General features: G+C 56.5%; 47 protein-coding genes (2 of these 47 only partly in view). 20 read left to right on the top strand and 27 right to left on the bottom strand.

Annotated elements, in window-relative coordinates; translation table 11 throughout:
• From ACOSDR_RS05960 to speB, 8 genes are all read right to left on the bottom strand, one after another.
• Positions 1–712 carry the 5' portion of a polysaccharide deacetylase family protein gene (locus tag ACOSDR_RS05960; RefSeq protein WP_420730667.1) on the bottom strand. The gene continues 50 nt to the left of window position 1, outside the view, so only the first 712 of its 762 coding nucleotides appear in the window; the start codon lies at positions 710–712; its stop codon lies beyond the left edge, outside the window.
• Positions 709–1881: a glycosyltransferase family protein gene (locus ACOSDR_RS05955; RefSeq protein ID WP_420730666.1), complete on the bottom strand. Its 1173-nt coding sequence runs from the start codon at positions 1879–1881 to the stop codon at positions 709–711. The genes ACOSDR_RS05960 and ACOSDR_RS05955 overlap by 4 nt, the downstream gene beginning before the upstream one ends.
• Positions 1878–2489 (bottom strand): histidine phosphatase family protein, encoded by a 612-nt coding sequence (locus ACOSDR_RS05950; protein WP_420730665.1) that lies wholly within the window; start codon positions 2487–2489, stop codon positions 1878–1880. The genes ACOSDR_RS05955 and ACOSDR_RS05950 overlap by 4 nt, the downstream gene beginning before the upstream one ends.
• A 2-nt stretch (positions 2490–2491) precedes the next feature.
• Entirely contained in the window at positions 2492–3643 is a 1152-nt protein-coding gene (locus tag ACOSDR_RS05945; RefSeq protein ID WP_420730664.1) for a glycosyltransferase family 4 protein, read from the bottom strand.
• Positions 3636–4868 (bottom strand): glycosyltransferase family 4 protein, encoded by a 1233-nt coding sequence (locus ACOSDR_RS05940; RefSeq protein ID WP_420730663.1) that lies wholly within the window; start codon positions 4866–4868, stop codon positions 3636–3638. Before ACOSDR_RS05940 ends, ACOSDR_RS05945 begins: the two co-directional genes overlap by 8 nt.
• 6 nt (positions 4869–4874) lie before the next feature.
• Positions 4875–6107: a glycosyltransferase family protein gene (locus tag ACOSDR_RS05935; protein ID WP_420725214.1), complete on the bottom strand. Its 1233-nt coding sequence runs from the start codon at positions 6105–6107 to the stop codon at positions 4875–4877.
• 192 nt (positions 6108–6299) lie between these two features.
• Positions 6300–7478: a response regulator gene (locus tag ACOSDR_RS05930; protein ID WP_420725215.1), complete on the bottom strand. Its 1179-nt coding sequence runs from the start codon at positions 7476–7478 to the stop codon at positions 6300–6302.
• Between the two features lie 50 nt (positions 7479–7528).
• Positions 7529–8506, bottom strand: a complete 978-nt coding sequence (gene speB, locus ACOSDR_RS05925) for an agmatinase (RefSeq protein ID WP_420725216.1) — start codon at positions 8504–8506, stop codon at positions 7529–7531.
• Between the two features lie 207 nt (positions 8507–8713).
• Here speB and ACOSDR_RS05920 point away from each other — a divergent pair, with 207 nt between their 5' ends.
• The 5 genes from ACOSDR_RS05920 to ACOSDR_RS05900 all read left to right on the top strand — a co-directional run bounded on the left by ACOSDR_RS05920 (position 8714) and on the right by ACOSDR_RS05900 (position 16492).
• Positions 8714–9871 (top strand): efflux RND transporter periplasmic adaptor subunit, encoded by a 1158-nt coding sequence (locus ACOSDR_RS05920; RefSeq protein WP_420725217.1) that lies wholly within the window; start codon positions 8714–8716, stop codon positions 9869–9871.
• A gap of 11 nt (positions 9872–9882) precedes the next feature.
• A complete protein-coding gene (locus ACOSDR_RS05915) occupies positions 9883–13041 on the top strand; it encodes an efflux RND transporter permease subunit (RefSeq protein ID WP_420725218.1) in 3159 nt (1052 codons plus the stop codon).
• A 32-nt stretch (positions 13042–13073) separates the two neighbouring features.
• The gene (gene rimO / locus ACOSDR_RS05910; RefSeq protein WP_420730662.1) at positions 13074–14435 is read left to right on the top strand and encodes a 30S ribosomal protein S12 methylthiotransferase RimO; all 1362 of its coding nucleotides are present in this window, start codon (positions 13074–13076) and stop codon (positions 14433–14435) included.
• A gap of 69 nt (positions 14436–14504) precedes the next feature.
• Positions 14505–14981, top strand: a complete 477-nt coding sequence (locus tag ACOSDR_RS05905; RefSeq protein WP_420725220.1) for an NUDIX hydrolase — start codon at positions 14505–14507, stop codon at positions 14979–14981.
• The gene (locus ACOSDR_RS05900) at positions 14969–16492 is read left to right on the top strand and encodes an inorganic phosphate transporter (protein ID WP_420730661.1); all 1524 of its coding nucleotides are present in this window, start codon (positions 14969–14971) and stop codon (positions 16490–16492) included. Before ACOSDR_RS05905 ends, ACOSDR_RS05900 begins: the two co-directional genes overlap by 13 nt.
• 2 nt (positions 16493–16494) lie before the next feature.
• Here ACOSDR_RS05900 and ACOSDR_RS05895 read toward each other — a convergent pair whose 3' ends face one another.
• Positions 16495–17037, bottom strand: coding sequence for a response regulator (locus ACOSDR_RS05895; protein WP_420730660.1), 543 nt, complete (start codon positions 17035–17037; stop codon positions 16495–16497).
• A 192-nt stretch (positions 17038–17229) separates the two neighbouring features.
• Here ACOSDR_RS05895 and ACOSDR_RS05890 point away from each other — a divergent pair, with 192 nt between their 5' ends.
• Complete coding sequence (locus tag ACOSDR_RS05890; RefSeq protein WP_420730659.1) at positions 17230–18225, top strand: adenosine kinase; 996 nt, start codon at positions 17230–17232, stop codon at positions 18223–18225.
• 12 nt (positions 18226–18237) lie between these two features.
• Positions 18238–19113 (top strand): AEC family transporter, encoded by an 876-nt coding sequence (locus ACOSDR_RS05885; protein WP_420725224.1) that lies wholly within the window; start codon positions 18238–18240, stop codon positions 19111–19113.
• 35 nt (positions 19114–19148) lie between these two features.
• Here ACOSDR_RS05885 and ACOSDR_RS05880 read toward each other — a convergent pair whose 3' ends face one another.
• The gene (locus ACOSDR_RS05880; RefSeq protein ID WP_420730658.1) at positions 19149–20447 is read right to left on the bottom strand and encodes a class I SAM-dependent RNA methyltransferase; all 1299 of its coding nucleotides are present in this window, start codon (positions 20445–20447) and stop codon (positions 19149–19151) included.
• Positions 20448–20637: 190 nt separating this feature from the next.
• On the opposite strand from ACOSDR_RS05880, the gene ACOSDR_RS05875 reads away from it, so the two are divergent.
• From ACOSDR_RS05875 to ACOSDR_RS05845, 7 genes are all read left to right on the top strand, one after another.
• Positions 20638–21429 carry a motility protein A gene (locus tag ACOSDR_RS05875; protein ID WP_420725226.1) on the top strand — a complete coding sequence of 264 codons (792 nt, stop codon included), beginning with the start codon at positions 20638–20640 and terminating at the stop codon, positions 21427–21429.
• 20 nt (positions 21430–21449) lie between these two features.
• A complete protein-coding gene (locus tag ACOSDR_RS05870; RefSeq protein ID WP_420725227.1) occupies positions 21450–22124 on the top strand; it encodes an OmpA/MotB family protein in 675 nt (224 codons plus the stop codon).
• 117 nt (positions 22125–22241) lie between these two features.
• Complete coding sequence (locus ACOSDR_RS05865) at positions 22242–23069, top strand: MBL fold metallo-hydrolase (protein WP_420725228.1); 828 nt, start codon at positions 22242–22244, stop codon at positions 23067–23069.
• 236 nt (positions 23070–23305) lie between these two features.
• Positions 23306–24820 carry a tetratricopeptide repeat protein gene (locus ACOSDR_RS05860; RefSeq protein ID WP_420725229.1) on the top strand — a complete coding sequence of 505 codons (1515 nt, stop codon included), beginning with the start codon at positions 23306–23308 and terminating at the stop codon, positions 24818–24820.
• Positions 24821–24836: 16 nt separating this feature from the next.
• The gene (locus tag ACOSDR_RS05855) at positions 24837–26192 is read left to right on the top strand and encodes a FecR family protein (protein ID WP_420730657.1); all 1356 of its coding nucleotides are present in this window, start codon (positions 24837–24839) and stop codon (positions 26190–26192) included.
• A 32-nt stretch (positions 26193–26224) separates the two neighbouring features.
• Positions 26225–28516 carry a CHASE2 domain-containing protein gene (locus tag ACOSDR_RS05850; protein ID WP_420730656.1) on the top strand — a complete coding sequence of 764 codons (2292 nt, stop codon included), beginning with the start codon at positions 26225–26227 and terminating at the stop codon, positions 28514–28516.
• Between the two features lie 134 nt (positions 28517–28650).
• A complete protein-coding gene (locus tag ACOSDR_RS05845) occupies positions 28651–30441 on the top strand; it encodes an HD domain-containing phosphohydrolase (protein WP_420730655.1) in 1791 nt (596 codons plus the stop codon).
• Positions 30442–30443: 2 nt separating this feature from the next.
• Here ACOSDR_RS05845 and ACOSDR_RS05840 read toward each other — a convergent pair whose 3' ends face one another.
• Positions 30444–31040 carry a pyridoxamine 5'-phosphate oxidase family protein gene (locus tag ACOSDR_RS05840; protein WP_420730654.1) on the bottom strand — a complete coding sequence of 199 codons (597 nt, stop codon included), beginning with the start codon at positions 31038–31040 and terminating at the stop codon, positions 30444–30446.
• Positions 31041–31147: 107 nt separating this feature from the next.
• Between ACOSDR_RS05840 and ACOSDR_RS05835 the strand changes: the two genes are divergently transcribed.
• A complete protein-coding gene (locus tag ACOSDR_RS05835; RefSeq protein WP_420725234.1) occupies positions 31148–32059 on the top strand; it encodes a LysR family transcriptional regulator in 912 nt (303 codons plus the stop codon).
• 8 nt (positions 32060–32067) lie between these two features.
• Here the strand turns inward: ACOSDR_RS05835 and ACOSDR_RS05830 are convergent, their stop codons facing one another.
• On the bottom strand, positions 32068–34023 hold the full coding sequence (locus ACOSDR_RS05830) for a PhoX family protein (RefSeq protein ID WP_420730653.1): 1956 nt from the start codon (positions 34021–34023) through the stop codon (positions 32068–32070).
• 227 nt (positions 34024–34250) lie between these two features.
• On the opposite strand from ACOSDR_RS05830, the gene ACOSDR_RS05825 reads away from it, so the two are divergent.
• The 3 genes from ACOSDR_RS05825 to ACOSDR_RS05815 all read left to right on the top strand — a co-directional run bounded on the left by ACOSDR_RS05825 (position 34251) and on the right by ACOSDR_RS05815 (position 36200).
• Positions 34251–34928, top strand: a complete 678-nt coding sequence (locus ACOSDR_RS05825) for a DUF6134 family protein (RefSeq protein ID WP_420730652.1) — start codon at positions 34251–34253, stop codon at positions 34926–34928.
• A gap of 76 nt (positions 34929–35004) precedes the next feature.
• Positions 35005–35763, top strand: a complete 759-nt coding sequence (locus ACOSDR_RS05820) for an SDR family NAD(P)-dependent oxidoreductase (protein WP_420730651.1) — start codon at positions 35005–35007, stop codon at positions 35761–35763.
• Positions 35760–36200, top strand: a complete 441-nt coding sequence (locus ACOSDR_RS05815; protein ID WP_420725238.1) for a nuclear transport factor 2 family protein — start codon at positions 35760–35762, stop codon at positions 36198–36200. Before ACOSDR_RS05820 ends, ACOSDR_RS05815 begins: the two co-directional genes overlap by 4 nt.
• A 3-nt stretch (positions 36201–36203) precedes the next feature.
• On the opposite strand, the gene ACOSDR_RS05810 is transcribed toward ACOSDR_RS05815, so the two are convergent.
• The 8 genes from ACOSDR_RS05810 to ACOSDR_RS05775 all read right to left on the bottom strand — a co-directional run bounded on the left by ACOSDR_RS05810 (position 36204) and on the right by ACOSDR_RS05775 (position 46453).
• Positions 36204–36779, bottom strand: a complete 576-nt coding sequence (locus ACOSDR_RS05810; protein ID WP_420730650.1) for a DUF3833 domain-containing protein — start codon at positions 36777–36779, stop codon at positions 36204–36206.
• A 1-nt stretch (position 36780) separates the two neighbouring features.
• Entirely contained in the window at positions 36781–38100 is a 1320-nt protein-coding gene (locus ACOSDR_RS05805) for an MFS transporter (protein WP_420730649.1), read from the bottom strand.
• A 34-nt stretch (positions 38101–38134) separates the two neighbouring features.
• On the bottom strand, positions 38135–39388 hold the full coding sequence (locus tag ACOSDR_RS05800) for a class I SAM-dependent methyltransferase (RefSeq protein ID WP_420725241.1): 1254 nt from the start codon (positions 39386–39388) through the stop codon (positions 38135–38137).
• Positions 39389–39428: 40 nt separating this feature from the next.
• On the bottom strand, positions 39429–40217 hold the full coding sequence (locus ACOSDR_RS05795; protein ID WP_420730648.1) for a DUF1365 domain-containing protein: 789 nt from the start codon (positions 40215–40217) through the stop codon (positions 39429–39431).
• Entirely contained in the window at positions 40214–41578 is a 1365-nt protein-coding gene (locus ACOSDR_RS05790) for an NAD(P)/FAD-dependent oxidoreductase (protein WP_420730647.1), read from the bottom strand. Before ACOSDR_RS05790 ends, ACOSDR_RS05795 begins: the two co-directional genes overlap by 4 nt.
• A gap of 3 nt (positions 41579–41581) precedes the next feature.
• Positions 41582–43033: a cryptochrome/photolyase family protein gene (locus tag ACOSDR_RS05785; RefSeq protein WP_420725244.1), complete on the bottom strand. Its 1452-nt coding sequence runs from the start codon at positions 43031–43033 to the stop codon at positions 41582–41584.
• 261 nt (positions 43034–43294) lie between these two features.
• Positions 43295–44005, bottom strand: coding sequence for a ligase-associated DNA damage response endonuclease PdeM (pdeM, locus tag ACOSDR_RS05780; protein ID WP_420725245.1), 711 nt, complete (start codon positions 44003–44005; stop codon positions 43295–43297).
• The gene (locus ACOSDR_RS05775) at positions 44006–46453 is read right to left on the bottom strand and encodes a ligase-associated DNA damage response DEXH box helicase (RefSeq protein WP_420730646.1); all 2448 of its coding nucleotides are present in this window, start codon (positions 46451–46453) and stop codon (positions 44006–44008) included.
• Positions 46454–46686: 233 nt separating this feature from the next.
• On the opposite strand from ACOSDR_RS05775, the gene ACOSDR_RS05770 reads away from it, so the two are divergent.
• The gene (locus tag ACOSDR_RS05770) at positions 46687–46953 is read left to right on the top strand and encodes a hypothetical protein (protein ID WP_420725247.1); all 267 of its coding nucleotides are present in this window, start codon (positions 46687–46689) and stop codon (positions 46951–46953) included.
• Between the two features lie 131 nt (positions 46954–47084).
• Here ACOSDR_RS05770 and ACOSDR_RS05765 read toward each other — a convergent pair whose 3' ends face one another.
• Positions 47085–47495, bottom strand: coding sequence for an HIT family protein (locus tag ACOSDR_RS05765; RefSeq protein ID WP_420730645.1), 411 nt, complete (start codon positions 47493–47495; stop codon positions 47085–47087).
• Positions 47496–47498: 3 nt separating this feature from the next.
• A complete protein-coding gene (locus ACOSDR_RS05760) occupies positions 47499–48413 on the bottom strand; it encodes a pseudouridine-5'-phosphate glycosidase (RefSeq protein WP_420730643.1) in 915 nt (304 codons plus the stop codon).
• A gap of 73 nt (positions 48414–48486) precedes the next feature.
• Here ACOSDR_RS05760 and ACOSDR_RS05755 point away from each other — a divergent pair, with 73 nt between their 5' ends.
• Complete coding sequence (locus ACOSDR_RS05755) at positions 48487–49755, top strand: glycerate kinase type-2 family protein (RefSeq protein ID WP_420725250.1); 1269 nt, start codon at positions 48487–48489, stop codon at positions 49753–49755.
• A 1315-nt stretch (positions 49756–51070) separates the two neighbouring features.
• Here the strand turns inward: ACOSDR_RS05755 and fdhF are convergent.
• From fdhF to pstA, 5 genes are all read right to left on the bottom strand, one after another.
• Positions 51071–53854 carry a formate dehydrogenase subunit alpha gene (fdhF, locus tag ACOSDR_RS05750; RefSeq protein ID WP_420730642.1) on the bottom strand — a complete coding sequence of 928 codons (2784 nt, stop codon included), beginning with the start codon at positions 53852–53854 and terminating at the stop codon, positions 51071–51073.
• A gap of 127 nt (positions 53855–53981) precedes the next feature.
• On the bottom strand, positions 53982–54671 hold the full coding sequence (gene phoB / locus ACOSDR_RS05745; RefSeq protein WP_420723633.1) for a phosphate regulon transcriptional regulator PhoB: 690 nt from the start codon (positions 54669–54671) through the stop codon (positions 53982–53984).
• 37 nt (positions 54672–54708) lie between these two features.
• A complete protein-coding gene (gene phoU, locus ACOSDR_RS05740; RefSeq protein ID WP_420723133.1) occupies positions 54709–55482 on the bottom strand; it encodes a phosphate signaling complex protein PhoU in 774 nt (257 codons plus the stop codon).
• A 72-nt stretch (positions 55483–55554) separates the two neighbouring features.
• Entirely contained in the window at positions 55555–56301 is a 747-nt protein-coding gene (gene pstB, locus ACOSDR_RS05735; RefSeq protein WP_420723634.1) for a phosphate ABC transporter ATP-binding protein PstB, read from the bottom strand.
• Positions 56302–56408: 107 nt separating this feature from the next.
• Positions 56409–57671, bottom strand: partial view of a phosphate ABC transporter permease PstA gene (pstA, locus tag ACOSDR_RS05730; protein ID WP_420723134.1) — the 3' portion only. It continues 15 nt past the right edge of the window; 1263 of the gene's 1278 nt are visible here — the last part of the coding sequence; its start codon lies off the right edge, out of view; it ends in the stop codon at positions 56409–56411.

The following is a 57671-nucleotide window of genomic DNA, read 5'->3' as shown; positions in this document are numbered from 1 at the left end:
CAAACTGAACCAGGCGCGCCAGAAAATCCCAACTGTCCTGATCATGCTCCAGGTGATGGGTCAACAGTCCAACCGCTTCTGTCGTATCGGTTCCAGGCGTCGGGACGCGACGCCTTGCCAATGCGGCGACAAGATCGGACAGCACGGCCTCTTGCCCCAGAAAACGAGCGCGACCGGTCTGTTTTTTGGCCTTCCAATCCAGAATATCAACATGCGTATTCAGGCCCGCCACCCGGCGATTGGGGGTCCGGTCTGTGAAGGTGGAGACCCCCCGCAGCCCGGCATCGGTTACACATTCAACAATTTCCGGCGCGATGCGGTTCCAGGGCGGCACGAATAAGGGGAAGACCTGATCCCCAAACGCATCCTGCAACAATGCCAATGACTGGCGAAGGTCCGACACGGCCTGGGTCACATCCCGACTGGCACCGAATTCAGCCTTCTTGCGATCTGCCGGCTCATGATTGGAATGCGCATAGCCATGGGGCAGAATTGAAACAGTTTTCACACCCCGCATTCTGGCGATCAGCGAGGGTTCCAGCCCGACCGGAATAACCGCCAATGCCAGGGGAAGCCCCTGCGCGACGGTCAACAAGTGATCCAACACCGGCGTTGCCGCGCGTGCATCATCATCCCGCCACCACAGCCTGGCCTGTGTTCCGGTGCGATGCCATAGATCCAGTTCCTGGCGCAAGGCGTCCCAACCCGTCATCGTCTCTCTCCCCCAAGCAGATCCATCAGGGCAGCGGCGGACTGCGCGGCCCCCTGCAGACGATAGGGGGACTGGCCTTGTCTGGGCAAGACCAGCGCCTGATCCACCGCCTGTGCCAACGTACCGGGCGTCAGATCCGATTCCGGCAAACAGACAACCCGTCCAGCAGCCGCCAATAATTTGGCGCGCATGGGCTGTTCCGTTTCCTTACCCCCTGGCCCACCAAAGGGAACCAGCACCGATGGACAGCCCGTCACCGCCAGATCCGCAACCGTATTATACCCAGCCTGACTGATCGACAGGGCCGCCCCGGCCAACAAGGCCGTAAAATCGTGGCGTGCTGATTCCGCGATGATCCCATCTGGCAGTGCATCCAGAACCGCCCGGTCTTCTGGCGGCAGATTAGGGCCGATTAAAATGCGCCAAGTCCTGTCCGCCAATCGCGACAAGGGCCGCGCCGCCACCGCCGCTCGAATCAAGGCTCCACCCACAGCCCCCCCGCCACAGGACACTATAACCTCCCCCGCTTGCTCAAGATTGGGACGATCTGAAATTGGCATCGGGGGTGGGGGAGAAACGATGCCGGTATAGATCAGCCGATCTGCAACAACAGCCGCCGCCGGGAAGCTGTCGACCAGTTGTGCAAAGCCCGGATCCCCGTGCACCAAAACCGTGTCAAAAAGCAACCGGGTTAATTCCGCAATCTGGGCGACTTTTGAAAGATCGGATCGCGCCACCAGGATATCCCGCACCGATACGACGGTTCGCGCGCCCATTGTCCGGGCCTGCTGAACCAGTGGGACCAATTCAAACCGAAAGGCGCGTCGCGCGAAGGGAAAACCTTCCACCAGCAAGATATCGGGCTGGCTGGTTTCAAGCGCCGCCAGGCTGGCCGCCAACCGCCGCGCCCGCCAGGCATCATCAACGACCTGACCCGTATCCGCATCAACCACGGCGGAAAACGCCGCATCCGCCGACCGTGCCGAGGGCAATTGCACCCGCGTCAAACCTGGGGGCGTGTCACATTCCAGGGCGGGAACGCCCCCCTCCATCAAGGTGACATCAAATCCAACATCAACACAGGCCAAGGCGATCCGCTCAGCGCGAATGCGATGCCCAATACCCAACATATGTTGCACATGAAACAGCAGCCGGGGCTTATCGTTCATGATCCCCCCTGTGTGGTTGCGCTCAACGGGGCATTCAACTGCAAAACATGAGGTATGCCCTTGGCATCCAAGGTGAACAGATGAACCGCATCCCAGCGCAATTTGTCCGGAATTTTACCGGTCATATCCCATCCCGCCGCCCAGGCATAAATCGCCCGGATAACCCCCTTATGGGTGATCGCCAGCACGTCCTCTCCCGCCTGGACCCAGCGTTGCAGCAAGGGGGCAAGGCGGGCCTGAACCATGCGGGGGCTCTCCCCACCAGGGGCACAGAAATCCAGTCCCCGTGCCTCATTCAGGCGCATCTCCTCCCCCAATTTCTGACGCAGATCGGACAGAATGCGCCCTTCCCATTCCCCATAGCTGATTTCAGTCAGTTCCGGCGCGGTGGCCCATGGGCCATCACCAAAAACAATCTGGGCGGTTTGCTGGGCGCGCGCCATCGGGCTGCAATACCGTTGAAATGACATCATCGCAGGCGGCACTCTATATCCAGACACACGCGCCCGCCCTGCCAGGCTCAGATGGGTATCGATGCGGCCCTGCAATCTTTTTTCCGTGTTCCAGTCGGTCGGGCCATGGCGGATCAGAGCAAGGTGTATTGTCATGGTCAGCGCCCCTGAATCAAGGGAGTCAGGGTGTTATGCAACATCCGCGCGGCGCTGGATATATCATGCTGCGCCTGTACATGGGCGCGCGCTGCAAACACCATTTCCCCCCGTCGTATCGGGTCTGCCAACAGTGTTTCGACCGCACTTGCCAAAGCCAGTGCGTCGCCTTCCGGGGTCAGCAATCCTGTTTCCCCGTCCCGCACCATTGCGCGCACCCCTGGACGATCCCCCATCACCACCGGCAAACCCGCAGCCTGTGCTTCCAGCGGGGCCATGCCGAACGCCTCCCCCACAGCGGGCCACACATACAGATCACACGCGGCATTCAACTGGCGCAATGCCCGGGCCTCCAGCATGCCTGCAAAGCAGATGCGATCATCACCGGCAAAGGCCGCTGCAATCTCCGCTCTCGCGGGGCCATTACCGACCAGAATCAGGCGTAAATTCGCGGGTCCAAGCTGTCTCATGACCTTAGACAGCACCAAGAAGGACTGTTTCTTGTCCCCTTCCCGCATCATGCCCGTCGCAATCAACCAGGGCACGTCCAATGGCAGGGACAGACGCGCCGCCCAGGCCGCGCGATGGTCAACCCGATGGGCAAAGGGCGCGCCTTCCAGCCGTGTATCCAGAAAGGGTGGCAACGCAACCTGATCCGCACTGGACCGCAAACAGGGGGCGACCCCCGCAAAGTCCTTTGGGTTGGGCTGTAAAACCAGCGCCGCCTGATTGAGTGCATCCAGGCTGAGTCGATATCCCCGCGCCCAGGGTCCAGACCCTTTCGCAGGGGCAACGCTGGCTTCGGCAACCACATAGGGGATATTCAGCGCGCGACTGACGGCGGGGCCCAATAAATCCGGGGCCTTGTGATACAGGTGATAGGTGAACCAGATATCAGGGGGGTTCTGGCCATAACGCGCCAAAAGCTTAGGGATCAGCCGCGCCGCGCGCGCTTCAATCTGCTGTTGTCGTGTGACATTTCCATCGGCGTTGCGACTGCGCAGACTGCTGGCCAGATCAACCTGAAACCCTGCCTGCCGCAGGGCGCGCATCAGCAATCTGGCAAAGCGCCGGTCGCCCGATGGGGTAACATGGCCGGGCGGTTTCAGCGGGGCATAAAAGGCGACTTTTGCAGGGGGCGGCTCATCAGTCATCGGGCTGGTCTTCCGGTTGCAAGCCAAAGCGCCGCGCCAGAATATCCAATTCATGGGCGGCATTAAAAGACTCGCGCACCCGTTTCGCGCCAGCCTGAGCCAATGTCTGTCGCAGGGTTTGATCCCGGATCAGCCTTTCCAAAGCCGCCGACAGGGCCGCTGAATCTCCCGGCGGCACCAGCAGGCCGGTCTTCTGCTGTTCGATCAATTCTGGAATGGCCGATACTTCGGTCGCGACCACCGCCACGCCCTGACTTTGCGCCTCCATCAACACATTGGGCAGGCCATCCCGATCCCCGTCTTTGGCAATCTTGCTGGCCAGCACAAAAATATCTGCCTGACGCAAGGCTTCCAATACGGCTGTCTGGGGCTGTGGCCCGCGCCATTCAATGCGGTCGTATAAGTGCTGGTCCACCGCCTGTTGCTTCAGGGATGCCAGCAATTTCCCACCGCCGATATGGACAAGCCGCCAATCCAGCTCTTTCGGGATCAGGGACAGGGCGGTCAGTAAGTCGCCAAATCCCTTTTTGGGCACCGCACGACCCACCGACAACAGAATAACCGGTCCCGGCACCGATTGTGGCTTTCGGTCCAGCAGGGGAAACCTGTTCAAATCGATGCCATGATATTGCAGGGCGACGCGATCCGGGTATGGGGCCAGTTTGCGCAAATGCTCTGCCCCGCTGGCGGTGCAGGTCACCAGCCAGTCACACTGAGCTAGCTTTTCACGGATTTCCCAATCGGGGGAGGTCCAGATATCCTTGGCATGGGCGGACCCGCTATAGGGCAATTGACGCATTATTGCGGCATAGCGCGTGACGGAGGCTGGTGTGTGCAGGAAATGAAAATGCAACCGCACCACATCCTGCGGCAGTTCGGCTGCCAAAACACAGGCCTGACCGAAGCGGCGCAGGCGATTGCGCGTTCTATCCCGTTTGAGATCAGCACTAAACGCGGCCCAGGCATCCCTGTAACCGGGTAGCTTCCGCGCCTTGCGCCATCCCCGCCAGACCCGCAAGGGCTGTGAATGCAGATATTCCGGCAGATAGGAAACAGGTGCCCGAATTTCCGCATGGACCGGATGGGTCGCCGTATCTGTGGGGTGGCGCAGCGATATCAGGCGGATATCCAAACCACGTCGCTCCAGGCCCAAAATCTCTTGCGCGATAAAGGTTTCCGAAAGTCGGGGATAACCCTTCAGAACAAAAGCAACAGGACCTTTCATGGATGTTTAGGCTCTTTTTTCTGCCAAAGTGAGGGCACGTCTGGGCCGTTCAATCCATCGGCGGGCCAGACGATCCACATTTTCCAATCCATCCATCAGGCCAGGCACGACAACCTGTGACGGTTTAGGCTGCTGCGGCAAATGGCGCAGGGCCGTGATCATTGCGCTTATATCCGTCTGCTCGCCCGTGCTTAACATCGACACCAGGTTCAGTTCCTGAAACCGTTTTGCCCGAATAAACTGTTCCCGCCGGGGCACGGTACGCGGGACAATCAAGGCACGCTTATCAAAGCTCATAATCTCACAGAAGGTATTGTAGCCGCCCATCGCAACAACACCGACCGCTTCCGACATCAGGCTTTCCATGTGGGCGTCAAAGGTAATGACCTCGACATCGTCCAATACAGTTGCCCGTTCGATGAAATAGGCTTGGGTTTCCGACGGCATGAAAGGACCCAGCACGATCAGCGCGGGATAAGGCTGTTGGCGATCTACCTCATAGGCACGGATCACCCAATCGACCATCACTTCACCATCGCCACCGCCGCCGGGGGTGACCAGGATATAGGGACTGTCAATCTTTGCAGGCTGGGACAAGTTGCCATCGCTGGAAACCTCCCGCCGCAGATACCCGGTATAGGTCATTTTGCGGCGCACGGAATCAGGCACATTGATTCCCGCCAGCGGATCATGAATCTGCGGCAGGCCATAGACCCAGATCGCATCAAACAGGTCCTGCAGGGCGGGCATGACATTCTTGCGTTCCCATTCCGGTTCCAGCAGGTCCGGGTCATCCATTACATCGCGCAGCCCAAGGACCGTCGGCACCCCCCGATCCCGCATAACATGCAGCGTCTCTTCCACCTCTCCCCGCAGGCCCAGCGGTTCCTTGTCGACGATAAACAGGTCGGGATCGAACATGCTGGCCGTGTGGCGGATGATGGATTCCCGCAGCGCCAGAGTATCTTCAATGTCGATATGCAGTTGCAGCGGGGTGTAGTCGCCATTGCGCAGCTTGATCACACCCGGAACCCGCACAAAATCAACGCGGCTGCGAAAATCAAAGCTGCCGATGATCGATGATCCCGTCAGGATCAGGACCGTGACATCCTTGTTCTTTTCCACCAGATGATGCGCGATGGCACGACAACGGCGCAAATGGCCCAGCCCAAAAGTATCGTGGGAATAGATCAGAACGCGGGCATTATCCCCGCGACCGGTTCGTGTATAGCCTTCCATCCTGCCTCTCCCAAACCTATCGACCCCCAATAGGCCCTATTCGACGTTTCCGCCAGCGCGCGGGAACGCGCAGTTTCTGGCACGAGAAGGCAGCACAAAATCCATGCTGTTCCCAAACACGTGCTTAACTATGGCATAGAATTCTGATTTTTGAAAATGACTCATCAGCGACCGAATGTGAGGTAAAATCCGCTAGTCGGAAGTTTCATGAGGATGTGACACTTCAGCATCGACAACTTCAACATCCGTACTGTCGCCGTCATCAGACAATAAATGCTTACGGGGGGGCGGGCGCTTTTGCTTTGGTTTTTCAGGTTCATTTAAGGCATTGGCATTGGATTCCTGAAACGCCCGACTGACATATTGCAGGCCGGAAGAATTGCGCAGGAACTTACCATTGGCGCGCTGCAATTCACGCAGCAGCTCGCGCCCGACAATGCCGCCATCGCCTTTGATCTTGTCGCGGACCACTGCTTTCAAAATGCGCAGATGTTCCTCAATCAGGTCGCAACACGCATCGGACCGATCCAGATTGTGCAGGGTCAGGTCAAACAAAGACCGCGCAACCTGGGTCACCAGCGGATAGCCAAATGTCCCCCCCTGACCCCGCATTTCATGGGCCAGAAAGTTAATGGCGTTGAAGGGACGGCGGCGATCGGCCGTGTCTGACCGACGACAGGCCGTAAGAGCGCTTTCGATCTGTTTGATGAAATCCAGTGTCCAGTCGCGGAAATCTTCAGACCAGCTGTCCATTTCCCGCTGCATCGCGACGATTTGTTCGACATTGATTTCAGCAGATGCAAAGCGGCGGCGCATGTCCGGGGGTGGATCATAGAAGGTGACGCCCTTTGCCTGATCAGACTCTTCGGCATCACGGCGTTCTTCCGCGCTTAATGTTTCACGGCGGCGACGATCCGGACCAAAGAAATTGCCGATCCGGACATAGCGTCTTTTATCTTTCAGGGCCGCCATCAGATGCACGGCGACAGATTGCGCCGAAAATGGCTTGCTGAGAAATTCCGTCACCCCAAGCTCTCTGGCCAACTGGACACGGGCCGGATCGGAAAACGCTGTGATCATGACAAAGGGCATGAAGCGGTTCGGGGATTCCTTGTGTTTGCGTACCCAACGCAACAGCATGGCCCCATCGACAGGATGCATCACCCAGTCAGACAGAATAGCGTCCACCCGCCCGGCACCTGCGGCCGATGGGTCCCGCGCCATGGTGCGTAGTAATTCAATCGCTTCCGCGCCATTGGACGCGCGCAGAATGTTGCCCACCCCAAATGTCCGCAGCACCGAAGACAACAGGCTCCGGATTTGCAGTTGATCCTCAACGATTAGAATAGTGCTGTAGTTCAATACGCTCATGTCGATCCCAGATAGAAGCCGCCGTCAGGAGTGATCACCCCGGCAACCGGTCAAGCTGATTTCTGTTCAGCCCGTTTCTTTTCAGCCAGCAAACACAGCCAATCATGGCCGATTGTCGCCGCCGCAATCGCCGTAATCTCTGCATGGTCATAGGCCGGCGCGACTTCCACAACATCGGCCCCAACCCAGTTGATTGCGCCCAGACCACGCACAATTTCAAGCCCCTGCGCACTGGAAAGCCCCCCTGCGACGGGCGTTCCGGTGCCTGGCGCGAAGGCCGGGTCCAGACAATCAATATCAAACGTCATATAGGCAGGTCCATCGCTTCCCACCACCGCCAATGTACGATCAATAACAGCCTGAACGCCATTCTTGTGAATCCAGGGCGCATTCATTTCGACATAGCCATAGTCATCGTCATTCCATGTTCGAAGCCCGATCTGGACCGATTTTTCCGGAATAACCAGGCCTTCTGTCGCCGCGCGGGCGAACATCGAGCCATGGTCCAGCCGCACACCATCATCGGGCCAGGTATCGCAATGGGCATCGAAATGGATCAGCCGGATCGGGCCATATTTTTCGGCATAAGCCCGCAGGATCGGATAGGTGACAAAATGGTCGCCCCCAAGGCCCAGGGTTTTGGTCCCTGTCTCCAGGATAGCCCTGAAATCCGCTGTAATGACATCAGGCGCATCCTTGCCATAGCCGGAGTCAAAATAAACATCCCCCCAATCGGCAACCGCCAATGTGTCAAACGGATCAAAGCCGAATGGAAATGCTTTTAGCTCCGACAATTGCACAGATGCCGCACGCACGGCGCGAGGGCCAAGGCGTGCGCCCGGGCGATAGGTTGTCGCCAGATCGAAGGGAATACCCACAACAGCAACATCCGCAGCCCCCAGGTCGCGCGTATACTTCCGACGCAAAAAACTTGTTGCCCCGGAATATGTTGCATCATGACCGCGTCCGATCAGGCTTTCCGCCCGAAACGCCTGATCACCGTCAACATCGCCTGCATGCATCGACATTCCAAACGCTCCCCATAACGACCCGATTAAATACCGAGTTTGGGGGGGCGATTCCAATTCGGCAAGGCTATGTATGCACGACATCACAATAAAGTTTACGAAAGGAGATTGTTTGCACTGCGATGAAACAATATGTTGCATTGCGTCAAAGGCCGACACATCTGTGGCCCTATTCGTGGTTTTATTGAGAAATGGGAGGATCGCGCCATGCGCGTTAAGCACACCATCGCAGCCATTGCGACCCTTATTGTATTATCCGGTTGCGACGATGCGCAAACCGATGCTCAGCAAGGGGCTGCCCCACCTCCCCCAACCGTGACCGTGGCAACCCCACTGGTAAAGGAATTGATCGAGTTTGATGAAGTGACCGGCCGTTTTGAAGCGGTTGAGGATGTCATCATTCGCGCCCGCGTGACGGGCTATGTCGATAGCATTAATTTCAATGATGGACAGATGGTCGAGGCAGGCCAGGTCCTGTTCACCATCGACCCCCGTACCTATCAGGCCGATGTCGCCGGGGCGCGCGCTGATCTGATCGCGGCGGAAACGTCCCAGAAGCTTGCCGCATCGGAACTGGCGCGGCTGAGCAAGTTGACCAGCGGGCGCACGGTGACTGAATCGGCGCTGGACACCGCCCGGCAGGAAAAGGATTCCGCCGACGCCAATGTCGCCGCTGCCCGCGCCACTCTGGCCCGCGCCCAATTGAATGTGGATTTCTCTACCGTCAAGTCGCCTGTTACAGGACGTATTTCAAACAGCAACGTAGATGTTGGTGACCTTGTTCTGGGGGATGCGAATCCAACAGAACTAACCCGTGTGGTGTCTTTGGACCCGATGCATTTCGTATTTGATCTCAGCGAGCGGGACTATCTGGGATACCAGCGCATGCGAGCAACCGAAGAAGTTACGAATGGGCAGAGTTCTGAAGTAAAGGTGCAGTTGAACCTGTCCGATGAAACTGACTGGGCACGCGAGGGTACAATTGATTTCGTTGACAATGTCGTGGACAAAGGCACGGGCACGATTCGTCTGCGCGCCGTCGTCCCCAATACAGATGATGTCTTGACGCCCGGTTTGTTCGGACGACTGCGCCTGCCGAACTCGCCACGCTATAAGGCGATTTTAGTGCCGGATTCCGCCATTATGAGCGATCAGGCACAGAAACTGCTGTTGGCGGTCAAAGCCGATGGGACGGTAGAGTCCAAACCCGTGGTTCTGGGTCCCCGCGAATATGGTCTGCGCATTATTCGCTCAGGCATTGAACCAACAGACAAAATCATAATTAACGGGCTGCAAAAAGCGCGTCCTGGGCAACCAGTCACCCCGCAGGATGGCGAGATTACAGTAGTCACCGATAAGCAATAAGGCGTGAAGTTATGAAATTTTCCCACTTTTTTATCGAACGCCCGATCTTTGCATCGGTCTTGTCCATTGTCATTGTGGTGTTGGGAGGAATTTCTTTTTTCAGCCTGCCCATTGCGCAATATCCTGAAGTTGCGCCCCCCACCATCCAGGTTTCGGCCACCTATCCCGGGGCATCCGCGGAAACTGTCGCAGAAACCGTCGCCTCCCCGATCGAGCAGGAAATCAACGGCGTTGATAATATGCTCTACATCAATTCACAATCGACCGGGGATGGGGGTGTAACGATCACTGTCACATTCGCGTTAGGGACGGATCTGGATGCAGCCCAGGTTCTGGTGCAGAACCGGGTCGCCATCGCCGAACCGCGTCTGCCAGAGCCGGTGCGCGCTCTGGGGGTCACAACCCGCAAGAATTCACCGGATATCATGCTGGTGGCCCATTTGTTGTCACCAGACGATTCACTGGATCATCTTTATGTCTCCAACTACGCCTATTTGAAGGTTAAGGATGAAATCGCCCGTCTGGATGGCGTTGGGGACGTCCGGGTGTTTGGCGCGCGGGAATATTCCATGCGGGTCTGGCTGGACCCGCAGCGCATGGCCGAATTGGGCCTGATCGTCGATGACGTCACTGCCTCCCTGCAGCAACAGAATGTTCAGGTCGCCGCTGGCGTGATCGGGCAGGAGCCGATGTCAGACAACATTGATCTGCGCCTGAATGTCGAAGCCAAAGGCCGATTGGCCAAGCCAGAGGAATTTGAACAGATCATCGTCAAGCGCGGCGACGATGGCAGCATCACCCGCCTGCGTGATATTGCCCGGGTGGAGTTGAGTGGTTATGACTATTCCTCCAACTCCTATCTGGATGGTAAAGAAGCAGCGGCCATTTTGGTATTCCAAAGCCCAGGCAGCAATGCCCTAGAGACATCCGATGCCGTCCTGGCACGCCTGGAAGAGTTGAAAAAAGATTTTCCACCTGGTCTTGACTACCGCGCCGTCTACAATCCGACTGAATTCATTCAACAGTCGGTTGATGCCGTGCTGCAAACCATTTTGGAAGCCATCGCCCTGGTGGTGGTCGTCATCATCCTGTTCCTGAAGACCTGGCGCGCAGCAATTATTCCCATTGTCGCCATTCCGATTTCTCTGATCGGAACATTCCTGATCATGGCTGCTGTTGGTTTCTCGCTGAACAATCTGACGCTGTTTGGATTGGTATTAGCCATTGGCATTGTCGTCGATGACGCCATTGTCGTGGTGGAGAATGTTGAGCGGAATCTGCGCAAAGGCATGACGCCGCGTCAGGCAGCGCACCGTACGATGGACGAGGTCAGCACGGCCTTGATCGCAATTTCACTGGTGTTGTTGGCAGTGTTTATTCCGACCGCCTTCGTGACGGGTATCGCCGGGCAGTTTTACCGGCAATTTGCTGTCACGATTGCCGCTTCGACGGTGATTTCACTGATAATCTCGCTGACATTGTCGCCAGCGCTGGCGGCCATGTTGTTGCGCAAGCACGAAGCGGACGAAAAGCACTCGCTGCTGATGCGTCCGATCCATGCTTTCTTCCGTGGGTTTGATCGCAGTTTTGACGCCTTGTCCAGCGGCTATGGCGGGGCGGTGAAACGATTGGTGCGCCTGCCTTTGATCGTATTGGTCGTCTATGGCGGCTTGATCTATGTTGCCGCGGATACCTTCATGAAGACACCAACCGGCTTTGTGCCCGAAATTGACCAGGGGTATTTCATCACTGTGATTCAAGGGCCACCAGGTGCCTCTTTGGATCGAACAGATAAAATCGTGACCCCCCTTGCGGAAAAGATCAAAGCGATTGAAGGGGTCGGCAATGTTGTCGCCCTGACCGGCATTGACGGGGCAACATTTACGTCTGCAACGAATGCGGCAGTACTTTTCACCCCCTTGATGCCATTTGCGGAACGGGAGGAAAAAGGCATAACCGCGGACGCAATCTTTGGACAGATGTGGGGCATTGTCTCCCAGGTTCAGGAGGCGCAGATTTTTGTCGTCAAACCACCGCCCATTCGAGGAATCGGAACCGGTGGTGGCTTTAAGTTATATGTTCTGGATCGTCAGGGACGGGGGTCAGAAGCGCTGGAACAGGCGGCCTGGACTCTTGCCGGTGCAGCGGGTCAAGATCCGCAACTAACGCAAGTCTACACTTTCTTTAACACCAGCACGCCCAAGATCTATGCGGATATCGATCGCCAGAAAGCGGAAATGCTGAATGTGCCGCTGGAACGCATCTTTTCCACATTGTCGACCTTCCTTGGGTCACAATATGTCAATGATATCAACCTGTTTGGTCGATCATTCCGGGTAAAGCTGCAGGCGGATGAAGAATTTCGCGACGACGTTTCCGACATCAGCAAGCTGTGGACACGAAATCTGGATGGCGGGATGGTGCCCATTGGCACCATTGCGTCGTTTGAGAACCGCACAGGCCCCTATCGCGTGCCTCGGTTTAACCTGGCCCCCGGTGCCGCCGTTCAGGGGTCGACCGTACCGGGCGTTTCCACGGGCGAGGCCATTGTGAAGATGGAAGCCCTGGCAGATAAGGTTCTGCCTGATGGTTTCACCTATCAATGGACGGATATCGCCTACCAGGAGAAACAGGCCGGCAATACAGCGATTTATGTTTTTGGCGCGGCAGTCCTGTTCGTATTCCTGCTGTTGGCCGCCCAGTATGAAAGCTGGCTGCTGCCCCTGGCGGTAATTCTGATTGTGCCTATGTGTCTGTTAGCAGCCATGTTGGGCGTCAATTATCGCGGCTATTCAAACGATATTCTAGTCCAGGTCGGACTGATCGTTCTGGTCGCCCTGGCAGCGAAGAACGCGATCCTGATCGTAGAATTCGCCCGTCAGGCCGAAGAAGAGGGTATGAGCCGCTTTGACGCCGCCGTGGAAGCCGCTAAAACCCGATTGCGCCCGATCGTGATGACCTCTTTAGCCTTCATTCTGGGGGTCACGCCCCTGGTGATAGCAACCGGGGCCGGGGCGGAGATGCGTCAGGTTCTGGGAACGGCCGTGTTTTCCGGCATGATCGGGGTTACAATCTTTGGCCTTATCTTCACACCGGTCTTCTATACAATCTGTCAGAAATTCGCCGGCAAACCCCGCGAACCCTATGAGGACCCGAAGACTGAGGCTTGAGTGCCGGGTAAATCTCGGCTACGACCCGCGTTATGAGCACAGTCAATGCATCCCTCCGCCCGAAAACCTCTCCGGGCAAAGTCGGCTTCGTCAGTTTAGGCTGTCCGAAGGCGCTGGTGGATTCTGAACGAATTCTGACCAGCTTGCGGGCGGAAGGGTATGACCTATCCCCGTCCTATGAAGGGGCGGATGTGGTCGTGGTCAATACCTGCGGCTTCCTGGACAGCGCCAAGGCGGAATCCCTGGAAGCGATTGGGGAGGCTCTGTCGGAAAACGGGCGTGTCGTGGTCACCGGCTGTATGGGTAAAGACGAGGCCGCGATCCGCGCCGTGCATCCCAATGTGCTGGCCGTCACCGGCCCTCAGCAATATGAACAGGTGGTCAATGCCATCCACGATGTGCTGCCGCCGCTGCAGGATGCGAAATTCGACCTGATGCCGCCCCAGGGGATCAAGCTGACGCCGCGTCATTACGCCTATCTGAAAATCTCTGAAGGCTGTAATCACAGCTGTAAATTCTGCATCATCCCGTCGATGCGCGGCAAGCTGGTCAGCCGTCCTGCGGCAAAAGTCCTGTATGAGGCGGAACGCCTGGTAAAGGCCGGGGTGAAAGAACTGCTGATCATCAGCCAGGATACATCCGCCTATGGTGTCGATTTAAAACACGAGACCAGCCGCTGGAATGGGAAGGAAGTCCGCGCCCATATTCAGGATCTGGCGCGCGAACTGGGGTCTCTGGGGGCCTGGGTTCGGCTGCACTATGTCTATCCCTATCCCCATGTCGACAAATTGGTGCCGCTGATGGCCGACGGATTGGTCCTGCCCTATCTGGACATCCCATTTCAACATGCCAGCCCCAATGTCCTGAACCTGATGCGCCGCCCGGCCCATCAGGAAAAGACCATGACGCGGATCAATGCCTGGCGGGCGATCTGTCCCGACATCACCCTGCGATCCACCTTTATTGTCGGCTTCCCCGGCGAGACGGATGCGGATTTTGATTTTCTGCTGGACTGGCTGAAAGAAGCGCAACTGGATCGCGTCGGCTGTTTCAAATACGAAAATGTCGACGGCGCCGCCGCCAATGATTTGCCGGACCATGTTCCTGAAGATGTGAAAGAGGACCGCTGGCACCGCTTTATGGCCGCCCAGGCGGAAATCAGCGCCGCGAAATTACAGAAAAAGATCGGCCTGGAAATGCAGGTCCTGGTCGATCAGGCGCAGGGCGACGACGGCTATACCACCGCCCGCAGCACCGCCGATGCCCCGGAAATCGACGGCAATGTCCATATCGAAGGCCCCGGCGCGGAAACCCTGCAGCCCGGCGATCTGGTTACCGTTCAGATCACGGACGCTGACGACTATGATCTGTATGGCGAAGTGATCCTGAAGTAACCCGTTGTGCAACCCGCACATTAACGATTGGCCTGGGTCGAATCGTGCGATAGTGATTGTTACATATTTGTGACAACGCCCCCTGATTTGAAGAAGCCTGTGTTCATTCAGCCAGCATCAGTGCAACAGATCGCGGCCCTGCCCTATGTTTCCGTAGGCGGGCAGACGCAAATTCTTTTGATAACCTCGCGGGAGCGGGGACGCTGGATTCTGCCAAAAGGATGGCCGGTCAAAGGCCTGTCCTATTCAGACGCCGCCGCACGCGAAGCGGAGGAAGAGGCCGGCGTGATCGGACCTGTTTCGGCGGAACCCTTTGGGCATTTCGACTATCAGAAGCGCATGTCCAAGGGCTATGAAGTGCGCTGTTCCGTCCTGGTTTATCCGTTACACGTGATCGAACATCGGCTGGAATGGAAAGAACGTGGCGATCGGCAAATGCGCTGGTGCACCCTGTCAGAAGCTGCCGGTCAGGTCGACGATGCCGGATTGTGTCATTTACTACAGTCTGCCCAGCGGACTTTTCCCACGGTGCCATGGACCCTTTAAAACAATCCCTGGATAAAGACCTGGAAAAGATCGTCCATGTCGAGGCCGCTGCACGGTCTCTGTCAGGACGCCTGACGGCCCCGTCGCTGGCGCTGTTGTTTCTGGGGTTTTCAGGCTTGCTGGCTCTGGTCATATCCGGTTTCGGCAATAATGCGACACTGATCGTCTTTGCCGCCATTCTGGGGGCCTATATGGCGCTGAATATTGGCGCGAATGACGTTGCCAATAATGTCGGCCCGGCAGTTGGTGCGCGCGCCATGACACTGGTATGGGCCCTGGTGATCGCAGCCATTTGCGAAAGCGCCGGTGCCCTGCTGGCTGGGGGCGATGTCGTTTCGACGATCGCCAAAGGCATAATCGACCCGACCCAGGTTTCAGAGCCACAGACATTCATATGGGCGATGATGTCATCCCTGATGGCGGCTGCAATTTGGGTTAATCTGGCGACCTGGATCGGGGCACCGGTATCAACGACCCATGCCGTGGTCGGGGGCGTCATGGGGGCAGGCATAGCGGCGGTTGGTATTTCCCTGATTCAATGGGGAACCCTGGGGGCGATTGCTGCCAGTTGGGTTATTTCGCCCATATTGGGCGGCGTGATTGCAGCCCTGTTTCTAGCCTTCATTAAGGTCTATGTGATCTATCGTGATGACAAGATCGCAGCGGCGCGTCGTTGGATCCCGCTTCTGGTCGCCATCATGGCTGGATCGTTTTTCGGATATCTGGTGCTAAAGGGATTATCCCATATCTGGAAACCCAGCGGTCTGGTTATTCTGACCCTGTCAGGCGTGGTTTTCCTGATCTGTTGGGCGGTAATGAACCCTATAATCCGCCGTCAATCCAGGGGCATGGAAAACCGCAATCAGTCCTTGCGTGCCTTATTTCGCTTCCCGCTGATCTGTTCTGCGGCGCTGCTGTCCTTTGCCCATGGTGCAAACGATGTCGCCAATGCCATTGGCCCGCTGGCGGCGATCCTGCACAGCCTGCAAGACGGGAAGATCGCCGCGACGGTCACCGTGCCGATCTGGGTCATGCTGATCGGTGCCTTTGGAATCAGTTTGGGGTTGTTTCTGTATGGGCCGAAACTGATCCGCATGGTTGGCGCGCGCATTACCAAGATGAACCCGATGCGCGCCTTCTGTGTCGCCTTGTCCGCCGCGATCACGGTGATCCTTGCCTCCTGGCTGGGCCTGCCGGTCAGTTCCACGCATATCGCGGTCGGCGCCGTCTTCGGTGTCGGCTTCTTTCGGGAATTCTATACCAGCCGCCAGCGGGTGATCCGCAAGGCGGAGCGTCGTTTACAAACCGATGCTGCCTGGGCAGGCGCAGAGCGTCGCGGGGCCAAATCCCTGCCCCGGATGGTGCCGGAGGAGATTGCCCATCGCAAACTGGTGCGACGGTCCCATTTCCTGACCATTATTGCCGCCTGGTTGATCACGGTTCCTGCGTCGGCGCTGTTGTCCGCCGGGATTTTCCTGATCGTGCAATCGGTCATGAACGTTGGCTCTTGAGTTTAAGGCTTTTTCGCACCACCCGGGGGCTTGCTGTCGGCTGAGGTCGCGTCCTTACCTTCGATATCTGACGCCCGACGTTTCAGGGAGCCGTCCCCGACAGGCGGCCGACGTCGACGGTCCGGGCCGGCAAAACCCGGCGCCTTAACAAAGCTTCGGGGTCGCTTAACAATTTCCTGAAGGCGTTGATAAACAGAATTGGCGGAAATTGGTTTTGCCAAAAATTCCGTTATTCCTGCATCGCGGGCCTCTTCAACACGATGCCGCTCTGTATGGCCTGTCAGCATTATGATGGGTATATACGGGCGGTCCGAGTCCGTCCGAATGCTCTTCGCCAGTTCCAGGCCGCTCATCGGTTCCATCATCCAATCGGCAAAGATCGCATCTGCATGGAAACTTTTCAGATGCATCAATGCTTCTTTCCCATCGCTGCATTCCGCGATACGCACGATGCCAAAAGCCAACAATATTTCCTTCAGCAAATGACGCATCGACACATTATCATCGACGATCATGACGCTCAGGCGCTCAAAATTTTGAGCCATAGCACTCAATCCTTACCACACGAACCGGTTACAGATATCTTTATCAGAATACATCACACGTCAATGGGTTAGATTTTAACGCAACTTTCCTGCGTACCGTTGCACAATGCTGTTGATGGGGGTATCACGCGATCACTAAGTTCTTCCTGACCCTTCCGGGCAATACCTTATTTTCTTTAGGAGAGTTTTGATATGTCAGAAACGCGCTACGATGTTATCGGTATCGGCAACGCCCTTGTTGATGTTTTGGTCGAGGTCGATGACGCAGCGCTGACACGCGCCGGACTTCCCAAGGGCGGTATGTCCCTGGTGGAACGCGCCGATTCTGACAGTCTTTATGACACCCTGCCAGCCGGAGTTGAAAAATCCGGCGGGTCTTGCGGCAATACCATGGCTGGCTTTGCCGCGCTGGGCGGTGTGGGGGCCTATATCGGCAAGGTCTGTGACGATCAGTTCGGTGCTGTTTTTCGCCATGATATGACCGCGATGGGCGTGGATTTCCCAACAGCCGCAGCCCCTGGCGACATGGGAACCGGTAAATGCCTGGTGTTGGTGACACCCGATGCACAGCGCACCATGGTGACCTATTTGGGGGCGGCATCAAATTTCGCTCCAGACGACGTATCCGTTTCTGCGATCCAGGCCGCCCGGGTTTTGTATCTGGAAGGATATCTGTTTGATCGCGATGCTGCCAAAGCCGCCTTTATTGCCGCAGCCAATGCCGCGCATGCTGCAGGGCGTGAGGTTTCCTTGAGTTTAAGCGATGGGTTCTGCGTCGACCGCCATCGCGACGCCTTTCTGGATCTGGTGCGCAATCATGTCGATATTCTGTTCGCCAATGAGCAGGAGATTTGTTCCCTATATCAGACGGATGATTTCGATACCGCGCTGAAGACCGCAAAGCAGGATTGCAAGATTGCCTGCCTGACCCGATCCGAAAAAGGGTCTGTGATCCTGTCTGGGGACGATATGCATGTTGTTCCCGCAGAATCGGTCGCCAAGGTCGTGGATACGACAGGCGCTGGCGATCAATATGCCGCAGGATTCCTGTATGGCTATACACAAGGGTATGATCTGGCGAAATGCGCCCGGATTGGCGGAATACTGGCAGCAGAAGTGATTTCCCACTATGGCGCGCGCCCGGAAGCGGATGTGAAAGCCCTGGTTGCGACAGTGCTGGGGGCATAAGGGCGGGGCACCATGATCGAAAACCTTATCGCGGTTCTGGCACCGGTCTTTCTGACCGCTGCCGTCGGGTATATCTGGGTCAAGGCCGGGCGCACCCTGGACAGTGACCAGTTCACCCCGATTGTGGTCTTTATCGGCAGTCCGTGCCTGGTTTTCTCCGCCCTGATAAAATCAGATATTTCCCTGATGGAGGTGTCGCAATTTGCCGGGATGGCGGTGCTGGTGCATTTTTCCGCCTTTGCTTTGGGGTTCATCGCCCTGAAACTGATGCGCCTGCCCTTGCCCCCGTTTCTTCCCGCCCTGATGTTGCCCAATACCGGGAATATGGGGCTTTCGCTGTGCCTGTTTGCCTATGGTGATGTCGGTCTGGCGCTGGGTGTTGGCTTTTTCACGGTTTCATCCGTCATTCAATTCACCATCGGGTCGTCGATTGCGGCAGGCAATATCTCCTGGAAGCGCGTGGCGACGACACCCCATATCTATGCAATCCTGCTGGCGGGGCTGTTGCTGGGCACGGAAACACAACTGCCCCTGTGGCTGGACAATACAATTTCCCTGATTGGTCAGTTTACAATACCAATCATGCTGTTGCTGTTGGGGGTATCGCTGGCGCGCCTGACGGTTGGCAATCTGGGCCGCGCGATCATCCTATCGGTTATTCGCATCGGCGGGGGGTTGATCATCGGTCTGGCCATGGTCTGGGGCTTTGACCTGCACGGCGTTCAAGCCGGGGTGATGCTGATTATGTGCACCATGCCTGTTGCGGTGTTCAATTACCTGTTCGCACAATATTACAACAACAGCCCGGCCGAAGTGGCGGGCCTGGTGGTCGTCTCCACCGTGATGAGCTTCGTCGCCCTGCCCGTCCTGCTGTATTTTATTCTGTGAGCATCAAGCGGCCGCATGAACTCCTGAATGTTGCTCTACCGCGTTAAAACAGCGACGGCTTCTAAATGCGATGACCAGGTGAATTGATCGACTGGGGTGACCTTCTGCACCTCATAGCCGCCATCCATTAACACGCCAAGATCCCGCGCCAGGGTTGCCGGATTGCAGGATACTGCAACAATTGTCTTAACAGTGCTCCAGGCCAGTCGCTCTGCCTGGGCCGCTGCGCCTGCACGAGGCGGATCAAAAATAACCGCATCGTAACGCGCCAGTTCCTGTTCGGTCAGGGGATGTTTCGCCAGATCCCGACATTCCGCCTGGACACGCAGGCCCGCTGCCGCCCGTCGCAGGGCGTCGACGGGGGCTGATTCCCCCTCAGCGGCGAAGACATTTGCCCCACCCACGGCCAGCGGCAAGGACAGACTGCCGCATCCTGCATACAGGTCGGCAATGATTTTAGCGTCTGGCGGCAGTCCGGCGCGCACCAGATCGACCAGGATTGCCTCCCCCTCTCGACTGGGCTGCAGAAACGCCCCGATGGGCAGATCGACCGGCACACCGGCGATCACCAGGCGGGCGGGCCGCCTTGCTGCGACGGGTTCTGCAAATCCATCCGATTCCCAGGCAATCCGCGCGATATCATGTTTCTCTGCAAAGCTGACCAGCCGCTGCCGTTCGGCAAGGTCGGGATCGGACGGGCGGGCCGGAATAAACATCAGGTCAAACCCGGTATCACTGAGTGTGACCTGAATATCCCCGCCCTTTCCCAGACTGTTCATGGAGGTAGCGAGGTCTCGCAAGGCCGGTAACAGGGCGACTATTTCCGGTCGGGCGACCGGGCATTCCTGGATATCGATCAGGCGGCTTGTGCCCCGGACGTTAAACCCGATCATGGCCCTTCCGCCCGGACGCACGATTGTCAAACGCAAGCGCCGCCGCGTCCCCGGGGGCACTTCGCGCGTCTGTGCAACCAGATCTTCACTGATCCCGCGGCGGCTTAAGGCCTCCACCAGATGGCCGCGCTTGATGCGCGCAATCGCGCTCAGATCTAAATGCTGCAATGAACAGCCACCGCATGTCGCTGCATGCTGACAGACGGGATCAACGCGGTCCGGACCGGGCGTAATAAGGTCTAGCATCTTTGCCGCCCAGCCGTCGCCCCGCTTTTCGCCGGGTGCCGCGACAACCGTATCCCCGGGCGCCGTGCCCGGTATAAACAGCGGGCCCGATGGGCCCTGAGCCACACCGTCACCCCGTGCACCGATGCTATCAACCGTGACAGTAACGGGCGGTGCAGCAACGCGACTCTTAGTGCTTTTTCGTCTGGGGCGCACGGGCACAAGGCTCCTGGTATCAATTATGGGGCAGATTTATTGGCTTTTGCCGCGAAGTCACCCATACTCGCCCATTCAGTTGCGGATGACAGGGGCCGAATCGCGCATACTGATACATGATTAACACGGGCAAGACAGCCCAGAAAGTCATGGGGCTGTAAAAGGGTTTTGCGGGGGGCGTTCACGGCAGATGTCACTTAATACGCTTATTGCCTTTCTGTTGGCCTTTGGGCTGTTCATCTTCGCGATCGTATCGCAGACGAACAATTATCTGATATTCGTTGACCCTTTCAGCTTTGTCATGGTCATCGGTGGCACGTTGGCGGCGACCTTTCTGGGTCAGGAATACCGCTATGTCATGCTGGCCCTGCGCAGCATTTTTAGCATGTTTGCAGTCTATCGGGCCGGACGGAATGTCCTGAATCAGGATGTCGGGCGCTTGATCCAATGGGGGTATCTGGCGCAGCAGAAGGGGCTGATCGGTCTGGAGGCTGAAGTCAAGAAAGTGCAGGGGGATGAATTCCTGAGCTTCGGGGTCGAAAATCTGCTCAGTGGCTATACCGGGGAAGAATTGCGCGAAACCCTGGAAATTACCGCCGATAAGACTTTTGAGCGGAATCTGGTTCCCGCCAACATTCTGAAAGGCATGGGCGCGACGGCACCGGCCTTTGGCATGATCGGCACATTGGTTGGCTTGATTATTATGCTGTCCAGCCTGGGCGCCGATCCGAAAGATCTGGGGATCGGTCTGGCCGTCGCCTTAAATACGACCCTATACGGCGTGTTATTTGCCCGATTAATCCTGATTCCCGCCGCATCCAAATTGACCCAGCGCCAACAGATACAACGCTTTCGACACGAATTGATTACAGAAGGCCTTGTGATGCTCGCCGAACGCCGCTCACCAAGATATATTGCAGATCGAATGAATAGTTTCCTGGACCCCAACATACGTTTCGACATTGATAAGCAGGCGAAATAACAAGGCAAGGGAGGGGTGATATGGCTAAAAAGCGCAAACCTCCCGCCGGGGAAGCGCCCGACGAGGTCGAGGATTGGCTGGTCACATATGCGGATGCCATCACCCTGCTTATGGCGTTTTTCGTGATGCTGGTTTCCTTCTCGAAAGTCGATCTTCCCATGTTTGATGAGGTGAAGGCCGGAATTGCCGATAAGATCGGTGCGGGCGGCGGAGATACCCCGTTATTCGACCTGGAAGCATCGTTGAATTTTGAATTGGCGGAAGTCAGCCCGTTTCCACCCAATGCGATCAATGTTGGATTTGATAATCAGGGGGTGGTCATTGATTTCTCCAGCGGCTCCTTTTTCAAAGATGGTACGACGGAGCTGGATGAGGGTGCGATCCCGGTACTGGAGGCCATTCGGGAACAATTGCGCCAACCGCCCTATGATATCTTTAAGGTCGATGTGGAAGGGCACACATCCAACAGGACCCCACCGTCAGGGTCCATCTATCCAACCAATTGGGAGCTTTCCGCCAGTCAGGCAGCCCGCATTGTGCGCGAACTTATTGATCTGGGCGTTGAACCAAAATGGCTGACAGCAACCGGCTTTGCCGACACCCAACCCAAAGTCCCGAATCTGGATGTCGCCAAGAATCCCATCGTCGCGAACCAGCAACAGAACGAGCGCATATCACTCAGACTTCATCCATAAGACCCTAAAGCCGTGCGGTTTGTTTAAAATTGTATATACTTTTTATTTAAATGAGCCTTTATGCTGATAGAGGAACCGGTTCAGGATAGTTAGTGGGAGAATTGAGAGGTATGATCAATGGCGTTTAAGGTAAAGTTCTGGGGAGTGCGCGGGTCTATTGCCTGCCCGTCGCCACGCCATATCGGCTTTGGGGGCAACACCAGTTGTATTGAAGTCTCCGCCGGGGGGGAGCACATCATATTCGATGCGGGAACGGGTATCCGTTCGCTGGGTCAATGGATGCTGAAAAAAGATGTGAAGCACGCCCACCTGATGCTGTCCCATACCCATTGGGATCATATCAATGGTTTCCCCTTTTTCACGCCCGCCTTTCTGCCGGACCGGTCTTTTGAGATCATGGCCGGGCATGTTGAAGAAGATCAGGGCGGCATTCGGAAGGTTCTGTCGGGGCAAATGGCGCAGCCGTTTTTTCCTGTCCCCCTGGAAGCGATGCGCGGAAAATTGACGTTTTCGGATTTCAAGGCAGGCGATGTTTTCGATTTATCAGAAAATGTCCGCGTAAAAACAATGCCCCTGAACCACCCCAATGGCGCAACCGGCTATCGCATTGAACATCGCGGCAAGGCGATGTGTTACGTGACCGACACGGAACATGTGCCCGGCAAGCCGGACGAAAATGTCCTGGCCCTGATCGAGGGGGCGGATCTGGTAATCTATGACAGCACTTATACGGAGGAGGAATTTCCGGAAAAGGTGGGCTGGGGCCATTCCACATGGGAAGAAGGCATCCGACTGTGCCGTGCCGCAAATGTCCGAATGCTGGCGATTTTCCATCACGATCCCACCCATGATGATGCCTTTATGGAGGCCTTGGAAATCAAGGCGCGCGAAACCTGGTCCGGCGCGATCATCGCGCGGGAAAATATGCGAATCAATCTGCTGTAAGGGCGCACAAGGGACAGCAATCAAGGCTGACAAAACGCAGAGAGGCAGACAGAGACGATTTTCCGTTGCAAACCGGCAACAATAACCCGCAACTTTACGAAAGATAGTGGTTAACGGTCACTTTTATTGAAAAACGAATATGCATTTATGCTAAAGTATCAGCATTAAGTTATATTTTTGTTTGGATGGCGGGGGCGGTATCAGCTGCATATAATTGGACTAAGGAAGTTCGTGAAATGGACTGTCGGCATTCTTTTATTCTTTCGATTGTTGTGACCTCCATCGCCTGGGCTATTCCTTCAGGAATGGCCAGCGCCCAGCAGGTCGCACAAAACTCTCTGGATCAGCAAATTGATGAGGCTCAGCAAGGCACGCCAGCCTTAAATGACGTCAGGCAAGCGACCAGCGCCGCTATTTCAGCGATGAATGATCCAAACTGCCCGCCGGTCACTTTTGCAGATGTCCTGTCCAATCCTGACGACACCGCCTTGAATGTCTGTTATGCGCGCAAACAGATTCAGGACGGCAATGTGAAGGGCGCGCTCGCCACGCTGGAGCGGGTTCTGCTGATCGCACCAGAGGCGCTGAATGTTCGGCTGTTATATGCCATCATTCTGTATCGCCTGGACAATATGGCCGGTGCCGAACGAGAATTTCAAACTGTCGCAGAAGCGGACCTGCCGGACGATGTGCGCCAACAGGTGAATACCTACCTTGCCGACATTCAACAGCAACAACAGGCAACCAAACAATCCGTGCGGGTCAGTGTCGGCGTTTATGCCGATACCAATCGAAATGCAGCACCGGTTTCGGAAAGCCTGATGGCCTTTGGCGCACGCAGTCCGATTGCCCTGGAGCGGGATCGCCCAAACGGCGATATCGGGTTACTGACAATATTGGGATACGACTTCACCCATGATCCCGGCCTTCAGAACCAGCATGAATTCTTTGGCGGCGTCGATCTGTATGGGGACACGCTGTCAGAACAGAACAAGCTGGATATTCAGGCCCTGAATACGGATCTGGGGTTCCGCTGGCGCTATCCAAGCATCACCATTGCGCCCCGGGTTTTCCTGTCCAATATGCGCATCGGCTGGAACAAGTTTTATACCTCAAAAGGTGTTGAACTGAGGCTGGATCACAAGATTCGTCTGCCCGACCCGGACGCCGCCCTGCTGGACACATGGTTTCTGGTCTCCGGTCAGGATGAAAACTATCACAACACACCTGATTTCCAGACATTAACCCTGCGCAGCGGCAAGAAGTCAGATGTGGAGCTGGGGGTTGGAACGCTGTTATTCCCGGATCACTATGTCTCTCTGGTCGCACAGTCTCAATATAAGAGCGGTGCCGCCGATAGTGGAAACAATGGGGCGAAGACCTTCTCATACTCCTATCAAAATGTTGAGGCGAACCATACCTGGATCCTCGAAAACGGGAAATTTCTGGTCAGTAGCGTGATGCTGGGCACAAGACAGTACAAACACCCGGACCCCTTGGTGCAAAACGGGGTTCACCGCCTGGAACAGCCCTTTCGTGTTCGCATGACCTATGGGATGCCCCTATCAGAATTGATCGGGTCGGACTGGATACAGGAACAGCGCACGGAAAACGCGGAATTTCTGTCTTTTGCCGAAGAGACGACGATCTCTCTGACCGGGGAATATCGCTATCAGCGTTCCAATATCACAAACTACCAGACCGAAAATAAGCGCATCCAGCTCTTGCTGTCTCGCGCCTTTGATTTTTGAGGAAGGGATCAGCCCGATGACATATGCGACACGCCCTCTTACCGCACAGATTTGCGCCGTCGCCGCGCTGGTCCTGCTGCCCTTCGGTCCAGCCGTTTCGCAAGACCTGGTGCAGGCCGGCGTTTCCGCGGCGGTGCAAGGTCAAGTCAGTGTTGCGCGCGTCGATGCGGTCGGGCGGCAAATCGACAGTGGCGAGCCGATCTTTCTGAACGATGCCGTCACATCAGGGCCGGACTCCGGCATGCAGATCATGCTGTTGGATGAAACCGTCTTCACCATCGGTCCGGAAAGTGAAATTTCCATCGATACTTTTGTCTATGACCCCGCGACCGGACAGGGCTCTCTTGCTGCCAACATGACCAAGGGGGTGATGCGGTTCGTGACGGGGAATGTATCGTCTGGCAATCCCCAGAACATGACGATCAAATTGCCGGTCGGCACCATTGGGATTCGCGGGACCCTTGGCGATGTGGCCATCCTGACCGTGGAAGAGGCAACTGAAATTTTCCCGCAGGAGATGGAACAACAGAATCAAGGTGCCCAAGATACATCCGGTAACCCGCAACCGGTGGTCTTTGCAGCCCTTTCCGGACCGGGGCCACTGACCCAGACCGGTGCGCCGATCGGGTCCTTCACCTTTTCCTCTCCCAATGGATCTGTGGATCTGAATCGTCCGGGCGGTGCCGTTCTGGCAACCCCGGGGCAACCCCCTGTGTTTTTCATCGCCCCACCTGGCGCCCTGCAACAGATCAGCGCCGGTCTGACGGCACGGGGAGGCAATCAGAGTTCTAACGCCGACAGCGGCAATGATTCTTCTGGTGACCAATCCAATTCCACGGATACCAATACGGAAAGCAGCGGTACCGAGAATGCTCAGTCCCAATCCAACGTATCGAATGACACCTCCTTCAAGCAGGTAAACACGATCAGCACCACCAACACCAATACAAGCCAGTCTCAGGATGTCGCCAATACAAATGATCTGGCCGGCAACAGTCGGGGTTTCACCTATGCCGATATCGCTGCGGCATTTTCCGGGGAAAGCAGCGTCAGCGGGTCAGGGGACCTGACCGGCGCGATAATCGGCAGCTTCAACACCAATGTCGATTTTTCCGCCCGCACCGTGGATATTAGCACAGGAATCCTGAAGCAGGGGTCGACAGATATTGGGACCGTCATTCTGAATTCCAATAGTGGTGTGGCCGTGAACGATTCGACCTCCAGCTTCGCCATCGGATCCAATAACAATACCGGAACCTGCGGCAGTTGCACCGGCGGTGTCACATTTACCGGAACGAATTCACTGGAACTTTCGGTCAGCCATAACGGCGGAACCGGAACAGGCAGCGCGACGCTCAGCGCCGGCATGTGATTTTGTATCATAATCACTCTTTTCTGATCTGAATGTCGACCATGACCTGGTTTGGGAAAAAAGCACATTTCTGGGCGCCGCTTCTGCTGTTGATCGGCGCCCTTTTTGTGCGTGCATCAGAACCCAATTGGCTGGAGGGGCTGCAATTCGCGGTATTTGACGAATTGATGCGCGCCTATCCAAGAGACTATAATCCAGACGCCGATATTCCCGTCCGGATCGTCGATATTGACGAGGACAGCCTGGCTGCTCACGGTCAATGGCCCTGGTCGCGCCTGACAATTGCCCAGATGGTTCTGAACCTGCGCCAGGCCGGCGCGGCAGTTGTCGCCTTTGATATTGTGTTTTCGGAACCGGACCGCATTTCCCCACCGAATGCCGTTAAGGAATGGTCTGTTCTGGAAGGCGCAGAAGACCTGATGGAGCGGATTAAGAACCTGCCAGACTTCGATGCTGCCTTTGCCCAGTATCTGGAGGCATTGAACCCTGTGGTTCTGGGTTTCGTGCTCAGCCAGGATGAACGCCTGCCCCGCATACCGGATTTTGATGGAACCTTTGCGACCAAAGGACTGAATGCGGGCGATGTGCGGCGCTTCCTGAAACCCGTTTATACGGGCGCTGTCACCAATCTGCCGATCTTTGAGAAGGCCGCATCTGGCAATGGCAGCTTCAGCATGCGCCTGGAACAGGACGGCCTGGTTCGCCGCGTGCCCGTGATTTTCCAGTTGGATCCCAAAAATGGGAGCGACACGCTGCTATACCCCTCGCTGGTCGCGGAAGCTTTCCGCACGGTTCAGGGGGTTAAAACCATGATCGTCCGGGCGGCGGGAACCGACAGCACAGCGTCCCTGTTGGAACAGGGCAATGTGAATGGTCTGGCCAATATCCAGATCGGCGCAAAAACCATCCCAACCGATCCTTTTGGGCGAATCTGGTTGCATTCCACCGGCCACCGGCAAGAACGGTTTATCTCAGCAAAATCCGTGTTAGACGGCACCTTTGATCCCACCCTTGTCCAGGGAGCCATCGTCTTTGTGGGCGCCACGGCAGCGGGCCTGCTGGATTTGCGCGCAACCGCCTTGGCCTCGCAATATCCAGGGGTGGAGATTCATGCTGAAATCGCCGAACAGGTCATCAGCGATCATTTTCTGGAACGCCCCGGCACGGCGTTTTATTTTGAGTTGGGTTTTATTCTGATCCTGGGTCTGCTGTTGATCATCGCGATGCCCCGATTGGGTGCGGCCAAATCCGCGCTGTTTGGCGGGATCTGCGTCATGGGGGCCTTTGGTTTTGCCTGGATGATGTTCACCCAGCATCTACAGCTGTTCGATCCTGTGTTTCCCAGCGGCGCGACGCTGGCAATTTATCTGGCAGGAACCGTAATACTGTTCGTTCGGGAAGAATCTCAGCGACGCCAGATTCGCGGCGCTTTTGCGCATTATCTTTCCCCGGATCTGGTGCAGCAATTGGCAGAACAGCCGGAACGCCTGAAACTGGGCGGTGAAACAAAGACACTGACCTTCCTGTTTTGTGATGTTCGCGGTTTCACAACGATTTCAGAAAGCTTTAAGGGCAATCCCCAGGGGTTGACCTTGCTGATCAATCGCTTCCTGACCCCATTGACGGACTGCATTCTGGATCGACGCGGCACGATTGATAAATATATGGGCGATTGTATCATGGCCTTCTGGAATGCCCCATTGGATGTGCCGAATCACCCTAAGGACGCCTGCGAATCCGCATTATCGATGTTTGAAGCCCTGGAAGCATTGAACAAAGAGCGTGAGGCAGAAGCACAGGCGGCGGGCGACCCCTTCCTGCCGTTGAATATCGGGATTGGGGTCAATACCGGGGATTGCGTGGTCGGGAATATGGGCTCGGACCAGCGCTTTGACTATTCCGTTCTGGGGGATGCCGTCAATCTGGCCTCTCGGCTGGAGGGTCAGTCGAAAAGCTATGGCGTGGGCATCGTTCTGGGCACCGACACATGGCACGCTGTTGCGGATGATTTCGCAACGCTGGAACTGGATCGAATAGCGGTGAAGGGCAAGTCCGAGGCGGTGACGATCGCAACCTGCATCGGGCGCAGCGACCTCAGACAGTCGCAGGAGTTTCTGGATCATGCCCGGCACCATGAAACGCTGCTTTCCGCCTTTCGCGCACAGGAATGGGATCAGGCTGAATCCCTTCTAAAGGCGCTGACCGGAAAATTATCCGGCCAGATGGATGGATTTTACGCGATTTATCAGGAACGCATCGACGAATACCGCCAAAATCCCCCGCCGGCGAACTGGGATGGCGTTTATATCGCAACCAGCAAATAACCCCTGGAAATGTTTTCCAAGGTTGCGATATACAAGTCGCGATGCTGTGATAAACTGCATTCGTTATTCCAATAATCACAAAGTTGCTGCGTGAAACAGCAACTGAAGCCGGTATGGGTTAAAAATACGTTCCCATGGAACATAATTCTGACGCTGACATCGATTTAAAAGAAGACAACCGGCGCGAAGACCGGTTTGGACGCCGTGCGGGCGAAAAGATGATCCATCGTCTGGTGGAGCTTGGGATCGCGCTGTCGTCTGAAAAAGATCATGACCGCCTGATGGAAATGATTCTTTTGGAAGCCAAGAATATCTATAACGCCGATGGCGGAACGCTGTATCTGGTAACCGACGACGAAACCGGCCTGTCGTTTCAGATTATGCGCAATGACACGCTGAACATTTCCATGGGCGGTACGACGGGAAAGAAAATTCCATTTCCTCCCGTGCCTTTGTATCGGCCCGATTCATCCAAAAATATGAACAATGTTGCATCGGCTGTGTATCATCAGGCCGTGGCCAGCAATATCGTGGATGCCTATGAGGCCCAGGAATACGATTTTTCCGGCACCAAGAAATTCGATGAGACAACGGGCTATCGGTCGAAATCCTTCCTGACAGTCCCCATGATCAATACGCAGCGCGAAGTGATTGGCGTGTTGCAATTGATCAATGCACGGGACCAGACCAGCAACACCATCGCCTTTGAAACCTCGCTTCAGCCGATGATCGAGGCACTGACCAGCCAGGCAGCAGTGGCGCTGGAAAATCAAATGCTGATCCAGCAACAGCGGGCGCTGTGGAATTCCCTGATTGAGATGATCGCGGCCTCGATCGATGACAAGTCACCCTATACCGGTGGTCATTGTCAGCGTGTTCCAGAGATCACCAAACTGCTGGCCAAAGCCGCCTGCGAATCCGAAGAAGGGATCTTCGCGGGTTTCGACCTGGACGAGGACGAATGGTATGAATTGCATATCGCGGCCTGGCTGCACGATTGCGGGAAGGTCACGACGCCGGAATATGTCGTCGATAAGGCGTCCAAGCTGGAGACGATCTATAACCGCATTCACGAGGTTCGCACCCGTTTTGAGGTGATGCATCGGGATGCGGAAATCGAATGCCTGAAACGGAAGCTGGACGGAGAAGACCCCGATACCTGTGACCGGGATTTTCAATTCGCGGTGGATAAGCTGCAGGAAGAATATGCTTTCGTCGCCAATGCAAATGTTGGTGGGGAATTCATGGACGATGCCGATATTGAGCGCCTGAAAGAGATCGGGCAACGGCGCTGGACCCGCTATTTCGACAAAGGGATTGGGTTGAGCCCGCCAGAAGCGATGCTGGTGGCAAAAAACCCACCACCGCCCGCCCCGGCCCAGGAACCCTTGATCGGCGATCTGCCGGAGCACAAGACCGGCAATTATAATTTGGGCGAATTGACCAATCTGTCGATCCGGCGCGGAACCCTGACGGCGGAAGAGCGTGAGAAAATCAACGACCATATCGTCGTGACCATCAAGATGCTGGAACAACTGCCTTTCCCGAAGAAGATGCGTCGGGTTCCGGAATATGCGGGCGGTCACCACGAAAAGATGGACGGTACGGGCTATCCCAAAGGGTTGACCAAGGCGGATATGTCGATCCCCGCGCGCATTATGGCGATTGCCGATATCTTTGAGGCCCTGACGGCCGCCGACCGTCCCTATAAAAAGGCCAAGACGGTCAGCGAATCCCTGAAGATCATGAAATTCATGTGCAAGGACCAGCATATCGATGCAGATCTGTTCGACCTGTTCCTGCGCTCTGGCGTCTGGAAAACCTATGCCGATGAATTCCTGGACCCCAGCCAGGTGGACCCGGTCAATATCGAAGACTATCTGCCCAGCCCAACCATGCTGACGACCCAGAGCGCGGCGGAGTAACCCTACCCCCGCCGTGCCAGTTCCGCCTCCAGCTCTGCGATGCGCATATGCAATGGCGCCACCGCTTGCTGGATTTCCGCATTGGTAAAGCGCGGCGTGATATGTTGCGGACAGTTCCATTCCAGGGCAGCGAGATCGATCAGGAAGGCCTGTTCAACCTTGGCCTTGTAATCCGGCATAGAGAGGCTCGTCAGAATTTCTGGGTCGTCGGTCACACGGGCATGGCCCATAATTTTCAACCTTGCCCGACTGGGATAGTCCACCAGGATCAGGCTGACACGGTCATCCTGCTTCAGATTTCCGGCACTGATATACTGTCGATTGCCGCGAAAATCTGCAAAGCCCATGGTTGTTGGCGACAGCACCTTTAAGAAACCAACAGGCCCACCCCGATGCTGGACATAGGGCCATCCGGTTTCTGACACGCTGGCCATGTAAAAGCTGTCCCGTGCCTGAATGAAGGCCGTCGCATCTGCATCAAAGACATCCGGCTCAGACTCTCTTGTGCCGCGATTGGCATAGGCAGACCGGCTGCCGTGGCGCACCTGCTCAGCCTGAACAGCAGGGGTGAAGGTAAGTTTTGCATAATGGTCGCTCATGATTGCTTCTTTCCGATTGGGTTTTCGCTACGACCAAGATAACCATTGTTTTAAATGAAATTAATTCATATTATTTTACTTATTAATTCAGAATTTTGGAATAATAAATGGACCGGTTCCAGGCGCTTGAGACCTTTATCGCAGTGGCGGAAACCGGTGCCTTTAATGGGGCGGCGCAAAGACTGGGGCAGTCGCCACCCGCCGTAACACGCATTATTGCGCAATTAGAAGCCCGGTTGGGCGTAACCCTGTTCCTGCGCACAACGCGGCAGGTTCGTTTGAGTGAATCCGGAGAACGGTTTTTGCACGATGCCCGCCGCGTTCTGTCAGACCTGCGCGACGCCGAAGCCTCCGTGACCGGCAGCCATGGCAGACCCCGCGGATTGTTGCGGATCACCGCACCGGTTCTGTTTGGCCGATACTATATCACCCCAATTCTTGCGGAAATGCTGGATCTGTATCCAGAGATGCGTGTGCAGGCATTACTGCTGGATCGTGTCGTCAATCTTGCGGAAGAAGGCCTGGATATAGCCATCCGGATCGGGGTACCGGAAGACTCCTCGCTAAGCGCAATTCGGGTCGGTGCGGTCCGGCCGGTTGTCTTCGCCGCGCCGGACTATCTGGCCCGGCATGGCACCCCGGCAGTGCCATCAGACCTGACAAGCCATTCCATCCTTCAGGCGGGCAATATCGAAAATGCCGCAAACTGGCCGTTTCAGAAAGAAGGAGACCGCCTTACCGTCCGGGTGACACCGCGAATGACGGTCAATGACAATCAGGCCGTCCTTGATCTGGTCCGTGCCGGCAGGGGGATTGGGCGGTTGTTATCCTATCAGGTGGCCCTGGCCCTGGACTCCGGTGCGGTTGTCCCTGTGTTGGAAGCCTTTGCCGCCCCCAGCCTGCCCATCCATATCCTGCATGGGGAGGGGCACCGCACCTCCGCCAAGCTGCGGGTGGCGGCAGACTTGCTTAGAGACCGCCTGCGCGCCAACCCAACCCTGCGACGTGCTAATCTTTAGGACAACCCTCAGACGCCGATCTTGCCGCCGCCCTGTTTTGTGATCATCACGACAGACGGGCGCGGGGGCATGCCGTCTTTGAAGTCGGGCCAGCGCGTGGCCGGGTCTTCGAAAGACGATTCCCGTTCAAACCCGGTATAGTTCTTCACACCGTCGGATGCCGGATGCTGAACCGCGACGAAGAGCGTTGCGCCATCTTCACTGAAGCAGGGGCCGCACATTTCCGCACCAATTGGCACGCGGAAGAACATTTTGCCCGTACCCCGCAAGGCGCCCTCGGTTTCCAGTGCCCAGATCCCATCAGCCGTGCCGGATTTCGCCCATGCACTGCCCTGATCGGTCGAAATCCACAAACGCCCATCCGGGTCCACGGTGCAGTTATCCGGGGAGGCGAACCAGCCATTTTCCGTGGTCTGTGAATTCCACTGTGCGTTCACGTCTGGCTTTGCCGGATCCCCACAGACGACCAACAAGGACCATTTCGCCATCGTCGCGGCATGGTCCATATCCGGCGGTGTCAGTTCCACAATCTGACCAAAGCTGTTTTCCGCACGCGGGTTCGGGCCATCCACCTGATCGGCCTTGCGCTTGGAATTGTTCGTCAGCATGACATAGACATGACCGGTTTTCGGGTTGGCCTGAACATCTTCGGGCCGGTCCATTTTGGTTGCGCCCAGGGCATCTGCTGCAAGACGGGTGGAGATCAGCACATCGCCCTGATCCTTGAAGCCGTTCTCCGCCGTCAGCGGTCCCTGGCCATGGATCAAAGGCATCCAGGTCACACCGCCTTGATCATCAAATTTCGCAACATACAGGGTCCCTTCGTCCAGCAAGTCTTTATTGGCCGCACGGTCCTGCATATTGACCGTGCCCTTGGTGACGAACTTATAGAGGTAATCGAAGCGTTGATCATCGCCCATATAGACAACCAGACGGCCATCCTTATTAACGATGGTTTCCGCCCCTTCGTGTTTAAACCGGCCCAAAGCCGTGCGCTTTACCGGCGTTGAGGTCGGGTCCATGACATCCACTTCAACCACCCAGCCAAAGCGGTTTACTTCATTAGGTTCTTTCGTGATGTCAAAGCGGGTGTCGAATTTACCCCAGGCATACCACTGACCCGGTGCGCCATAGCGTTTCAGGGCGGCTGCTTCCGGATGGGCGTCCAGGGCGTCCTTGCCCCAGAAATATCCGTTGAAATTCTCTTCCGCCATCAGATAGGTACCCCAGGGCGTAATGCCGCCGGCGCAATTGTTGATCGTGCCCAGAACGGTCGTGCCATTGGGATCGGCCTTGGTCTGGACCCTTGCATGACCGGCAGCCGGTCCAGACAGGCGCATTGGGGTGCTGGCAGTGATGCGACGGTTCATTTTACCGTTCGTGTCCGCCTTCCATTTGCCATTGGCATCGCGCGTCACTTCAACGACCGTGCCACCATGGGCGGCCATTTCCACCTTCACCAGAGCCTCAGTCATATCGGCGAAATCTTTCTTTTCCTGATCGCCAAGACCGGGGAACATCAGTTCTTCATTGGTGTATTCATGATTGACGCACAGAACCGCGCGATCATCGCTGATCGGGATCATGCCAATGAAATCATTATTATAACCAAATTGGCGCAACTGAGACGCTTCTGTCTGATTGGCAGGGTCGAAAGCCGGGGAATCCGGGAACAGGGCATCGCCCCAGCGCAGCAGGATGTCGGCATCATAGCCGGGGGCGACATGGTGCGTCTCATCGACGCCATGGCTGATTTCATCAAAGGCAAAGCGTGCATCCATCGACGCCTGGCCTGGCCGGGACAGGCCTGCAATTGCAAGCGCAGTGCCGGTCATCAGGGCCCCTTTCAGGACACCCCGTCGGGAATAGCGCCGCTGACTGATGCTGCCAAAGGTTTCGTTGTCTGACGGGTTGCTGGGCTTGTCTTCAGCGAATTCCATCGCCTGTTCACGGGTAAGCGTCATAGCAGATCAATTCCTTATCAATTAAGATTGGGTAAGATGCAGCCCATGGCGGATCGCGTGAAACGATGACTGGGCACTGTGTCTAAGATATTGGAACAGGATTTCCACACCGTGACTCGACCGTGAAACATCCGTGACTGGTGCCAATACTTACTGTTGATCTGATCCAAAAGTGCCCATCAACCGTACCGATGGTAGGGTAAAAAACATATAAAAAGGCTCTTAGAATGCATCACACCCGCCGCCATGTGATTATGGGTGCAGCCAGCATCGCGTTGATGGCTCCGTTTTCCGGTATTTCCCGGGCCAGCCTGTCTGAGGCCGAGTTCAGCCCGCGAGATGGAGAGCTTGATTTCGATGTCTTCCGCAATGGATCCGCGATCGGTCATCACACGATTGATCTGCAACAGGATGGCAACCGCACGACAGCCCGAATCGACATTCTTTTGGAAGTCGGGATTGGGCCGCTGGTCCTGTACCGGTATCGCCATCAGAACACCGAAATCTGGGAAGACGGCTCTTTTAAATCCTTTGCGTCCAAGACGGATGATGACGGTACGCCCTATGCCGTGCAGGCCGTTCGGGACCAGTCCGTCATTCGGGTGACGCGGGATCATGATGAAGATTATGAGATTGATGGTCTGGGCATTTTACCCACCACCTATTGGAATGAACAGACCGTTCACTGCAGCCGATTGCTGGATACCCAGAAAGGTCGGGTCATGGCGGTCACCGTCATGCCTCAGGGATGGCAGACTGTCAGGACCGCCGCTGGCATGGTCGAAGCCCAGGGATTTGCCATCAGCGGCGATATTGAATTAAACCTGTGGTATGATCGAAAGAACCAATGGACGAAGTTGAGCTTCCCCTTCAAAGGGGATGAGTTTGATTATCAGCTCGTTTGAACCTTGAAGCCTGACTCGTTACCATAGTGGCGCATACAATGTACGCGTACGCAGTGGCGCGCCCGAAAGGAACAGCATGAGCAACAGGGAGCCGGGACTGATCTGGATCACCGGGGCCAGCATGGGGATCGGTGCCCATCTGGCGCGCCATGCCGCCAATCAGGGATGGAAAGTCGCAATCAGCGCCAGATCTGAAGATAAGCTGGCGGCAGTGGTGAATGAGCATCCGGGCAAAATTCACGCCTATCCATTGGATGTCCTTGACCCGCAGGCGACGACAGCAGTTGTTGAGGCAATTGAACACGATCACGGGCCCATTACGATCGCCGTTCTGAATGCGGGAACCCATGCGGATATGCCCGCCAGTGCCTTTGACGCCCAGGAAGTCGCGAAAATCTATGCCTTGAACATGACCGGCATGGCGAATGGATTGGACCCGTTGCTGAAGCGGTTTCTGCCCCGGGGTGCTGGGCAGATTGCCCTGACGGCCAGCGTTGCCGGATTCCGCGGATTACCCCGCGCCGGGGCGTATTGCGCCAGTAAGGCTGGAACCATTGCTATGGCCGAGTCCCTGGCCTGTGAGATCGATCCCAAGGGCGTGAAGGTCCAGGTAATCTGTCCCGGTTTCGTGCGCACGCCGCTGACCGACAAGAATGATTTTCCGATGCCGTATCTGATGGAGCCAGAGGATGCCGCCAGTCGGATCTGGGCGGGATTGATGAGCGACCGGTTCGAGATATCCTTCCCGCGCCGTTTTGTCTGGCAATTGAAATTCTTGCAGCTTTTGCCCGCAAAATGGTACTTTGCGCTGATCCGAAAAGCGACGGGCCAATGACGCAATCACAACACCTGCATACAATTACCGAACGCTGGGCGACGGCCTTCGCCGCCCCCATGCCAGGTGGGCTGCCGGCCCTGTTGGCCCTGGCGACAGAGGATATCCACTTCACCGATCCGTTCAACGATGTGCGTGGAAAACCCGCTTTGGCGGCCATTCTGGAAGATATGCTTGAGCGGTCCCATGCGCCCAGCTTCGCCGTGCATGACATCACCGCCTCTGACCGGGCGGGTTACATCCGCTGGTCCTTTTCCTGCATTCCGAAAGGCAGAAAGGACACCTGGCAATTTGAAGGAATGAGCGAGATTCACATTGCCGAAGACGGCCGCGTTAAGGCCCATCATGACCATTGGGACAGCGGCGCACAGCTTTATGCGAAACTGCCCGTGATTGGGTGGATCATCCGGCGCATACAGGCGATGATCCGGGTCTGAAATCTATTCGGCGGCGTGGTCCATTGCCAGGGATTTGGATGTCTTTTCGTCCATCCGGCTGAACGATATGACAACGGTGCCAAGCTCTATCCCCCATTTGGAGACCGTGGCGCGATTCATGACCACCCCGTTGGGCTGTAAGAACATCCAGTCATCGAATGTGACACGCAGCGTGCGCTCCTTCATTTTCAGATCATAGGTATAGGTCCACTGGAATGCATTCCCGGCGATCTGACCCTTTGCAATCCCGACAACACCCGCTGCGGTGCCTTCATAGGTCGTCGGCCCGGTGCGGGTCAGGGTCCAAATGCGCTGTTCGGTTTCACCATCGTCATAAACAAAGTCTTCCTGCAGATACAGTTTGTCACCCTCTACCTTACCCGTGATCGACACAACAAATTGCCTGCGGATGTCCCCGAAGCGGTCATAGAAAATTCCAGACGCTTCGGTCTTGCCCTCGAAATACTCTTCCAGGATAAATTTCGGTGTCTTGTCCTCAAAATCAGTTATTTTCATAGTGCTGCATCCCATTAACAGTGTCAGCGCCAGGATCAGCGCGCCCGTCAAAATCTGTTTCATATCACCCAACACCCTCTATCCGCGCCTTCAGCGCCTCCTGATCATTCAGGCTCAGTGGGAAGTGCCACATGACCGCTATGGCCCCCGCCTTGAACACAATCGGCACAAATCCGTACAGCAGAACCAACGCCGTCTCCCCACTGGTTTCCAGGCTGTTGGCCTGAAACCCTGCCCAGTCCAGCAGGGGGAATGCGATGCCCACTGCCAGGGCCAGCGACAATTTCGTCGCCATGCCCCACAGGGCGAAATAGACCCCTGTACGCGCGGCCCCGCCCCCGGCCTTGGTCAGGGCAGCAGTATCAACATCCACCACATCCGCCTGCATTGACGGGGGCAGCGCCAAATCCGCACCCAGGGCGAAACCAGTGCCGATGCACAGCGCCAGATACAAACCGCCGTCACCCACCCCAATCAAAGGCGCCAAGGCAAACCAGCCACAGGCCCAGATCATGGCAATACACCAGGTCCGATGCTTGCCAAATTTTCGCGCTATCCACAGCCATACCGGCATGCCAACAACGGCTACTAAGAAATACGTCAAAAGAAACAAACCGGATTGCTGAGGCGCGCCAACAATATTCTCTACGAATAGTAAAAACAGTGTCGCGGGCAATCCATTGGCGATCCCATTCAGGACCCAGGCCAGCAGAAGCCTGCGAAAGGGGCGGTTTCCAACCATCACCGATAAGCCCTGTCGCCAAGAGACTTTCGCTGTAACCGCAGCAATCTGAGGATCAGGAACTTTCCAAAACAGCGGTATCGCTGACAGCGGCAATCCGATTGCCAGAAACAATCCCACAATGCCCAAGGCATGCCCCCGATCCGCTGGAGACGCCGCCATAGCAACCAATCCCCCCGCAACCAATGTTCCTGCAATCACGAACATCTCTCGGGCCGCCGCGATGCGGTTGCGGGTGTTATAATCACGGCTGAGTTCCGCCCCCCAGGCCTGATAAGGCAACATGACCATGGTCCAACCCAGATGCAGAACAAGTCCGGCCACGACCAGATACGTGATATCCGCGCCCAGCGGTGGGCGAAAGATCATCCATCCTCCCAGCATGGCGACGGGAATACCCATGCCGACCCACAAACGTCGACGACCATATCGCCCCCCAATGCGGTCCGACAGAATGCCAATCAACGGATCCGTCACCACATCCCAGATTCGCATCAGGAACATTGCACCACCCACTGCAGCGAGGCCCAGACCGAGATCAACGGCGTAATAATTCGGGATATGCACATACAGCGGCAATGTCGCTGCCGCCAAGGGCAGGCCCAGCAAGCCATAGGCGATCAGCACCATCAATGGAACCATGGTTTGCGGTGCGTTAGGGGCGGGTTTAATGGCGTTAAACCTTTGCCAGGGTGACGCGTTTCACATCAACCGTGCCGGATCGGAATCCCGCCTCGCAATAGGCCAGATAATATTCCCACATCCGCTTGAAGCGATTGTCGAAACCGATTTCGGCAATTTCACCCCAGGCTTTCTGAAAGCGATCATTCCATTCAGACAGGGTTCTGGCATAGGAAAGACCAAAACCTTCCGAAGAAATCTGGCTAAGTCCCACCGCTTCCGCGCCCATTTTCAAAGCACTGGGCGATGGCAACATGCCGCCTGGAAAAATGTACCGCTGGATAAAATCCGGACGGCGGCGATAATTGTCAAAATGCCGATCCCCAATCGTGATGATCTGCAGGGCCGCGCGCCCACCCTCTTTCAGGCGATCGCGCACTCCATCAAAGAACACCGGCCAGTATTTCTCTCCCACCGCCTCGAACATCTCTATTGAGGCGATGTGGTCAAACTGACCCTCCAGATCCCGGTAATCGATCAGGCGGATATCGACCTTGTCATTCAGTCCCTCCCGCTGCATGCGGGCCTGGGCATAATCGTGCTGTTCGCGGGAAATCGTGATGCCGGTCACTTTCGCGCCCCGCTCCTTTGCGACGCGCTCTGCAAAGCCGCCCCAGCCACAGCCGATTTCCAGCACGGTGCTGTCGGGCGTTAGATTAAGGCGATCCGCCAGCAGGTCATATTTACGGGCCTGGGCGGATTCCAGATCCCCCGCCACATCGTCAAATTGTGCAGAAGAGTACGTCATGCTGGGGTCCAGCCAGCGCTCATAGAACGCATTTCCCAAATCGTAATGATGGGCGATATTCTTGCGGCTGCCGCGCTTGGAATTGCTGTTGAACCCGTGATGGATCAGGCGGTTGGCGACACGATAGACCATGCTGCCATTCAGGGTTTCGTCCAGTGCCTCATAATTCATCGCACCGACTGTCAGGAAATCCGCCAGATTGGAACTGTCCCAGTCCCCATCCAGATAGCTTTCCCCTAATCCTACATTGCCACCCAGGATCATGCGAGGGACCATGCGGCTGTTGTTTAGCGTTATCGGGCCATTGGGACCCGGTTCCTTGCCGCCACATTTCCGCGTCACACCTTCCGGCACGGTGACTTCAAACGTGCCATAATGGATGCGGTTTGCCATGGCGAAATGTAACCGGCTTAACAGTGACAGCCTCGGTTCATCCTGATTCTTACGCCCAATCATCTGATCCCCAGTCGAATAGTCAGTTTTGGTAACGCCATCGCTCATTATCAATTCGTCCCCATCCATATTGCCCGTTTTGGTATCGTCATCGCGTTACATGTTTTGTTGGCGCGGGTGGTTTCGGGTAATATTTCGCCCCCTTCAGCCAAAGCCTCAGCGCCTCCCAATGGATGCCGCCGATCACTTTCGCGGTCATCAAAGGATAGCGCAAAATTGCCCCCAGCAACGCCTTATCCGTCAGCGGTACCCCCCGGGCGGTATGCTTCGCCATCAGGATTGGATCGCCTGTCGAATCGGACTGATTGATCAGCACTGACAGGCGTGCACCAGGCGCTGTCAGACTGAAGTGGTATCGGCATGACATCTCAATAAAGGGGGAGACATGAAAAACCTTAGCCGTTTCCTGATGGATGGCCGCACCTGCCGCCTGTTCCGCCGATACAGGAATAAGATAGCCGTGAGATTCCCCGAATGTATTTGAGACCTCATACAAGACAGCCCGAAGCTGGTGATCAGAATCATAACAGTAGTAAAGGCTCAACGGATTGAAGGCATAGCCCCATAATCTGGGAAATGTCAGCAGATGGATTGCCCCACCCTTCAGCGCCAGACCCTGCTCTTGCAAGGCAGCTTCGACCCAGCCCCGAATGGCGCTGCCGTCCCGCATCCCGTAGTCCCGATCCCACAGGCTGATCGGCGCCCAACGATTATGACCAAACAACCGCATGCGCTGATCCATCTGTGGCAGGGCGTCCACATCGACCAGAATTGAAAAGACAGAATAGGTCAGTTCATGAATAAAAGGCTTCATGCGTTTATGCATGACCTGGCCCCGATACAGGGTTCCATCAGACTGGAGCGCCGGATCGGTCATGCTGCCACCTCTTTCTCAGCCCGGCCCTTTGGAACGCCAACAGCAGCATCAGAGATTGGCCCGACGGCCTGCATGGCATGCACCGGGTAATGACCCCAGGGGGCGGCAACCCCAAAGGCACGGGCGACGGCAACGGCAGAGCCCAAACCATCCTCGTGAAAGCCATAGCCGCAATAGCTGCCACAGAACCACACACCACCATGCCCCTGAATCTCTGGCAGGCGGGCCTGCGCCTCCAGGGCCCCGTGATCGAATACCGGATGATCATAGTCGAATTCCTGGTGAATCATTCCAGGATCAATGTCGTGAATTGGGTTTAACGTCACAAACAGCGGAAAATCGGGGTCTAGGCTTTGCAGCTGGTTCATCCAATAGGTGACCGACACCTGGCGGGTGTCCAGATCGGTTCCCCGTTGTGTCAGATAATTCCAACTGGACCAGACCTTCCGACGGCGGGGCATCTGTGCGACATCTTTATGCAGCACAGCCCGATTCGTCTGATAGGTGAACCGCGACAGGATATCAGATTCCTTATCGGTTTTATCCGCCAACAGGTGATGGGCCTGGTCGCCATGACAGGCAAAGACCACGCGGTCATAGTCCGCCTGACCGCCATCTTCCAGATGCAGGGTGACCTGATCATCGCCCCGCGTCACGGCCTTTACGCCCTGTTTGACCAGAACATCCCGACCCAGATCCGCCCGAATGCGATTAACATAATTCCGGCTGCCGCCCTGAACCGTCCACCATTGCGGCCGGTTTTCAACCTGCAACAGCCCGTGATTGTCAAAGAACCGAATGAAACTGGCCGCCGGAAACTGACCCATTTTGCTGACCGGGCAGGACCAGATTGCCGCGGCCATGGGCAACAGGTGATCGTCGATGAAAGCCCTGGAATATCCATCCCGCGCCAACAGATCCGCCAATGTCATCCCGTCTGCCGCCCCGGATGACAATAAGCCAGGGGCCACCTTATAAAACCGCAGAATGTCACGGACCATTCGGATGAACCGTGGGGAAATCAGGTTTCGCTTCTGCGCGAACAGGCTTTTCAGATCGCTGCCGCCATATTCCAGCCGCCCCTGATCCACCGATACGCCAAAGGACATATCCGTCTTGATCCGGGTCACACCCAACGTGTCGAACAATCCAATCAGATTGGGATAGGTACGTTCATTATAGACGATAAACCCCGTATCGACGGGGGTCGTTTCCCCATCCAGACCCGTTGGGGCATCGACTGTGTTGGAATGCCCGCCAACCGTGCCACCCTTTTCATAGACCGTGACATCATATGCGCCGTTCAACAGCCAGGCGCTGCCCAGACCTGCAATGCCGCTTCCGATAACAGCGATTTTCATAAATTATGCCGCCCCCTTGATGTCATTATACGCCTCTAGTGCCCGATTGCGGGCCTCAACATGGCGCACGACAGGTTTCGGGTAGGTTTTTCCAAGGTCAACCCCAGCCTCCCGCAGGACCTCTTGGGGGGCTTCCCAGGGTTTGTTCAGATATTTGGTCGGCATGTTCTTAAGTTCCGGCACCCAGTGGCGGATGTAATGGCCGTCTGGATCGAATTTCTCCCCCTGGCCAATCGGATTGAAGATTCGGAAATACGGCGCCGCATCCGCCCCACAGCCTGCTGTCCATTGCCAGTTGGCGACATTATTGGCCAGATCCGCATCGACCAGCGTGTCCCGGAACCAGGCTTCGCCCACGCGCCAATCAATCATCAAATGTTTGATCAGAAAGGATGCGACGACCATGCGCACGCGATTGTGCATAAATCCTGTCTGCCACAATTCCCGCATCCCGGCATCGACCAGCGGGTATCCGGTTCCACCCGTTCTCCAGGCTTTCAAAGCGGTCGGGTCTTCCTGCCACGGGAAGGCATCAAAGCGGGAATTATAGTTCTCTTGTGGCAAGGTCGGATTGTGAAACAGCAGGTTATGATTGAAATCCCGCCAGCCAAGCTCTCTCAGGAAGGACCATATGCCCTTATCCAGCACCGCCCCACTTTCAGTGCGACTCCTGTCCAGCGCGACATGCCATATCTCGCGCGGGCTGATCTCTCCAAAGGCCAAATGGGGGCTTAACCGGGATGTCCCGGCGATATCCGGTCGATTGCGCGTGTCGTCATATCGTTGGGCAATCGAATCCAGAAAATCGCCCAATCTTTGCCGCGCCCCGGCCTCTCCTGGTGTCCAGCTTTGACGCAACCCACCTGTCCAGTCGGGCTTGGTGGGCAGCAAAGCCCATTCCGCCAAAGTATCACTGGGAATCTGCTGTGACGGGGGCGTAATTATGTTTGGTTTCGCCATAGGGTTTGGCAAATCGCCAAGGTCCAATTCGGCCTTCCAGAACGGGGAAAACACCCCATAAGCCCCGCCCAGTTTGGTTTTAACCTCCCAGGGCTCATGCAACAGGGACCCATTGAAGCTTTCAACCAGAAGCCCCTGTTCTTTCAAATGCTGCTTGATCTCAGAATCCCGGGTAATGGCTTCTGGTTCGTAACACCGGTTCCAATAGACAGCGGTCGCCCCGGTTTCCTGGCACACATCCTCCAGACAGCGTCGGGCCGGGCCACGCCTTAGGATCAATTGGCCGCCAAGCGCTGCGATATCCTGTGCCAAGGCGGTCAGGCTGTGATGCAGCCACCACGCGCCAGCCGCGCCCACGGGCAATGCGCCCTCGCAGTCGGGGTCCAGGATGAACACGCAAGCGGTTTCATCCCCATGCGCGAGAGCCGCGCGCAACGCGGGATTGTCCGACAGGCGTAAATCCTTGCGAAACCAGTGAAGACTGACTTTTGACATAAACCCTTCCGACCCTGTGCCTCCACCAACAGGCGGAGCAAATCATTTCTTAAAGGTGATACGCCTTGGAAACCCGTTTCGGATTAGGGGAATACAAGAAAAGTTTCACAAACACGATTGATCCAGCCCCGTTCCGTATTCGTAATTCCTTATACGTGGTGAGCATCGCTTGCCGTGTTCCTGGCGGGTCCTTCCCCCCACATTCGTCAGGGGCACCACTGGACTGGCGATACTTTCGCTGGTCCAGTGCGTTTTGGGGGATCATGTTGCGCGCAACAACCGTGCCTTTGGCACGCGAATGACGGCTCGACCGGTTGCCAGATGCACTGAAAACCCTTTTTTAAACAAGCCGCTGATTGCGGGATCCCACACACTCAAACCCCCAGTATAGCTGCCATAAGCCGGCAGGATCAGGCGCGCCCCATCTTCTATGAAACAGCGCGCCGACAGCCGCCTTGCGCGGGTCTGGACACTGGCTTTTGGGTGAAAATGGCCGGAAACCTCACCGGGTCTTGAACCATGTTCCGCTTCATGCCGGAAAACCAAAGGGCCCTCCAGCCAATCGGCCCGAACGCGGCCGCCCAGATCTGCAGGCGGGGCGGGGTCGTGATTGCCTGCGATCCAGATCCAATCCACGTTGGAAACCAGCTTGCCCAAAACGGCGCGATCCTGGGGCGACAATCGATCTGACGCCTGCGCGTCATGAAAACTGTCCCCCAGGCAAATAACCCGGTCCGGTCGCAAACGGGCCAGCGATGTCGCCAGCACCGCCAATGTGGTGCGGCTGTCATAGGGGGGCAGCATCTGACCCCGGCTGGCAAAGGCGGACCCTTTTTCCAGGTGCAGATCAGCAACGACAAGGGTGTTGCGATCCGGCCAATACAGGCTGCCATCCGCTAAGGCCTGTAATTGTGCCCCGTTCAGCACAAAGGCGCTGTGATCTTTTCGTATCGCCGAATTCATCATGACCATTTATAGCGGAAGTCCGCCTTGCGGGTCCATCCGCATGGCCTCTTCTATCAATTCTTCGGCCAATTCATCAAACAGTTGATCCTCCGCATCGCCATAAACGGCTTCCTTACCGATCTCTAACAGGATCGGCACCGCCAAAGGGGAAACCCGATCCAGACGACGATGGCGTATCCCGCCACTTTTGACACGCGCCAGAAATTCCGCCAACCGCCCCACATCAATCATCCCGCCCTTGGCATCGGCGCGGGTGGCCTGCAACAGCACATGATCCGGCTCATGCCGCCGCAGAACATCATAGATCAGGTCGGAATTGAAGGTGACCTGACGTCCCGTCTTTTCCTGCCCCGGCTGGCGGCGTTCGATCAGGCCGGCGATCACCGCGACGTTGCGGAAGGTCCGCTTCATCAGGGAACTTTCCTCCATCCAGGCTTCCAGATCATCACCCAGCATGTCCTCATCAAACAGCGCCTGCATATCCTTCGCCGCATGCAGTCCCCAGACGGCGATGACATAATCGCTGGCGACAAAGCCCAAGGGTGCCAGGCCCAGCCGCTCCATGCGTTTGGTCAACAGCATGCCCAAAGTCTGATGTGCATTGCGCCCCGCAAAGCTATAGGCGACCAGATATTCCTTGCCCGCACGGGGGAAGGTTTCCACCAGCAATCCATCACGCCCCGGCAGCAGGGACCGCCATTGCTGCAGGTTCAGCCATTCGCGCACCTGATCAGGCAATTCGACCCAGGATGTGGGATCGGCCAGCGTGGCGCGCACCCGGTCCGACAGCAGCGTCGTGAAGGGCAGCCGCCCCCCCATATAGGCCGGAACTTTAGGGTCTTTGCCGCGCGCGACACTGACCTCCACCGCGGTCTGTTTGATCCCTTCAAACCGCAACATGCGCCCGGCAAAGACAAAGGTATCGCCAGGCTCAAGCCCGGTTGCGAAATATTCCTCGATCTCCCCCAGAACCCCGCCACCCCGCAGGCGCACCTTCAGGGTGACCGCCTCAACAATTGTGCCGATATTCATGCGATGGCGATGGGCAAGCCTTGGATTGGCAACTTCATAGGTACCGGCTGCCGTTAAGAACAGCCGCTTCCAGCGATCATAGCTTTTCAAGGCATAGCCGCCATCTTCGACAAACCGCAAGGCCGCATCGAAAGCATCGCGGGTCAGGGTGCGATAGGGGGCCGCCTGCCTGATTTCCGCGAAAATATCATCGGCGCGAAATGGGGCGGCGCAGGCCAGGCTCATGATATGCTGGCATAGAACGTCCAGGCCGCCGTCCCGGGGCGGGTCACCATCCAGCGTGCCTTCCGCCACGCCCTCAATGACACAGCGGCATTCCAGCACCTCAAACCGATTACACGGCACCAACAGGGCGCGACTGGGCACGTCCAGCCGATGTCCGGCACGCCCGATGCGCTGAATCATGCGCGATACCCCTTTTGGCGGCCCGACCTGAACCACCAGATCCACCGCCGCCCAGTCGATCCCCAAATCCAACGATGACGTCGCAACCACCGCGCGCAGGCTGCCATCGGCCATCGCGGCCTCTACCTTGCGCCGCTGATCGCGCGCCAGAGAGCCATGATGCAAGGCGATGGGCAGCGCATCCTCGTTGGCGCGCCACAATTCCTGAAAGACCAGTTCGGCCTGGGCACGGGTATTAACAAAAATGATCGCCGTGCCGGTTTTCTTAATCTCCTGATAAATCTCCGGGATGGCATGCAGGCCATAATGACCCGACCAGGGCAGCCGCACGGCGGTTTCCAACAGGCGCACATCCGCCCGTTTCGCCCCCATGCCGGTCACTGTCACCACCTCATCCGCATCCGCGCAGGGGGAGATGTAGCGGCGCAGATCATCGGGCCAGGCGACCGTTGCCGACAGACCAACGCGCCGCAGGTCCGGGGCAATTTTAGACAAGCGCGCCAGACACAGCGCCAACTGATCCCCCCGCTTGGTTCCCGCAATCGCATGAACCTCGTCCAGGATGACGCGGTGCAGTGATTTAAACAGGGTGAAGCTTTCCGGTTGAGAGATCAGCAGGCCCAAAGATTCCGGTGTGGTCAGTAATATCTGGGGCGGATTTTCCTTCTGGCGCTGGCGCCGGTTGGCGGGCGTGTCGCCGGTTCGGGTCTCAATTCGGATATCCAGCCCCATTTCTTCAACCGGCGTCATCAGGTTACGCTGGATATCCACCGCCAGGGCTTTCAGTGGGGAAATATAGAGCGTGTGCAGGCCCTCTGTCGGATTGCTGGCCAGATCAATCAGGCTGGGCAGAAATCCAGCCAGGGTCTTCCCACCCCCCGTCGGAGCAACCAGTAAAGTATGCGCGCCCCGTCCATCCGCCGCCACCATATCCAACTGATGGGGGTGGGGTCGCCAGCCCTTTTGCTGGAACCAATCACTGAATTTTTTTGGCAAGACTGGGTCGATTTCGGTCATAACAGGACTGAGTATAGCCTTTCAGCGCCAATTCGCGAGCGCCGTATTAGCGTTAAAGTATTTCTTCAACCACATCATCTAGTAGTTTAACGGCTTGTAATGACGCATTAGCAACACCTGTTAAGCTCCTTTGCAAAAAACAAAAAATGGAATGGTGACAAGCGCAAAAGAATCGCTGTACGACTTGGTTAACAGCTCGGGCCTTCTGGCGAACCGGTTCGAGTGGAGGGACGATGATAAATACGATGGAATTAACCGGGGGGACCCGGGTGGATTTTGCCGAAGAGCAAAAACGCAAAGTGATGACCCTGTTTTTGGACGTATGGGACCAAGCCTGCGTCGAGGGGATTCCGAGCGAATTGCTGTCTGAGGTCTGTCTGTATCTGGCACTGACGGACCTGGTAGAGGATCATGGGGAGGACGATGTCGCTGACATTATCGAAACCCTGCCCTATCGAATCAGAAACGGTGAATTCACAATGGGTGAACAGGCGCATTAGAGCAAATCCTGAGCAAACGGAATCGTTTGCGACGACGTATTTGCTGAAATGGGGTAGAACATCATGTGTGAGCTCATGCGAGCGCATGATGCTCTAAGCCACCTGAGCACCGATTGGGGTATCGCGAACGTTTAGGGGAGGCAGCTTGCTGCCCGGGTCAGCGCGTCCGTCAGGGCGGCGTCTGAATAGTGCTGTGCCGCGCCTACACCCCAGATCGGACCGGGCCATGCCGCATCATCGCGATAGCGCATGATGATGTGGATGTGCAACTGTGGCACCATATTGCCCAAGGCCGCGACATTCACCTTGTCGGCCTGCCATACCTTTTGCATGGCCTTGCTGATATGGGTGATATCCGTCATCAGCCGCATCTGGTCTGCATTGGACATATCATGCATCTCGCGCAAGCCGGCCTGACGCGGCACCAGGATCAGCCAGGGATACCGTGCATCCCTGGACAACAGGACCTCGCATAAGTCGGTCTGACCAACCGGATGGGTGTCTTTCGCCAATTGCGGGTGCAGTTCAAACCGATCCGTCATGCTTCATTCCCGCTGAGACAAGGCGATGGCTATTTCGGCGCCGACCCTGGCATTGTCGATCAACAGCGCCCGGTTGGCGGTCAGGCTGCGCCCGCCGGATGATTTCGCAATCCGCGATAACAGGAACGGGGTTACGGTCTTGCCCGCAATTCCGGCCTGACCGGCCTCTGCCAGGGCAGCGTCGATCCAGGTTTCCACCTCCCCCAAGGCCAGGGCGGCATCTTCGGGTACCGGATTGCAAACCAGCAGACCGCCCAGACCAAGTGACCAGTGCAGCCGGGCAATGCGCGCGGCCTGTTCTGGCGTATCAACGCGATGATCCAGCGGCAGGTCACTATCACGGCTGTGGAACGCCGGTAAGGTATCTGTCTGATACCCCAGAACCGGCACGCCCTGTGTCTCCAGATATTCCAGCGTCTTGGGCAGATCCAGAATGCTTTTTGCGCCGGAGGCTATGGTCAGTACCGGCGTGCGCGATAATTCCAATAAGTCGGCTGAGATATCCATCGTCTCCACCGCGCCCCGATGCACCCCGCCAATGCCGCCCGTGGCGAAAACCTCAATCCCTGCTGCCTGTGCACAAATCATTGTGGCAGAGACCGTCGTCGCCCCCGTTCCGCCGACAACAACACAGGCCGCGATGTCCCGGCGACTCAATTTGGCAATATCAGCATCGGGGTCGGCCAGATGCGCACGGTCTTCTGCCGACAGACCAACCCGGATGCGACCATCCACAACGGCTATCGTGGCGGGGACTGCGCCAGCATCCCGCACGGCCTGTTCCATCGCCTGGCTGGTTTCCAGGTTGTCCGGATGGGGCAGGCCATGGGCGATTACGGTCGATTCCAGCGCGACGACGGGCATACCATCGGCCAGGGCTGCACGAATTTCAGGCGACAGGGTCAGGGCGTTTCTCATGCCCTATGCTGGCAGGGCCGGGACAATCCCGCAAGCGCTCGACGGATGATAAAAAGCACGATATTGAGAAGATATGATGTCACTCAATGATCCACGCGCCTTTTTATCCTCTCTGTTCGATGCCGCCCTGGCAGCCGCCGACCCGTTGCGCTGTGTGCCGCCCATGCTGCCCCAGACACCTGGACGTCGAACGGTCCTGATCGGGGCGGGAAAAGCATCGGCCCTGATGGCACAAGCCATTGAAAAGGCCTGGCCCCATCCGCTGGAAGGCCTGGTGGTCACCCGCTATGGCCACGCGGTGCCCTGCGACCATGTTGAAATTATCGAAGCCTCTCATCCTGTTCCAGACGCTGCGGGCGAAGCTGCTGCACAACGCATATTGGACCTGGCCCAGGAACTGGGACCTGAAGACCTGCTGATCTGTGCGATTTCCGGCGGCGGCTCTGCTTTGCTGAGCCTGCCCGGTGATGGCTTGACCCTGGCGGACAAGCAGGCCGTGAACAAAGCCCTATTACGGTCTGGCGCCGCGATCGGGGAGATGAATTGCGTGCGCAAACACCTGTCGGCCATCAAGGGCGGCCGGCTGGCGGCAGCTGCCTATCCGGCCAGGGTCCATACGATCCTGATCTCCGATGTTCCGGGCGACGACCCCGCTGTCATCGCGTCTGGCCCAACCGTGCCGGATAACACAACCCTGGCGCAGGCCCTGGAAATTCTGGAGCGGCGCAAAATTGATGTGCCCGACGCAGTGCGTATTCGCCTGAACCAGCCGGAGGCGGAAACACCGGATTCAGAAGACCCCATCTTCCAAAACACCACCACAGTCATGGCCGCGCGGCCCCTTGCCTCTTTACAGGCCGCGGCGGACATCGCGCGACAGGCGGGAATAATGCCCCTGATCCTGGGGGATGCCCTGGAAGGCGAAAGCCGGGACGTTGCGACGGTGATGGCCGGCATCGCGCGATCGATCCGCGACCATAGCCTGCCGGTTGCTGCCCCGGCGGTATTGCTGTCGGGGGGCGAAACCACGGTGACGATCAAGGGTGATGGCATTGGTGGCCCGAATGCGGAATTCACCCTGGCACTGGCACTGGCCTTGAAGGGCATGGAAGGCGTCTATGGCCTGGCCTGTGACACCGACGGCGTGGATGGGGCCGCAGAGGTAGCAGGCGCGATGATCGATCCAGATACTTTGACCCGCGCCGATGCCGCCGGGTTGAATGCCCGCGCGGCCCTTGAAAACAACGACGCCCATAACTTCTTTGAGGCTCTGGGCGATCAGATCAAACCCGGCCCGACGCTGACCAATGTCAACGACTTCAGGGCAATCCTGATCGTCTGAAGGCCTGCTTTATCGAAACGTCACCCCGGACGCGATCCCCCCGCCTGCGCGGAAGAGCCGAGGGTGTGAGCCCTGCCGCATTTTTTAAGGTTTACCGCAAAGGGCGGAGAGAAAACGCAAAGGGCGCAGAGGGGCTGGCACACACAATTCCACCGCCCCATTCTCATCCTGAGGAGGCGCGTAGCGCCGTCTCGAAGGAGGGGCTGTAAGCACTGTGCTTGCAGGCAGATCACCCTTCGAGACGCTCCGCTCCTCAGGGTGAGGGTGCGTATTTGTGAGAATTTCGTCACCCCGGACGTGATCCGGGGTCCAGGGCGGCAGGTGAATTTGGTGCCTGTGGCCCTGGATACCCGCCTTCGCGGGTAAGACGTACAGAGATTGTCTTTGCGCCCTCCGCGTTCCCACCTTTGAAGAGTAATCGCAAAGAACGCAGAGAAGGCGCAAAGGACGCGGAGCGGCCTGGCACACACAATTCCACCGCCCCATTCTCATCCTGAGGAGGCGCGTAGCGCCGTCTCGAAGGAGGGGCTGTAAGCACTGTGCTTCCCCCTTCGAGACGCTCCGCTCCTCAGGGTGAGGGTGCGTATTTGCGGGAATTTCGTCACCCCGGACCTGATCCGGGGTCCAGGGCGGCAGGCAAAATAGGAACGGGCTGCCCTGGATACCGGCCTTCGCGGGTAAGACGAGACAGAGATTGTCTTCGCGTCCTCAGCGTTCCCTCCTTTGAAGATTAATCGCAAAGAGCGCAGAGAAGGCGCAAAGGGCGCGGAGCGGCCTGACACATAAAACTCCAAACCGCCCCACTCTCATCCTGAGGAGGCGCGATAGCGCCGTCTCGAAGGAGGGGCTGTAAGGTCTGTGCTTACAGAAGGCTCCCCCTTCGAGACGCTCCGCTCCTCAGGGTGAGGGTGCGTATTTGCGGGAATTTCGTCACCCCGGACTTGATCCGGGGTCCAGGGCGGCAGGTGAATTTGGTGCCTGTGGCCCTGGATACCCGCCTGCGCGGGTAAGACGAGACAGGGATTGTCTTTGCGCCCTCCGCGTCTCCTCCTTTGAAGAGTAATCGCAAAGAACGCAGAGAAGGCGCAAAGGGCGCAGAGGGGCTGGCTCACACGATTCCAAACCGCCCCATTCTCATCCTGAGGAGGCGCGTTAGCGCCGTCTCGAAGGAGGGGCTGTAAGTCCGGTGCTTCCAGGCAGATCACCCTTCGAGACACTCGGCTCCTCAGGGTGAGGGTGCGTATTTGTGAGAATTTCGTCACCCCGGACTTGATCCGGGGTCCAGGGCGGCAGGCGCAATTGGTGCCTGTGGTCCCTATTCTGCTGCCTCTGACACTTGAACCAGGGGGGCGACACGGGCGGCGCAGAATTTGAATTCTGGAATCTTACCAAACGGATCCAATTGCGGGTTTGTCAGCATATTGGCCGGCCCTTCGGCAAAACAGAACGGCATGAAGACCATGTCTTCTGTAACATCCCGGTCCGCCCGCGCCTTTACCTTGACCGCGCCGCGTCTGGTGTGAACGGCGACCATATCACCAGGTTTCACGCCATGCTTCGCCAGCCATCTGGGATGCAGATGGGCGACGGCTTCCGGCTCAAGAATATCCAGCACCGTGGCGCGTCTTGTCATCGCACCCGTATGCCAATGTTCCAGCAAGCGTCCGGTGGTCAGCACCATCGGATAGTCCGCATCCGGCAATTCTGATGGTGGCACCAGATCGGTTGGGGTCAATTTCACGCGACCATTCGCTGTGGGGAAGGATTCTGCGAAAATAATCTCGTGTCCGGGTGTCGTTTCATCGTCACAGGGATAGGTGACCGCCCCTTCATTTTCCAACCGGTCCCAGGTAATGCCGTTAAAGGACTGCATAATCCGTCCCATTTCCGCAAAGACCTCTTTCGGATGGCTGTAGTTCCAGTTCAGCCCCAATCCCTGGGCAATGGCCTGAATCAATTCCCAGTCCTGACGCGCGTCCCCCGGCGGAGTCAGCGCGGGCCGGCCGATTTGAACTTGTCGATTGGTATTGGTGAAGGTACCCCATTTTTCAGCCAGGGCAGAGGCGGGGAAAATCACATCCGCATGATAACAGGTTTCGGTCAGGAAGATGTCCTGCACGACCAGATGGTCCAATTCCGCCAGGGCCTGACGGGCATGACGGGTATCAGGGTCCGACATGGCCGGATTTTCGCCCATGATATACATGCCGTTAATGCTGCCAGCCAGAATCGCGTCGACGATTTCAACCACGGTCAGGCCGCGATTGGGGTCCAGGCTCTGGCCCCAGAATTTTTCGTACATTTCCCGAATTTCGGGGTTTTCGACAGATTTATAGTCGGGGAATACCATGGGAATCAGGCCGGCATCGGACGCGCCTTGAACATTATTCTGACCGCGCAGCGGGTGCAGCCCGGTACCGGGCCGACCGATCTGGCCGGTAATGGCAGCCAGGGTGATCAGGCAGCGGGCATTGTCGGTACCGTGCACATGCTGGGAAACACCCATCCCCCAGAAAATGATCGATTTTTCCGACCGCGCATAGACGCGCGCAACCTCCCGAATGGTTTCAGCATCAATGCCACAAATCGGCGCCATTTCTTCTGGCGAGAACGGCCGCACATTCTCTTTCACGGCCTGATAGTTTTCCACCCGCGCCTGAATGAACTGCTCGTCCACCAGATTTTCGTAGATGATGGTATGGATCATCGCATTCAACAGCGGCACATCGCGGCCTGGCGTGAATTGCAGATGCTTCCAGGCGTGGCGCGCCAAATCCTGACCCCGTGGGTCCAGTACAATCATTTTGGCACCGCGCTTTACCGCTTGCTTCAAAAATGTCGCCGCAACGGGGTGATTCTGGGCAGGACGTGCGCCAATCACGATCATGCAATCGGCATCTTTCGCGGCGGTAAAGGGTGCCGTCACAGCGCCGGAATTCACCCCTTCCATCAGGGCCGCGACAGAGGATGCATGACACAGACGGGTGCAGTGATCGACATTGTTGGTTTCAAACCCGGTCCGCACCAACTTCTGGAACAGATAGGCTTCTTCATTCGATCCTTTTGCAGAGCCAAATCCGGCCAGGGCGTCACCGCCCTTGTCATCGCGGATCTTACGTAGGCCCGAAACCGCGACTTCGATGGCTTCTTCCCAGGTGGCTTCCCGGAAATGCGTCAGCGGATTCATTGGATCGACTTCGATATCCCAACGCTTTTCCGCATCCTTTCTGCGGATCAAGGGCTTGGTCAGGCGTCCGGCATGGCTGGAATAATCCATCCCAAACCGCCCCTTGACGCACAGGCGCTGTTCATTGGCTGGCCCATTCTTGCCGCGTACTTCAACGATTTTATTGTCTTTAACATGGATTTCCGTCTGACAGCCGACGCCACAGAAGGGGCAGACAGAGTCTACAATCGAGTCCGCTGCACCGACATAGACCTGACTTTCATCGACCTTAGTGGCGGGCATCAACGCCCCGGTCGGGCAGGCCTGAACACATTCACCACAGGCGACACAGGTCGATTGGCCCATCGGATCATCAAAATCAAACACGATCTTGGCCCCGTGCCCGCGATAGGCCATGCCGATCACATCATTGATCTGAACTTCCCGACAGGCGCGAACACACAGATTGCAATGGATACAGGCATCAAGATTGACCCGCATTGCCGCATGACTGGCATCCGTTTCAGGCGTCGCGCGCTGAGGAAAACGGGATGTTTCGACATCCATTTTGTCGATCCATGTCCAGAACTTGCTGTCTGTTTCATGGGCGACTTCCCGCGCGGGCTGGTCAGCCAATAACAGTTCAAACACCATATCCCGGGACGCCTTGGCGCGATCAGAGGCGGATTTAACGACCATGCCTTCACTGGGCGTGCGGATACAGGAGGCCGCCAGGGTCCGTTCGCCCTCAATCTCCACCATACAAGCACGACAATTGCCATCAGCACGATAGCCAGGTTCCGGCTGCCAGCACAGATGCGGAATTGTTGTGCCTTCACGTTTGGCGACCTGCCAAATGCTTTCGCCAGGAAACGCGGTCACATCGCGTCCATCAAGAGAAAAGGTGATGGTTTTCAAGGCTGTGTCGGGCATCGCAAATCCTTTTACCCTCTGTATCACAGAGGACAGGCTGGTTCCAGGGTCGGGAGGCACAATGCCTTATACCGCCCTGGAATTATAGCCAATTTGCGCCGTTCAGCGAGAAAAGAGCGTCAAGTTGTCAGCTTTGCAGTTCCAAAGCATAGCCGGCGGACCGCACGGTGCGGATCACATCGGTCTCCCCACCTTCATTCAGGGCCTTGCGCAGGCGACGGATATGCACATCCACAGTGCGCAATTCGACATAGACATCACGACCCCAAACCGCGTCCAGCAGTTGTTCACGGCTGAAGACCCGGCCTGGATGTTCCATGAAATGACGCAGCAGGCGGTACTCCGTCGGGCCCAGCTTGATTTCGCGGCCATTGCGATGAACGCGGTGGGCTGCCAGATCCATCTGAACATCCGCAGCGTTCAATGCCTCATCCGACAAGGCCGGGCGAGAACGGCGCAGCAAGGCATGCACCCGGGCCGTCAATTCCGCGGGGGAGAACGGCTTGGTGACATAATCATCCGCACCAGAATCCAGGCCGCGCACGGTATCGGCTTCCTCGCCCCGCGCCGTCAACAAAATGATCGGCAGGGTTTTGGTGGCCGGACGGCGACGTAGCTGGCGGCATACTTCAATGCCGGACAATTGCGGCAGCATCCAGTCCAACAGCACGATATCGGGTGGATTTTCCTCAATCGCGACCAGGGCCTCTTCGCCATCGGAAACGGCATCGACTTCAAAACCCTGATATTCCAAATTATAGCGCAGCAGCGTCACCACTGCGGTTTCGTCTTCGACAATCAATACTTTGGGCTTCATGCCCCCCATTGATTTCACCGAGACTTGATCGCGCACATCAGACATTGCCCGTAGGCCCGTCGTTATCGTCTTCATCGTCGTCATCTGAGTCATCCTCTGGCTGCATGACTTCATAGTTAGAGGCATCCGCCTTCGGGCGGCGATCGCCCAGGGACACACCTTCCACCTGGAAATGGATGATTTCAGCGATATTGGTCGCGTGATCGCCAATTCGCTCCAGATTCTTTGCGATAAACAGCAAGTGGGTGCAGGGCGTGATATGCCGGGGGTCTTCCATCATATAGGTCAGCAATTCACGAAACAGGCTGGTGTATAGGGCATCAACCTCTTCATCGGCCTCCCACACTTCAATGGCTTTGGCCGTGTCGCCTTGCAGATGGGCGTCCATCACGTCTTTCAGCATGGCTTGAACCGGGCGACCGATGCGCAGCACGCCCCGCAACAAAGGCTCTGCCGGAAGCTGGTTCAGCGCCATGGCACGTTTGGCGATGTTCTTTGCGTAATCGCCGATCCGTTCAATATCCGAAGACGTGCGCAGGGTGGATACGACATAGCGCAGATCATTGGCCATCGGCTGGCGCAGGGCCAACATCCGCACGACCAGACTTTCGATCTCGTGCTCCAGCGCGTCAATTTCCTTATCCCCGTCCTTCACGGCCATCGCCAGCTTATTGTCGCGTTTTTCAATCGCGATCAGGGCGTTGGCCAACTGACTTTCCGCAAGTCCACCCATCCGGGCCAACAGCTTGGTCAGTTTTTTAAATTCATTGTCATATTCTGCATGAATATGACCTTCGGAGACATTCGACATGATACATCACTCTTTCTATCAGGTGCCGGGCGAGCCCCGCAGGAGACCCAGTATATCAGGATTCGGAAAAAATCAGCCAAACCGTCCGGTGATATAACCTTGCGTCCGCTCTTCCTTGGGATTGGTGAAAATCTGTTCTGTTTCACCATATTCCACAAGATTCCCCAAATGGAAGAACGCTGTCTTTTGTGACACGCGTGCCGCCTGCTGCATGGAATGGGTCACAATGGCGATGGTGTAGTTTTCGCGCAATTCGTGAATCAGATCCTCGATCTTTGCAGTCGCAATCGGATCCAGCGCCGAACAGGGTTCATCCATCAGAATGACTTCCGGGGCGACGGCGATTGCACGGGCAATACACAGACGCTGCTGCTGACCACCAGAAAGTCCGGTGCCCGGCTGGTTCAGGCGATCCTTTGCCTCACTCCAAAGACCTGCCTTCTGCAACGAGGTTTCAACAATCTCGTCCAGTTCCGACTTGTTGCGAGTCAGGCCATGAATGCGCGGCCCATAAGCCACGTTCTCATAGATCGACTTGGGGAAAGGATTGGGCTTCTGGAACACCATGCCGACGCGGGCGCGAAGATGCACGACATCAACATCCCGATCATAGATATCCTTGCCATCCATGATGATCTCACCATGGACGCGACAAATATCGACGACATCGTTCATCCGGTTCAGGCAGCGCAGGAAAGTCGACTTACCGCAACCGGACGGGCCGATCAGGGCAGTTACTTCGTTTTCCATGATGTCGATATCAACATCAAACAGCGCCTGCTTTTCACCATAGAAAACGGTGACCTTGCGGCCCTTCATTTTCGCATTGCCCGTGCCTGTGCTGGGGGATGCCGAGACGGTCACCTTGCTTGAATCCTTGGCATGGTCGAAGGCTGTTGGTTCAATTGATTCTGAAGACATGGATCCTACCACTTACGTTGGAAGCGTTGACGAAGAACGACGGCGATTAGGTTCATAACGACCAGAAACCCGATCAGAACCAGAATGGCTGCCGATGTGCGGGCAACAAACCCCCGCTCAGGGCTGTCTGCCCAGATAAATATCTGTGTTGGAAGCGCTGTTGCCGAGTCCATTATTCCACCCGGCGCAGAGGTAATGAAGGCGTTCATGCCAATCAGCAGCAATGGCGCGGTTTCGCCCAAGGCCTGGGCCAGACCGATAATCGTCCCGGTCAGGATACCTGGCATGGCTAAAGGCAAAACATGATGCATGACCACTTGCTGGTGCGAGGCGCCAATCCCAAAACCGCCTTCACGGATCGAGGGAGGCACCGCCTTCAGCGCCGCCCGCGTGGTAATAATGATCGTAGGCAGTGTCATTAGCGACAAAACCATCCCACCGACCAGAGGCGCAGAGCGCGGCAGACCAAAGAACTGAAGGAATACCGCAAGACCCAACAAACCGAATACGACAGATGGTACGGCAGCAAGATTGTTGATGTTCACTTCAATCAGATCAGTCCAGCGGTTTTTCGGGGCAAACTCCTCCAGATAGACCGCTGCTGCAATCCCAACCGGGAAACTGATCAGGAAACAAACCAGCAGGGCATAGAAGGACCCTACAATCGCACCGGACAACCCAGCCAATTCGGGAAAGCGGCTGTCGGCAGAAAACAGCAGGGTCCAGTTGAATGGCTTGGAGACTTGCCCGTTATCTACCAGTTGATCCCACCACACGATTTGCTTGTTGGAGACCTTGCGCTGATCTTCTGGCACATCACGGGGGATAACACCCTTATAGAATTGGTCAAAGGCATCTGACACCGGGACCGTGATTGAAACAGTCTGACCGATCAAGCTGGGATCTTCGACAACCCTGTCTCGCAACGTGAATTGCGCCCCGTTTGAAGGAATATCCCCCAATTGACGCTGATCCCGGGGATTCGTTACTTCTGGAAACAGGCTGTAAAGACCCGAGCGAACGATACCCCGGAAATTACTGCCGAAGATGTCATCTTCCTTAACAAGATTAGGATCAATTTTCACATCAAATGTCAGATGCGTCTGAGTAAAAGCCGAAGCCCCCGTGTAAAGCAGTGAACTGAATAAGATTCCCAGCAAAAGAACAGCGGTTCCAATGGCTGACAGGCCATAAATTTGAAGCCGGATATTCTTCGACTTGCGCCGCTGGATATTCTTCTTTGCCTGATCCTCAGGCAATGGTTGGAC

This window comes from Hwanghaeella sp. 1Z406 (assembly GCF_048892425.1).
In the GTDB taxonomy this organism is placed as follows: domain Bacteria; phylum Pseudomonadota; class Alphaproteobacteria; order UBA8366; family Aestuariispiraceae; genus Pacificispira.
The sequence above is the reverse complement of the archived record's forward strand: the minus strand, read 5'-3'. Positions and strand labels throughout refer to the sequence as shown.

What these genes read in the sequence shown, in the direction of transcription:
- ACOSDR_RS05815 (WP_420725238.1), top strand. Translation starts at nt 35,760, where the DNA reads ATGACGCAATCACAACACCTGCATACAATTACCGAACGCTGGGCGACG.
- ACOSDR_RS05800 (WP_420725241.1), bottom strand. Translation starts at nt 39,388, where the DNA reads ATGAGCGATGGCGTTACCAAAACTGACTATTCGACTGGGGATCAGATG.
- ACOSDR_RS05900 (WP_420730661.1), top strand. Translation starts at nt 14,969, where the DNA reads ATGGACCCTTTAAAACAATCCCTGGATAAAGACCTGGAAAAGATCGTC.
- ACOSDR_RS05870 (WP_420725227.1), top strand. Translation starts at nt 21,450, where the DNA reads ATGGCTAAAAAGCGCAAACCTCCCGCCGGGGAAGCGCCCGACGAGGTC.
- ACOSDR_RS05795 (WP_420730648.1), bottom strand. Translation starts at nt 40,217, where the DNA reads ATGACCGATCCGGCGCTCCAGTCTGATGGAACCCTGTATCGGGGCCAG.
- ACOSDR_RS05810 (WP_420730650.1), bottom strand. Translation starts at nt 36,779, where the DNA reads ATGAAACAGATTTTGACGGGCGCGCTGATCCTGGCGCTGACACTGTTA.
- ACOSDR_RS05890 (WP_420730659.1), top strand. Translation starts at nt 17,230, where the DNA reads ATGTCAGAAACGCGCTACGATGTTATCGGTATCGGCAACGCCCTTGTT.
- phoU (WP_420723133.1), bottom strand. Translation starts at nt 55,482, where the DNA reads ATGTCGAATGTCTCCGAAGGTCATATTCATGCAGAATATGACAATGAA.
- ACOSDR_RS05955 (WP_420730666.1), bottom strand. Translation starts at nt 1,881, where the DNA reads ATGAACGATAAGCCCCGGCTGCTGTTTCATGTGCAACATATGTTGGGT.
- ACOSDR_RS05805 (WP_420730649.1), bottom strand. Translation starts at nt 38,100, where the DNA reads ATGGTTCCATTGATGGTGCTGATCGCCTATGGCTTGCTGGGCCTGCCC.
- ACOSDR_RS05945 (WP_420730664.1), bottom strand. Translation starts at nt 3,643, where the DNA reads ATGACTGATGAGCCGCCCCCTGCAAAAGTCGCCTTTTATGCCCCGCTG.
- rimO (WP_420730662.1), top strand. Translation starts at nt 13,074, where the DNA reads ATGAGCACAGTCAATGCATCCCTCCGCCCGAAAACCTCTCCGGGCAAA.
- ACOSDR_RS05920 (WP_420725217.1), top strand. Translation starts at nt 8,714, where the DNA reads ATGCGCGTTAAGCACACCATCGCAGCCATTGCGACCCTTATTGTATTA.
- phoB (WP_420723633.1), bottom strand. Translation starts at nt 54,671, where the DNA reads ATGAAGCCCAAAGTATTGATTGTCGAAGACGAAACCGCAGTGGTGACG.
- ACOSDR_RS05820 (WP_420730651.1), top strand. Translation starts at nt 35,005, where the DNA reads ATGAGCAACAGGGAGCCGGGACTGATCTGGATCACCGGGGCCAGCATG.
- ACOSDR_RS05830 (WP_420730653.1), bottom strand. Translation starts at nt 34,023, where the DNA reads ATGACGCTTACCCGTGAACAGGCGATGGAATTCGCTGAAGACAAGCCC.
- ACOSDR_RS05865 (WP_420725228.1), top strand. Translation starts at nt 22,242, where the DNA reads ATGGCGTTTAAGGTAAAGTTCTGGGGAGTGCGCGGGTCTATTGCCTGC.
- fdhF (WP_420730642.1), bottom strand. Translation starts at nt 53,854, where the DNA reads ATGCCCGACACAGCCTTGAAAACCATCACCTTTTCTCTTGATGGACGC.
- ACOSDR_RS05840 (WP_420730654.1), bottom strand. Translation starts at nt 31,040, where the DNA reads ATGAGCGACCATTATGCAAAACTTACCTTCACCCCTGCTGTTCAGGCT.
- ACOSDR_RS05765 (WP_420730645.1), bottom strand. Translation starts at nt 47,495, where the DNA reads ATGACGGATCGGTTTGAACTGCACCCGCAATTGGCGAAAGACACCCAT.
- ACOSDR_RS05930 (WP_420725215.1), bottom strand. Translation starts at nt 7,478, where the DNA reads ATGAGCGTATTGAACTACAGCACTATTCTAATCGTTGAGGATCAACTG.
- ACOSDR_RS05825 (WP_420730652.1), top strand. Translation starts at nt 34,251, where the DNA reads ATGCATCACACCCGCCGCCATGTGATTATGGGTGCAGCCAGCATCGCG.
- ACOSDR_RS05950 (WP_420730665.1), bottom strand. Translation starts at nt 2,489, where the DNA reads ATGACAATACACCTTGCTCTGATCCGCCATGGCCCGACCGACTGGAAC.
- ACOSDR_RS05775 (WP_420730646.1), bottom strand. Translation starts at nt 46,453, where the DNA reads ATGACCGAAATCGACCCAGTCTTGCCAAAAAAATTCAGTGATTGGTTC.
- ACOSDR_RS05915 (WP_420725218.1), top strand. Translation starts at nt 9,883, where the DNA reads ATGAAATTTTCCCACTTTTTTATCGAACGCCCGATCTTTGCATCGGTC.
- ACOSDR_RS05850 (WP_420730656.1), top strand. Translation starts at nt 26,225, where the DNA reads ATGTCGACCATGACCTGGTTTGGGAAAAAAGCACATTTCTGGGCGCCG.
- ACOSDR_RS05940 (WP_420730663.1), bottom strand. Translation starts at nt 4,868, where the DNA reads ATGAAAGGTCCTGTTGCTTTTGTTCTGAAGGGTTATCCCCGACTTTCG.
- ACOSDR_RS05860 (WP_420725229.1), top strand. Translation starts at nt 23,306, where the DNA reads ATGGACTGTCGGCATTCTTTTATTCTTTCGATTGTTGTGACCTCCATC.
- ACOSDR_RS05755 (WP_420725250.1), top strand. Translation starts at nt 48,487, where the DNA reads ATGATGTCACTCAATGATCCACGCGCCTTTTTATCCTCTCTGTTCGAT.
- ACOSDR_RS05885 (WP_420725224.1), top strand. Translation starts at nt 18,238, where the DNA reads ATGATCGAAAACCTTATCGCGGTTCTGGCACCGGTCTTTCTGACCGCT.
- pdeM (WP_420725245.1), bottom strand. Translation starts at nt 44,005, where the DNA reads ATGGTCATGATGAATTCGGCGATACGAAAAGATCACAGCGCCTTTGTG.
- pstB (WP_420723634.1), bottom strand. Translation starts at nt 56,301, where the DNA reads ATGAAGGGCCGCAAGGTCACCGTTTTCTATGGTGAAAAGCAGGCGCTG.
- ACOSDR_RS05790 (WP_420730647.1), bottom strand. Translation starts at nt 41,578, where the DNA reads ATGAAAATCGCTGTTATCGGAAGCGGCATTGCAGGTCTGGGCAGCGCC.
- ACOSDR_RS05835 (WP_420725234.1), top strand. Translation starts at nt 31,148, where the DNA reads ATGGACCGGTTCCAGGCGCTTGAGACCTTTATCGCAGTGGCGGAAACC.
- ACOSDR_RS05785 (WP_420725244.1), bottom strand. Translation starts at nt 43,033, where the DNA reads ATGTCAAAAGTCAGTCTTCACTGGTTTCGCAAGGATTTACGCCTGTCG.
- ACOSDR_RS05760 (WP_420730643.1), bottom strand. Translation starts at nt 48,413, where the DNA reads ATGAGAAACGCCCTGACCCTGTCGCCTGAAATTCGTGCAGCCCTGGCC.
- ACOSDR_RS05845 (WP_420730655.1), top strand. Translation starts at nt 28,651, where the DNA reads ATGGAACATAATTCTGACGCTGACATCGATTTAAAAGAAGACAACCGG.
- speB (WP_420725216.1), bottom strand. Translation starts at nt 8,506, where the DNA reads ATGTCGATGCATGCAGGCGATGTTGACGGTGATCAGGCGTTTCGGGCG.
- ACOSDR_RS05895 (WP_420730660.1), bottom strand. Translation starts at nt 17,037, where the DNA reads ATGGCTCAAAATTTTGAGCGCCTGAGCGTCATGATCGTCGATGATAAT.
- ACOSDR_RS05935 (WP_420725214.1), bottom strand. Translation starts at nt 6,107, where the DNA reads ATGGAAGGCTATACACGAACCGGTCGCGGGGATAATGCCCGCGTTCTG.
- ACOSDR_RS05875 (WP_420725226.1), top strand. Translation starts at nt 20,638, where the DNA reads ATGTCACTTAATACGCTTATTGCCTTTCTGTTGGCCTTTGGGCTGTTC.
- ACOSDR_RS05855 (WP_420730657.1), top strand. Translation starts at nt 24,837, where the DNA reads ATGACATATGCGACACGCCCTCTTACCGCACAGATTTGCGCCGTCGCC.
- ACOSDR_RS05770 (WP_420725247.1), top strand. Translation starts at nt 46,687, where the DNA reads ATGATAAATACGATGGAATTAACCGGGGGGACCCGGGTGGATTTTGCC.